The sequence below is a fragment of the Ruegeria sp. Ofav3-42 genome (assembly GCF_022347725.1).
Classification (GTDB): domain Bacteria; phylum Pseudomonadota; class Alphaproteobacteria; order Rhodobacterales; family Rhodobacteraceae; genus Ruegeria.
On the sequence record NZ_JAKRGB010000011.1, the window covers coordinates 55,617 to 112,174 of the forward strand.

A 56,558-nucleotide genomic window follows, 5' to 3' on the forward strand; every position below is an offset into this window, starting at 1 on the left:
CCGAAAGTATACGTGCATCCGCCCCACGCGGGCCAAAGACCTGCATTCCCATTGGCAACCCGCCTGCGCCGAACCCGGCCGGAACTGACAGACAAGGCGAACCAATCAGACTGACGGGGACAACGACCTGCATCCATCTGTGATAGGTATCCATGGTTTTCCCTGCGATTTCAGTGGGAAACGGCGTTTCGATTTCGAACGGCCAGACCTGAGCAGACGGCAGCACAAGCGCATCGTAATCCCGAAAAATCTCAGCTGCGCGCCGGAACCAGTCGGATCGGACAACGCTTGCCAGATGCACCTGCATCGCCGTCAGGGCCTGCCCCCGGTCCAGTTCCCATTGCGCCGTATCTTTCAACTGCGCCCGGTGTTCCGCCATCGGAGCGAGGCTTGCCGCCACGTTCCACGACCGCAGTGTCGCCCAACTGTCGAACATGCTCTCGGCGTCGAACGGCGGCGCAACATGCTCCACCTGCGCACCGAGTTGCGCGAAGACGGACAATGCATCCTCGCACACCTCGCGAATGCCATCGTCATACGGGAACGCTCCGCCCCAATCGCCCAGCCAACCAATCCGCATGCCAGACAGTTCTGCCGCCTGAACCGGAGAAACCGCCGGGCTGGGAACGGCCAAAGGTTGCCGGGGGTCCGGGCCTGAAATCACGTCCAACAACACGCCCAAGTCTTCAGGACAACGTGCCATGGGACCAAGGGTGGACAGCTGATGCAGGAAGACGTCGCCAGCAGGTTCCGGCGGCACCCTTCCCCAGCTTGGGCGGAAGCCATAGACATTGTTCCAGGCCGCCGGGTTGCGCAAACTGCCCATCATGTCAGAGCCATCTGCAAGCGCCACCATCCCCGTGGCCAGTGCGACGGCTGCTCCGCCGGACGATCCGCCACATGTGCGAGAATGGTCGTAAGGGTTGCGCGTGGCACCATAGACAGGATTGAACGTGTGCGACCCCAATCCGAATTCCGGAGTATTGGTTTTCCCGATCAGAATGGCGCCCGCAGCCCGCATCCGCGCCGCGATCAGATCGTCTTCTGTCGGTACATGGTCCCGGAACAACGGCGATCCCTGCGAGGACACTATCCCTGCAACATTCACCAGGTCTTTGACAGCGATCGGCAACCCGTGCAGCGGCCCTGTCCACGGCCCCGCATCCAAAGCCCGGGCCTCGGCCATCAAATCATCCGGGTCACGCAGCGCGACAATTGCATTCAGGGGACCATTGACTGCCGCGATCTGGTCCAGCGTTGCGCGCATCAGATCGGCGGCGGAAACACGTCTGGCCGAGAGATCGGCCAGCAAAGCAGTTGCGGTTTTTTGGCTCAGATCCATCCGTGGCTCATCGCGTCCCGTGTCAGTGTGTCGCGCTCAGCCTAGCCGGGGCTCAAACTCATTTAAACCCACGTTTTACATATATCTTTTCTCGTAAAGCACAGAGCGCCCCAGATACGCTTCATCTGGCCCGAAATACCTCGGGGGAGTCTCCGACGGGGGCCGAGCCCCCAAACGCGATCAGCCCTCGCCCTGCGCCTCGGACCGGCTCTTGCCGGCAACATCCATCGCAAGCGTCGCGGCCATGAACCCATCCAGATCGCCGTCCAGAACACCCTTGGTGTCCGAGGTCTCGTGATTGGTGCGCAGGTCCTTGACCATCTGGTAGGGCTGCAAAACGTAAGACCGGATCTGGTTGCCCCAACCTGCGTCACCTTTGGCCTCATGCGCCGCGTTGATATCGGCGTTCCGTCGGTCCAGCTCTTGTTGATACAAGCGCGATTTCAGGGCCTTCATGGCAATGTCACGGTTCTGGTGCTGCGATTTCTCGGACGAGGTCACAACGATCCCCGTCGGGATGTGCGTGATCCGCACCGCCGAGTCCGTGGTGTTCACGTGCTGACCACCTGCACCCGAGGACCGATACGTGTCGATACGGATTTCCGACGGATTGACCTCAATCTCGATGTTGTCGTCGACCACCGGATAGACCCAGACCGAGCTGAACGAGGTGTGCCGCTTGGCCGCCGAGTCATAGGGCGAAATCCGCACCAGCCGGTGCACGCCGCTTTCCGATTTCAGCCAGCCATAGGCGTTGTGGCCGGAAATCTTGTAAGCAGCGGATTTGATCCCCGCCTCTTCACCCGCAGTCTCAGACTGCAGTTCGACCGTATAACCTTTCTTCTCAGCCCAGCGGACATACATCCGCGCCAGCATCGAGGCCCAGTCGCAGCTTTCCGTACCGCCAGCGCCCGAGTTAATCTCAAGGAAGGTGTCATTGCCGTCGGCCTCACCGTCCAGCAGCGCCTCAAGCTCTTTCTTGGCGGCTTTGGCACCCAGCTTTTTGATGGCGTCCTCGGCGTCGTTCACGACCTCTTCGTCCTCTTCCATCTCACCCAGCTCGATCAGCTCAATATTGTCGCTGAGATCGGTCTTGATCGACTCATAGGTCTCGATGGCGTCGACCAGCATCTGACGCTCACGCATCAGTTTCTGCGCGTTTTCGGGATTGTCCCACAGGTTGGGGTCCTCGACCCGAGCGTTGAATTCCTCAAGACGATGGGGCGCGGTCTCATAGTCCATACGCTGCGCCAGCAGCTCCAGCGACTTTTCGATTTCCGCCACGGTGTTCTGGGTTTCGGCGCGCATGGTCTTGTCCCAACTTGCTCAATCAGGCTTGCGTGATAGCAAGAGCTTGAGACCACCACAAGGCACGTGAGCCCCGAATGAGAGATGTACCGCTTGAGTTTCCCAAGAGTTGGGGTCTGACGATCATGGAACCGGTCGCCGATACCGGTTTGGCAAAGGTGTGGAAGGTCAAAACGTCCGACGGAACTGAGGCGGCGCTCAAACTGTACCGAAAGCCGGATCGCGGGAATGAAGCTCCGGGTGCGCAGCTTTTGGCGCGATGGCAGGATCGTGGTGCCGTTCGGATATTGGCTGAAACAGAAAATGCGGTGCTAATGGAATGGCTTGAAGGTCCGTCCTTGGGTGATATCGCCCGCCGCGGCGACCCGGACAAAGCCTGTAACCTACTGGCAGAAGCCGCCGGTCGCCTTCACGCCAAGCCGCTGGTAGATCGGGCGGGTTTGAAGGACTTAAACGAGGTCTTTGCCCCTCTCTTTGACTGCACCTTTTCAACGAGCTGTCGTGACGGCCTCAGACACGACATGACCCGAGCCATGAGCTTGGCGCAGTCTCTTCTGGAAACTCAGGACAATCTGGGGCCACTACATGGCGATCTACATCATGACAACGTCATTCAGACCTCGCACGGTCTGCGGGTTATTGACGCCAAAGGGTATCTGGGCGATCCAGCTTTTGAACTGGCAAATGCCCTACGCCATCCAATGGGCATGCCGAACTTGGTGCGGCAACCCGATCAGATGGATCATTGCATCGTTCTATATTCTCAAGCTTCAAAGGTGCCACCCAAACGCCTGACGCAATGGGCGGCAGCAAAATGTGCGTTGTCGATTTTCTGGCGGTCCAAAGGAACCATCGCACAAGATAAAGAAGCAGATTTGCTTAACCTGTTCCTGAGAGCGGCCGATCAGTAAAGACCGCCGCCCTGCAGATCGCCCTGGCTGGCGTTGGGACCGACTGTGATCGTGTTGCCGGTGGACGTCGTGACCTGACGGCCCGAGCTTGCCTCTTCAAACAGCGGCAGGTCTGATCCCATTGCAAAGCCACCGTCGTACACGCGGTCGATGAAGCCATCGACGCCATCGCGGAAGTACTCGGCCACGACATAGTCACCTGTCGCATCCGCAGGCAGACGCGCGCCGCTGAAGCGGTCGATCTTGATGAAATGGCCACCTTCCGGAACTTCAAACGGGCCGCCACCGTATTTCTCAACGGCTTTCTCCATGAAGCTCTGGAACACCGGGCCGCACATGGTACCGCCATAAGCCCCCCGCCCCATCGGGCGTGGACGGTCGTAACCGATATAGCAGCCGGCGACGATGTTCGACGTAAAGCCGATGAACCACGCGTCCTTGGATTCGTTGGTGGTACCGGTCTTGCCTGCGGTCGGCACCGGCAGGTTAACAACAGACGATGCAGTGCCGCGGTCGACCACACCTTTCATCATCGAGGTCAACTGGTACGCCGTAATCGCGTCCATGACCTGAGAACGGTTGGTCTCGATCGTCGGAGACTCATCCGGCTCCAGCCAGGCCGAGTTGCAATCCAGACACTGACGGTCGTCGTGGCGATAGATCGTTTTGCCGAAGCGGTCCTGAATTCGGTCAACCAGCGTGGGTTCCACACGTTCGCCACCATTGGCGAACATCGCGTAGGCAGCGACCATCTTGTACAGCGTCGTCTCTTCTGACCCCAGCGAGTTCGCGAGGAACGCGCCCATCCGGTCATAAACACCGAACCGTTCCGCATAACCTGCGACAACCGGCATCGTGACCTCTTGCGCCAGACGGATGGTCATCAGGTTCCGCGACTGTTCGATCCCCGTACGCAGCGGCGTCGGACCGTAAAACTTGTTGGTCGAGTTCTTGGGTCGCCACAGGCCTTGCGGCGTGTTCACCTCGATCGGGGCGTCCACGACGATGGTCGCGGGGCTATAGCCACTGTCCAGAGCGGCAGCATAAACGAAGGGCTTGAAGCTCGACCCCGGCTGACGCTGCGCCTGTGTGGCGCGGTTGAACACGGTGTCCTGATATGAGAACCCACCCTGCATCGCCAGAACGCGACCCGAGTTCACGTCCATCGCCACAAAACCACCCTGCACTTCGGGGATCTGACGGGCGGACCATTGGCCCTCTTCACCGACCATCACCAGAATAACGTCGCCGCGTTTGAAGTTCGCCGCGAAATCGCCCTGCATCCATTTGATATCCGCGCGCGGGACGATGCCGTCGGCGGGGCCGTCTTCGATCCCCACGGTTAACTGCTGCTCACCCACGTTCAGGACAACAGCCGGATACCACTGAGTCGGCAGCGCCACGTCGCGTGGGATTTCCATGATCGCCAGCGCTTCGCGCCACTGCGCCTCCTCGGCCAGTTTTTCTTCGGGGATTACTTCGCCCGTACCGCGCCACTTGCCACGCGAACGGTCGTATTTCTGAAGGGCGGTCCGCAGGGCTTTGGCCGCTTCGACCTGCATTTCTTCATCAACCGAGGCGCGGACGGTGAAACCGCCTGTAAAGAACTCACCCTCGCCGAAATCTTCGCTCAACTGGCGACGAATTTCGTCGGTGAAATAGTCGCGCGGCGGCAAAGCGGTACGGAAGCTTTCGAAATCGCCGTTCTGGACTGAGCGCAGAGGCATTTCGACTTCGGCCTCATAGGTCGCCTGATCAATGTAGCCGTTCTGGTTCATCTCGCGCAGAACATAATCCCGACGCGCCAGCAGGCGATCCTTTTGCCGAACCGGGTGATAATCCGAAGGCGCCTTGGGCATCGCAGCCAGCGTCGCGGCCTCGTGCGGCTCCAGCTCTTGCAGGGTTTTGTTGAAATAGGTCTGCGCAGCAGCGGTCACACCGTAAGAGTTCTGACCCAGAAATATCTCGTTCATGTAAAGTTCGAGGATCTGTTCCTTGTCCAGCGTATCCTCAAGCCGTGTGGCGAGGATGATTTCCTTGATCTTGCGCTCGGCACGGCGATCGCCGGACAGCAGGAAGTTCTTCATTACCTGCTGCGTAATTGTCGACGCACCGCGAACGTTCTCACCCTTGGACTTCACCGCCTCGACACCGGCAGCGATGATACCGCGCGGGTCATAGCCCTGATGGGTGTAGAAATTCTTGTCTTCCGCCGAGATAAAGGCCTGTTTCACCAGATCCGGGATTTCCTCGGACGGCGTGAACAGGCGGCGTTCCTGCGCGAATTCGTCGATCAGCTGGCCTTCGCCCGAATAGATTCGGCTGATCGTCGGCGGCTTGTACTGCGCCAGCGATTCATGGCTGGGAAGGTCGCGCCCATACATCCAGAACACCGCGCCTACGACCAGCGCGGCCATGAAAATACCCAATGTCACGAGGCTGAAGATCGCCCCGAAAATCGATAGAATGAAACGGATCACGTTACTGCCTTTTACTCGCGGTGACGCCTATATAGTGTTGCCTCGGCGCAGGGTCAAAACACGATGGCCAATAATAGCCGGTTTGCGTCGCAGGGTCACTGTCCAATCAGGGATCGCTTGATCAGGTCGTCCTGCCGCCATTTCTTCAGACCATCCACAATGCCTTGCGCCATACCCAAGCGCCATTCCGGGTTTTCGATGTTTTTCAGGTCTCTGGGACTGGACAGAAATCCAAGTTCAACCAGAACCGATGGGATATCAGCCGCCTTGAGGACCGAAAAAGAAGCCGTGCGGATCGGTCTGCTGTTCATTGGCCCGCCCCGCTGGGCCATGCCATCGGCCAGCGCATGCGCCAGCGCATCGGTTCGCGGCTTGGTTTCCTGTCGGGCGATATCCAGCAACACATCCGCCACCTGATCATCCGCGCCGCTCAGGTCGATCCCCGAAATCAGGTCACCGCGATCATGTCGCTCGGCCAGTTTGTCGCTGGCCACATCTGATGCTTCGTCCGACAGCGTATAGACTGCGGCACCATGCGCCCGCCCTTCAGACAGGATATCCGCGTGTAATGAGATGAAGACATCTGCGCCAGCCCGGTGCGCCAGCGCGATGCGCCGTTCCAGCGAGACGAACTGATCATCGACCCGCGTCAACATCACCTCAAACCCACCGGTCCGCAGCAATTGCTCGCGCAGTTCGCGCGCGAAGGTCAACATCAAGGTCTTTTCATCTGTCCCCTCGACCTCGGCCCCGGGGTCGATACCGCCATGGCCAGGGTCAAGCATGACGCGCAATGCACCGGCAGAGCCATCACGTGGAACGGCAGGCGTAACCGCCGGCTCCGGCAAGTCCCACCCTTGCTGACGGGGCGCACCAGAGCTCTCTGCGAATGTATCGAAATCCGTCCCCTTCAAGCTCAGCGACAGACGCGCACCCCCGGTTGCTTCATCGATCCGCATCTCAGCGCTGTCGACGGCCAAGGGCGCGCCCAGGTCCAGAACCATTCGCGACCAACCCGGAACATAAGCGCCGAACTGAACGCCACTGATACGGTCGCTCTGCAGGAATGCGTCGCGGTCCAGCCCGGTCCAGTCGACCTCTTGAAAATCAAGCACCATTCGGTACGGATCTTGCAGGGTAAACACGCGATAAGGCACACCTTGGCTGAGACCAAGATCTATCCGCACCCCCGCCCGGCCCTCGTCGACAATACGGCTATCATCCGGCAAGATGCGCGCAAGCGCACTGAAGTCATGCGCGACAGCAGCAGTTGTCAGCGCCCAGAAAAGCGCAATGGCGTAGATAATCCTGCTCATGGCCTCAAGTTTTCCCGAGATCGTTTGTCTGGCACCCTATCGCATCCGGGCCGTGTTGTGAACGACTCAGGCCTGTTTTGTGATTGCGCCGCGTTCCGTCATAAAGCGCTGAAGGCGTTGCAGCCCCTCTTCGATGTCTGCCGTTGACCGGGCGTAAGAGAACCTCAACGTCGTGTGACCTCGCAACGGGTCAAAATCCAGCCCCGGCGTGACGGCGACTCCGGCGCTTTCCAGTATCTCAGCCGCAAATGCATGGCTGTCATCTGTCAGGTCAGAGACATCGGCGTAGACATAAAATGCCCCGTCAGGAGGTGCGATGTTGGTGAACCCGGCCTTGGGCAGCCCATCCAGCATCAATTCGCGGTTTCGGCGGTAGACATCCAGATTTCCCTGCAACTCTTCATCGCAATCCATCGCTGCCAGAGCCGCCACCTGACTGGCGTGCGGAGCGCAGATGAACATGTTCTGGGCGATCCGCTCAACCACGCGCACCTGATCCTCGGGGACGACCATCCAGCCAACGCGCCATCCGGTCATCGAGAAATACTTGGAGAACGAGTTGATTACATAGCACTCATCCGTCAACTCCAATGCGCTGACCGCTTTGGCCTCATATTCCAGACCGTGGTAAATCTCATCACTAATGAACGACGCGCCCTGCCTGTGCGCGGCCTCGATCAGTGATCCCATCGCCGCATGATCCAGCATGGTGCCGGTGGGGTTGGCAGGCGACGCCACCATCAGGCCCTGCAGGTCGAGCCCGGCAAAGTCGGCGGGCACGGGTTGCAACCGATTCTGGGGCGCGGTCGGCAGGTCTACCGGGACCAGCCCCAGTGCCTTCAGAATCTGCCGGTACGACGGGTAGCCGGGCGCACCGATTCCCACGCGGTCGCCGCTGTCGAACAGCGCGGTGAAGGTCAGCAGAAACCCACCGGACGACCCCGGGGTGATCACGACGCGCTCCGGGTTCAGGTCGACGTCATACCACTCGCCATACAGCCGTGCGATCCGTTGACGCAGCGCGGGCAGGCCCAGAGCGACAGTATAGCCCAAGGGACCTTGCTCCATCTCATGGGCCAACGCCTGGACGGCCCCCTTGGGCGCGCCGGTTCCGGGCTGTCCGACCTCCATATGGATGATGTGACGCCCCGCCTCTTCAGCACGGCGCGCGGCCTCCATCACGTCCATCACGATAAAGGGATCGACCCCGGACCGGGTTGAGTTTCTCATGCCCATCTCCCATGTTGCAGCCATGGCTTTTGAACGCGTATCCAGGCTGGCGTCAATCCCGGCCCTGTTGCTGGTGGCGGCAACATGGATGGGCAGCGCGTTTCAGGCCAACGCCCAAAGCCTGATCCGGGACCCGGATATCGAACACGGGCTACGTGAACTCGCCTTTCCCATCCTGCGCGCCGCCGGGCTGAGCACCAACCGTGTGCGGATACTCGTCGTCAATGACAGTACGTTCAACGCCTTTGTCATTGATTACAATGCTATCTACGTAAACTACGGGCTGATCCTGACCGTCGAAAACCCCGAGATGCTTCAGGCCGTGATTGCCCACGAAGCGGCCCATATCGCGAACGGTCACCTGGCCCGCCGGGTTGAAAATATGCGCGCGGCACAGCGCAATGCGCAGATGGGTACGGCCTTGGCCTTGATCGTGGCCGCTGCTGGGGGTGGCGAGGCTGCGGCCGGTATCGCCGCAGGAACATCAGCATCGGCGCTGCGCAGTTTTCTGGGACACACGCGGGCCGAAGAAGCCTCGGCAGACCGCAGTTCGGCCAGCTACCTCAGGGCGGCAGGTATATCGCCCAGCGGTATGGTTGCCCTGCACCAAAAATTTGCAGGTCAGGAATTGCTGAGTACCGCCAACCAGGACCCCTATATGCGGTCCCACCCCACCAGCCGCGAACGTCTGCGCGCCGCTGAGGCGTTTATGGGCGAGTTCAGCGACCACGCACTTCCGAACCCAAACGCCGATTACTGGTTCGCGCGGGTGAAAGGAAAGTTGTCGGCATTCCTCCGCTCACCAAACTGGACCATGCGCAGGGCCAAAGAGGAAAGCGCCGAAGACATTCGGCTGATGCGTCAAGCCGCAGCCTACCACCAAAACCGCGATCTGGCCCGCGCACGCGCGGCAATCGACGGAGCACTGGAAATCCGGCCGGACGATCCATTCTATTATGAACTTAAAGGGCAGATTCTGCTGGAAAATCGTCAATTCTCCGAGGCTGTTGATGCCTATGGACGAGCGGTTGAGATGGCTCCGAACGACGCCCTTATACTGGCGGGGTACGGGCGCGCCCTGCTGGCACAGGGTCACACGAAGAACGCCCTACAAGTGCTTGAAAAAGCACGTGAACGGGATTATCGCAATGCGCGATTGATGCAGGATCTTGGGGTCGCGTATGCCAAGGTTGGAAATAACGGCATGGCCTCGGCTGTGACCGCGGAACGTTATGCCTTGCAAGGCCAGTTGGCAGATGCGGGGATTCATGCAAAACGAGCGATGGGGCAATTGCCCGAGGGCTCACCCGGTTGGCAACGGGCACAGGATGTGTTGATTGCCTCGGAACGAGCGAAGAAAAAGAAAAGGAAACGGAAATGATCCTCAGACACGCTGCACCGGCCCTTCTGGGGCTTTCCCTGATATCAGGACCCGTTCAGGCGCTGGACCTGAGCACGATGAGCGACGCCGAAAAAGACCAGTTCGGCGCGCAGGTTCGGGAGTATCTTCTGGAGAACCCCGAAGTCATCATCGAGGCCATCAATATTCTGGAACAGCGCAACGCCGAAGCCGAAGCCCAGGTGGACAAGGAGTTGGTCGCAGCCAATTCCGACGAGTTGTTCAATGACGGCTACAGCTGGGTCGGAGGCAACCCCGAGGGTGACATCACGCTGGTCGAATTCATGGATTACCGCTGTGGTTATTGCCGCCGTGCTGTCCCCGAAGTGGCTACCCTGTTGGAAGCGGACGGCAACATCCGTCTTGTGATCAAAGAGTTCCCGATTCTGGGTGAGGCCTCGGTTCTGTCCTCACGTTTCGCAGTCGCAACCAAACATGTGGCGGGCGACGACGCCTATAAGCAGGTACACGACGCGCTGCTGGAATTCACCGGCGAACCTTCAGAAGTCTCGCTGCGCCGCATTTCCGACGGACTCGGGCTGGACAGCGATGCAATCATCGCGGCGATGGACAGCGAACAGGTCACGGACGAAATCAACCAAACGCGCGCGCTTGCGCAACGCATGCAGATTTCGGGGACGCCTTCGTTCGTTCTGGGCACCGAAATGCTGCGCGGCTTCCTGCCTGCCGATCAGCTGCAGCAGATCGCCAATGGCGTGCGCGCAGAACAAGGCTGACAAACTATGGAGCATTCAGGAAGGGGTGCTCCTAACAACTTTTTAAAGGTGATCCGGGATGAACCGACGGGATGTTTTGCTTTCCGGTGCGGCGTTGGGTGTCATGGGTTTTACAGGTCAGTCTTTTGCTCAACCCGCTGCGGGTCTTTTTGTACCGGCCGAGGAAGCCCGTCATCAACGGACCTTCATGCAATGGCCGGTCAGCCGAAAAGTGTATGGTGACTCCTACCTTCTCGACATGATGCAGCAGACAATTGCCGACATTGCCAATGCGATTTCGGATTTCGAACCGGTGACCATGCTGGCTGCAGCCGGACACCATGAGGCTGCACGCAGGAAACTGTCAGCGTCGGTCCAACTTTGGGATGTTCCGACCGAAGACCTCTGGTGCCGGGACTCTGGCCCGGTTTTTCTGGTTAATGACAGCGGAGAGATGGCGATCCGCCAGATCCAGTTTAATGGCTGGGGCCGCAAACAGGTGCATAAACATGACGGTCGCGTCGCCGCTCGGGTGGCCGAGCGTTTGGGTCTGCCGCTGCTGCCCTCGGGCCTGAATGGCGAGGCCGGGGGTGTTGAGCAGGATGGTCACGGGCTGCTGATGGCCCACGAAAGCTCGTGGGTGAATGACAATCGCAACCCCGGCCAGTCCCGCGACGAAATCGAAGCCAAACTGCTGGCCGCCTATGGCGCAGACCGAATGATCTGGTCAGAGGGGGTTTGGGGAGAAGACATAACCGATTACCATATCGACAGCCTGGCGCGTTTCACCGGCCCAGGCCGCGTACTGGTCAACCTGCCGGATGAACCCGAAATGGACGACCCTTTCCACCTGGCCGCGCTGGATACATATGACCGGTTGATTGCCGAAGGCTTGCAGGTCGACGTCATTCCCGAACCCTTTGAACCGCGTGTAAGAGACCCGGAATTCGTGGCATCTTATGCAAATTACTACATTTGCAACGGTGCCGTTGTGATGGCGCAGTTTGGCGACCAAGAAACCGATGCAATCGCGCGCGATGCACTGGCCCGGCACTATCCCGGACGAGATATCGTATCGCTGAACGTCGATGTTTTGGGAGAGTCTGGTGGTGGCATCCACTGCGCCACGCAGCAGATGCCCGCCGTGTAGTTTCCTGACCTATACCGAACAAATTTTTAGAGCCCCGGGCGGATCAATCGCCCGGTGTAAACCACACTAAAATCAGAGTTTTTACAAACCGGACATTTGCTCAGCCCGTGCTACGTACTTGTCATCAAACCGAGCAAACCCGTCATCCAGCCACATACGAAAACTAGCGGTTGGCGACATGTAGTCAAAGCTGCGCGTGGTCTGAAGGGCAGTTCCAAAAGATATCTTTTGGAACGTCCGCTCCAGTGTCCCACTGGAACCATTTGTGCCTTTCTTTGCACTGAGCGCTTCAAAGCGAACACGAAACTGGGCGTTTGGCTCGAACTGCTCAATAACCTGCAATTCCTCCACTCGAGTTAAGTCATCAATCTGTGAGACTTCTACAAAACTGACGCCCGGTTTACGCCATTCAATCGACACTGTATTTTCGTCTCCGTAGGTATCAACCGTATCGGGCGTCACAACGAGGAATGGCCAAACTTCCTCAGGCGTCAAACGCGTTCGGACTTTGCTCTGAAAGGTTCTTTTTCGGGAAGGAAGAAAGCGATCCAACCACCCCCCTCCGTAGACAGAGAACGTTAACTGACAGAACATAATAGCGACGACAATAAAGAAAAACTCGGAAAAGCTGCTGTCGGTTTTTCCGATAGCCAAATAGATGCAAATTATCGGTAACGAAAACGCTACAGATTCCGTTGCCATGCGGACGGCCGGGAAGAAAAGAGCGATTGCCATCAGCACTGGCGTCAAGAGCAATAGGAATGCTGCACCGTAGGCCAGCTGAAACGGTATTCCGAACACGATGCGGTCGTCATTCATACCGGCCACCAACCCGGCAATGAATGTCATCAAAGCAATTACGATAAATCTGCGACGCTCACGATACAGGCGTCGTTTAAGAGAAATCATCAATACCTCCAAACAACGTTAGCGTGTTGTGGAGGGAAAATAGGGCGCAATTTTGACTATTCTCAGCCTTGGCTGGGATTACGGAATTGAAAGGAAAGCGTTTTTTGATGGGCGTCGCCAGCCGGTTATTCCGCAGCCTCTTGCGCCGCATCCAGTTCGGCGGCCTTCTTTTCGACCTCTTCGACGATATGCTCGATCATCTGTTCGTTCGACATCTTGTGGCTGGCCTTACCTGCCAAATAGACCATGCCGGACCCTGCCCCGCCGCCTGTGAACCCCACATCGGTCATCAGCGCCTCACCCGGACCGTTCACCACGCAACCGATGATCGACAGGCTCATCGGCGTCTTGATATGTTCCAGCCGCTGCTCCAATTCCTCGACCGTCTTGATCACATCAAAGCCCTGCCGCGCACAGGATGGGCACGAGATGATGTTCACACCACGATGGCGCAGGCCCAGAGATTTCAAAATCTCATAGCCAACCTTGACCTCTTCGACCGGATCAGCGGACAGGCTGACGCGGATCGTGTCTCCGATACCCATCCACAGCAGATTACCCAATCCGATAGCAGATTTGATGGTGCCTGAAACCAGCCCCCCTGCCTCGGTGATACCAAGGTGGATCGGCGCATCCGTGGCCTCGGCAATTCCCTGGTAAGCAGCCGCCGACAAGAAGACATCGCTGGCTTTCACGCTGATCTTGAACTCGTGAAAGTCGTTGTCTTGCAGAATCCGGATATGCTCCAACCCGCTTTCGACCATAGCGTCGGGGCATGGTTCGCCATATTTCTCAAGCAGGTGCTTTTCCAGACTGCCGGCATTCACGCCGATACGGATCGAGCAATTATGGTCGCGTGCTGCCTTAATGACCTCTTTCACACGCTTTTCGTCGCCGATATTGCCCGGATTGATCCGCAGGCAGGCGGCCCCGGCTTCGGCGGCTTCGATGCCTCGGCGATAATGGAAATGGATGTCGGCCACGATGGGAACCGGGCTTTCGCGCACGATTTCTTTCAGTGCCTTCGACGATGCCTCGTCCGGGACCGACACCCGAACGATATCGGCACCCGCCTCGGCTGCAGCCTGAACCTGGGCTACGGTCCCTGCCACATCCGTTGTCAGAGTATTGGTCATCGTCTGAACCGCAATCGGCGCGTCGCCCCCGACCGGAACATTCCCGACCATGATCTGGCGAGATTTGCGGCGATAGATGTTGCGCCACGGGCGGACGTGATTGAGGGACATGAGGATGGGTCCAAAGCTGCCTGAGTTGGGTCTTAAATAGTTCGCCTACCCGGGCACCGCAATGGTCAGATCACTCGGCCGGGGCTTCTGTGACTTGCGCCTGAAGCTCGGCGACCAACTGCTTGAGCGCACTGTTCTGTTCGGCCTCAAGATCGGCGACCTCATAGCGTTCGGCGACTGCGTCCTTGGACAGAACAACGCCTTTGGTCACGGTTCCGGGCTTACCGACCGGTCCATAGTGCTCTCCGTTCATCGAGAAATAGACGGCCCCCGAAGCCCCCGCGCGCAGTTGCGGCGGTTCTTCAGTCAAGGGAATCTCGAACGTATTCCCCTGTTCGACCGTACCCAAGGTGCCCTCGAACAGAACGCTGCCATCCGCAGCACGGATGCGCATCCACGCAGGTCCAACGGCCACGATTTTCAGCGAGGTATCAACCTGCTCAACCACTTGCGGCAATGCCGGACGCTCAACAGTGTGCACCTCGGCCACTTCAAGCTTGGGTGGCTCTGGTGGGCGGAAAGTACCGACGGTACGCGGGTCTAGTGTGGAAATCGGTGCATCGCGTGCCACAAGAACCGGAACATCCAAGGCCTGCGGGCGATAGAGACGATCCAGCGCTTCGGCACTTGGGACCGTAGTTTCCGGTGCGTCAGCTACCTCGATTGTGCCACGGGCAGCGTCCAGCGGATCGAGATCGGACAGAACAACGGGCGCTTGTTCCACGGGGCTGACCTGCACCTGCTGAATTTTGTTCAGAACGGCCCACCCGCCGTACCCTATGCCGCAGATCACTGCCAGCAAGACCAGCGAAGACCCGATCGCTCGCGGTTCGATCTGGCTGACCAGAGATTCCCTGCCCGGAATATACGGAGTGTTCGGTGAGATAAACGGATCGCGCCCCATCGGGCCGCGCGAGGGCAAAGCACCGGACGGTTTGCGTACAACCGAAGCTTCGGCCGACATGCCATGAGCAACTTCGAACCCGCTTTCCGCGCAAAACGCGGCAAAAGTATCATCCGGATTCATTCCCAGATACCGGGCATAAGAACGCACATACCCGGCGATGAAGCCGGGTGTGTCGAACGCGTCGGGATCGGCGTCTTCAATGGCAGCGATGTAGTTGGCTTTGATCCGCAATTCGCGCTGAACATCCAAGAGGGACTTGCCCATGGTCGCGCGCTCGCCGCGCATCCTGTCGCCAAGCCGCACCTCGTAGTCGTCGTAGCCCTTTGGCCGGACGTCAGTGTTGTCTTCGGAATCGCGCTGTGATCTGCGCCCAATCATTCCTGCTGCCCCATTCTGCCTTGTGCGCCTTACACGCTAACGACGAATCGCTCCCATAACGATTCGTGCGTATCTTTTGTTAGCGTAAGCTTAACACGCGACAATTGCATTGCACACTTTGGCGTGAGGTTAACCTGCAAGTTCGGCGCGATTTAGCGCACAATGTGACCAAAGTTCGTCCATAGCCTGGATCAAACGGTTCATCTCACCCGGTCCGTGGACCGGTGACGGGGTAAACCGCAGGCGCTCTGTCCCGCGTGGGACGGTCGGGAAGTTGATCGGCTGGACGTAGATTCCGTGGTCATCCAGCAGCCTGTCACTGAGGATTTTGGTATGCACCGGGTTGCCGACAATCACCGGCACGATGTGGCTGCCATGGTCGATCAACGGCAGGCCCATGCCTTTCAGACGCAGCTTAAGAACCTTGGCCTGAGTCTGGTGCTGCTCCCGCAGCTCCTGCGCACCCTTGAGGTACGCAACCGACGCGGCAGCACCGGCAGCAACCGACGGCGGCAAAGAGGTCGTAAAGATAAAGCCCGGCGCGTAAGAGCGCACGGCATCACACATTTTTTCGCTGGCAGCAATATAGCCACCCATCACACCATAGGCTTTGGCGAGTGTGCCATTGATGATGTCGATGCGATGCGCCAGGCGGTCACGTTCAGTCACGCCGCCACCGCGCGGACCGTACATGCCAACCGCATGAACCTCATCGATATAGGTCAGCGCGCCGAATTCGTCGGCAAGGTCACAAATCTCTTCAATCGGGCCAAAATCGCCGTCCATCGAATAAACGGATTCAAACGCGATCAGCTTGGGAACGTTTGGATCGTCGGCCTCAAGCAACTCACGCAGATGGGCGACATCGTTGTGACGAAAGATGCGCTTGGCACCGCCATTGCGGCGCACACCTTCGATCATCGAGGCATGGTTCAGCGCGTCAGAATAAATGATCAGACCGGGGAACAGCTTGGGCAGAGTGCTGAGCGTCGCGTCATTCGCGATATAGGCGCTTGTAAACAGCAACGCGGATTCTTTGCCGTGAAGATCGGCAAGTTCGGCCTCAAGTTGTTTGTGATAGACGGTGGTGCCCGAGATATTGCGCGTACCGCCCGAGCCCGCGCCAGCCGCGTCAACAGCATCGTGCATGGCGTTCAGAACTACAGGATTCTGCCCCATGCCCAGATAGTCGTTGCCGCACCATACGGTGATGTTCTGCTGCGACCCATCGGGGCGCGTGCGTACGGCATGCGGGAAATGACCATTCTTACGTTCGATATCAATGAAGGTCCGGTAACGTCCTTCATCATGCAGCCTGGCGATCGCAGAATCGAGCTGAGCAGTATAGTCCACCGATTTCTCCTTCTGTGCCCGGTATTGACCTGTTGGTTGCCGGACCCTTTTTTCCCCCAGATGACGTAGCACACTGTCCCTGCGGTTTTGCTTCCCCTTGAATACCTTGCCTATCGGCATTGTTGGAGTCGCAACTTTGATTTGCATCAATTATCCCTGATCTTGCCCTCGGACAAGTAAAGTTACGGCCATCAGACGCGAGGAAACGACGCAGGCCTTCCCCACAGCATACATCCCGTTTCCGATAGTATACTCCAAAACCCGCCGATACGCACTGGACGACGCTGCCGGTACTGATAGGTTCCGGACCAGTTCAATACATTCAGGAGAAGCCCATGTCGCTTGACGCTGTTCTGAGCAGGATCGACTCCGATCTGCCCACGTCCATTGACCGTTTGATGGAATTTCTGCGCATCCCTTCGATCTCGACCGACCCCGCTTACAAAGAGCAGGTCGACCAGGCCGCAGACTGGCTTGCGGCCGACCTGCAAAGCATTGGCATCGCAGCCGAAAAACGCGAAACCCCGGGCCATCCGATGGTCGTTGGCCATGTAGGTGAAGAAGGCGATGGACCTCATGTCCTGTTCTACGGTCACTACGACGTCCAACCCGTTGATCCGTTAGAGCTTTGGAACCGCGACCCGTTCGATCCGGCACTGGAAGATACCGAAAACGGACAGGTGATCCGCGGCCGCGGATCGTCGGACGACAAAGGCCAGTTGATGACCTTCGTTGAAGCTTGCCGCGCGTGGAAAGCGATCCACGGCACCCTGCCCTGCCGCATCACATTCTTCTTCGAAGGCGAAGAAGAATCCGGCTCGCCCTCACTTGTGCCGTTCCTCGAAGCCAACAAGGACGAGTTGAAGGCTGATCTTGCGTTGGTCTGCGATACCTCGATGGTCTCACGCGGCGTGCCCTCCATCGCCTCGCAACTTCGCGGTATGCTCAAGGATGAGTTCACCATCGTCGGCCCGCGCATCGACCTGCATTCCGGGCACTACGGCGGCCCTGGCCTCAACCCGCTGCGTGAGTTGTCGAAAATCGTCGCCTCCTTCTATGACGACGAAACAGGGCGCGTGGCCGTAGAAGGGTTCTATGAAGGTGTGCACGAAGTGCCCGCCGAGCAACTTCGCCAGTGGGAAAACTGCGGGTTTGATGAAGCGGAATACCTGAATTCCGTTGGCTATTCGCAGCCGCATGGTGAAAAAGAATATTCCACACTGGAGCAGCAATGGGCGCGTCCGACACTGGAAGTGAACGGTTTGTGGGGCGGCTACAACGGCGCGGGTTCGAAAACCGTGATTCCGTCCGAAGCCCACTGCAAGATCACCTGCCGTCTCGTCGGCGACATGGAGCCCGATTCCTTGCGCAACAAGATCCGCAAACACGTCGAAGACCGCCTGTCACCTGACGCGAAAGTTGTTTGGGACAACGATTTGGAAGGTGCGGCTGCGTCGGTCATGAACCTCGACCGTCCAGAATTCGAAGCCGCGCGCGGCGCATTATCAGATGAATGGGACCGCGAGGCCGTCTTCACTGGCATGGGCGGCTCGATCCCAGTGGTTGGCTATTTCGACAGCGTTCTGGGACTGGATTCCATGCTGGTTGGGTATGCCAATGACGACGACGCCATCCACTCGCCGAACGAAAAGTATGATGTCAAAAGCTTCCACAAGGGCATCCGCTCATGGGCGCGCATTCTGGATGCTTTGAACAAGTAAAAACACTTTGCGAGGCTCTGCCTCGCGCTCCGAGGTATTTGAGGCCAGATGAAGTAAGGATCTCTTGCTTCATCTGGCTGAAAATACCTCGGGGGAGTCGCCGAAGGCGGCGGGGGCAAAGCCCCTTCCCTTACATGTGAATCACACGCCCGTAAGCGTCCAGCACACTTTCATGCATCATCTCTGACAGCGTCGGATGCGGGAAGACTGTGTTCATCAGGTCTTCTTCCGTGGTTTCCAACTGTCGGCCGACCACATAACCCTGAATCAATTCAGTGACTTCTGCGCCGATCATGTGCGCGCCCAGCAACTCGCCGGTTTTTGCGTCAAAGACCGTTTTGATCAGGCCCTCAGGCTCGCCCAATGCAATAGCTTTTCCGTTGCCAATGAACGGGAACCGGCCAACTTTGATGTCGTAGCCCAGTTCCTTGGCCTTAGCCTCGGAATAGCCCACCGATGCTACTTGGGGCTGGCAATAGGTGCATCCCGCGATGCTCTCAGGCTTAACCGGATGGGCGTGCTTGCCCGCGATCAATTCCGCGACCATCACGCCCTCGTGGCTGGCCTTGTGCGCCAACCAGGGTGCGCCGGCGATGTCGCCGATAGCGTACAGACCATCGACGCCTGTGCGGCAGAACTCATCTGTCACTACATGGGTACGGTCGATTTTGACGCCCAAAGCTTCGAGCCCGAGGTTTTCGACATTCCCCACAATTCCAACGGCCGAGATCACGGTATCAAAATCGTGCTTTTCAGTTTTGCCACCCGCTTCGATATGTGCGGTAACTTTACCCTTGCCACGGTCCAGCTGTTTGACCATCGCTTTTTCCATGATAGTCATGCCCTGCTTGGTGAAGGCTTTCTTGGCCAAAGCACTGATCTCGGCATCTTCAACCGGCAGTACGCGATCCATCACCTCGACCACGGTCGTGTCCGCGCCCAACGTATTGTAGAAGCTGGCAAATTCGATGCCGATCGCACCAGACCCGATGACCAGCAGCTTTTTCGGCATCCGCGGCGGCTGCAGCGCATGCTTGTAGGTCCAGACCAGATCGCCATCGGCCTCGAGCCCTGGCAGTTCGCGCGCGCGCGCACCGGTGGCAAGAACGATGTTCTTGGCCGTTAGTTCCTCGGTGCCTTTATCGGTTTTGACCGTGACTTTGCCTTTTGCAGGGATCGTCGCCGCGCCCATGACAACGGTCACTTTGTTCTTTTTCAACAAATGACCAATGCCACCCGACAGCTGCGCGGCAACACCGCGCGAACGTTTCACGACCGCATCCAGATCGTAACCGACCTTGTCGGCGCTCAGGCCAAAATCCTTGGCGCGCTCCATCAGATGGAACACTTCGGACGAACGCAGCAGGGCCTTGGTCGGGATACACCCCCAGTTCAGGCAGATGCCGCCCAGATGCTCACGCTCGACCACGGCCGTCTTCAGGCCAAGCTGGGCTGCGCGAATTGCAGCTACATAGCCGCCCGGACCGGCGCCGATTACGATCAGATCAAAAGATTGTGCTGCCATGTTTCCCTCTCGGCGCAGGTCGATTCAGAAATTAGTTTACCATTAAACTATTTCCCCGAATGCATCAATATATTGCTCCCGCGACAAAAGCGACGCAGGGTAAACTGGCGCAGAGTGCGCTGAATTCAGCCTATACCGCGCGTGATCGAATGGCTAGAACATAGGTGCCGGCGCTACCCGGACTTTGCGAAACCCAAGTCATTCGAAAGGCTTACCATGGCCAAAACGCTCAAAGATCTGCTGCTTGCTCTGTTGAACGCCACACTCATACTGGTCGCGTTGTGCCTGTTTTTGGGGTGGAAGCTGGCATCGACAGTCGGCGACATCACAGGCACATTCGCCGAAAAGGTTCAGATCGTTGCGCCTTTGAAAGAAGAAGTTCAGGGGGTCAGAGGCGAACTGACGGCTCTGCGCAGCGACCTGTCTTCCCTTCAGCTTGGGGAAACCGCCGCCAACAGCGTAACCGCCCAGAAGATTTCAGAGAGTTTGGCAAAATTGGACGGGCTGGAAGCTAACCTGCAAGCCACTCAAACAAGGATCTCAGAGATCACCGAGTCTCCAGACCAATTGATAAACGCTGCCATAGAAAATTCGGCCGACATTATAGCCGACCGGATCATTGCAATCCGAGGCTGTGAGCCGACGTCTTAGCCGGCTGCCTGCAGTTCGCGTACCGTCGAGCCGTATCCGCCCATGTCGACATAGGCGGCTTCGTGCTCGGTCATCGGCCGTGACAGTGCGTCATTGCGATACGGGAACCTACCGAACTTGCGGATCACTTCGCGATGTGCCCGTGCGTGCAAAAGATTACCATCGTCGCTGTTGGTCATATTCTGACACATCAGGCGCACACAGCGCTCCTGGTCACACAGGTTTTCCGAATGCATCATTGGCAGATAGAAGAACTGTCGGGCCGGTTCGTCGATCTTGAGATCCCAACCCTTGTCCACTGCACATTTCGCCACCGACAATGCCGCGCGATCTGAAGCAAAAGCCTTTGCGCTGCCGCGGAACATGTTGCGTGGGAACTGATCCATCAGGATGATGTAAGCCAATGCTCCGCTGGGATATGTCAACCAAAGGGAAAACTTGCCTTCATTTGCAGCTTCCCAAGTGGTCAAGAACCTTTCGCGAATTTCAGCGTCCAAGGCGTCATTCTGCGGATACCAACCTTTCGGACCAACTTCGTCTAACCAATAACTCAATACAATTTCAGGACCTACCATGCCCTTAACTCCGTCGTGTTTCCCACCCCAGGGGACGTAAGGTCATTTAAGAACGTTTTACAGAGTTGTTACAGTAAAATATTGCAACACTTGCGACATAAACTTGTGTCCTAGGCAACATCTTGCGTTTCCTGCTCGGCCTCGGCGGCTTCGATGGCCACTTCTTGCGCGACTTCGACCGCAACCGGAGACGCCGTTGGATAGACCGGAGACATGGTTCCTGTTTCGTCGATCGGGATCGCAGCCCGCTGTGTCGTTCGGTACAGAGCGTAAACGGCCATCGTCGCAAGCAGCGCCGCAATGAACAGGAAAAAGCCGGGGGGGCCGAAAATAGCGTCCCCCATGAGCCAACCGGTAATCAGCGGACCCGCGATCGCACCCATACCATTGATAAACAACAGCCCGCCTGAGGCGGCAGCCATGTCCTCATGATCCAGAAAGTCGTTCGCATGGGCGATCAGCAAGGAATAAAGCGGGTTCGACATTCCGCCAATCACGAAGGCCGACACCAGCAGCAGCGGGAATGTCACGCCGAATACCATGCCCACAAAGGCCGCGCACGCCCCGACACCAGCAACAAGCATAATCAGGAAACGGCGATCCATCCGATCCGACATCCAGCCCAGCGGGTATTGCAGAACCAAAGCACCGATATAGAAAGCTGCAACAAAGGTCGAAATCTCGACCAGCGTCAGGCCCGCACGGGCGCCATAAACCGACGCCATGCCAAACTGAGCCGAGAAAACGCCGCCCAGCAGGAACATACCGACGCAGCCCAGCGGCGAATACCCGAACAACTCGCGCAGGGTCATCGGTTTCGTCGTGTCAAACGCAGGCGTCGGCGAGATGGACAAAAGGATTGGTGCAAAAGACACCGAAACCAATATGGATGCTATGACGAAGGTATCGAACCCGGCCGGGTCACCCAGCAAAACCAGCCCCTGAGCGCTGATAATGCCCGTCATCTGGAAGATCATATAAAGTGACAGCGCCTGACCGCGGTTTTCGTTGCTGGCGGCGTTGTTCAGCCAGCTTTCCGCAGTCACATAAACACCGGAAAAGCAGAAGCCGATAACGACACGGCCTAAAATCCAGACAATTGGGTCCGTCATCAGCGGGTAGAGGATCATGACGGCGGAAATGAATGACGCCAGCGCCGCAAAGACCCGCACATGCCCAACACGCCGGATCATTTCAGGCGCAAGGCGCGAGCCGCCTAAAAAACCCATGAAATAGGCCGACATCACAAAGGACATCTGTAGGGTCGAAAAGCCCTCGATCTCGCCACGGACACCCAGAACCGTCCCTTGCAGGCCGTTGCCGACCATCAACAGGCCCATACCAAGCAAAAGCGCCCACGCGCTGGAAAGGACCTGAATCATTGGGGCCTCCGAAAATTTCCGACCTAGACTATGACGCCGTTCTGCAATCAAAAACGGCTTTGGTCATGCTTGTCTACGACATTGGAAAGATTCGATCCCGACAACACGTCCCTTACGGGATCAAAAGCGACGCATCCCCATAAGAGAAGAACCGGAATTTCTGTTCAATGGCATGCGCATAGACCTGACGCATACGCTCCTGCCCCATCAGGGCCGAGACCAGCATCAGCAAAGTGGATTTCGGCAAGTGGAAATTGGTCATCAGCGCATCGGTCACGTGGAACTGAAAGCCGGGATAGATGAAGATATCGGTGTCACCTTCCCAAGGTACGATCTCACCAGAGCGCGCCGCGCTTTCAATCAGTCGCAGGGCTGTGGTGCCCACCGGGATGACCCGTCCGCCGGCGGCTTTGGTCGCGCGAATTTCCTGAACGGCGGTAGTGCTGACCCGTCCCCATTCAGCGTGCATTTTGTGCGTGGTCACGTCCTCGACCTTGACCGGCAGGAATGTGCCCGCGCCCACATGTAGCGTAACGTGGCTGATTTCGACACCACGCGCGCCCAGCGCCTGCACCAGCGCTTCGTCAAAGTGAAGCGACGCCGTCGGCGCCGCAACCGCGCCCGAATTCCGCGCCCAGATCGTCTGATAATCCGTTTTGTCCTGCTCATCCGCCGGTCGTTTAGCGGCGATGTACGGTGGCAAAGGCATTGCCCCGGCCTGTTCAAGTGCGGCATCAAAGTCGTCGCCAGACAGGTTGAACCTCAAATATGCCTGACCATCATCGACACGCTCCAGAGACGCGCTCAGTTGATCCGAAAACTGAATGTCCTCGCCCAATTTCACCTTTTTCAGCGGCTTAATGAGCGCAGCCCACGTGCCATCGGCCTGTGGATCCAGCAATGTTGCCTCGATGGCTGCAGAAACCGGCCCCTGTGCGCTGTCCCGATGGCGCCGACCGTTCAGGCGCGCAGGGATGACGCGCGTGTCGTTCAGCACCAGACGGTCGCCGGGACGCAGCCAGTCGGGCAGATCAAACACATGCGCGTCCGAAATCGCGTCACCTTCGGCCACCAGAAGGCGCGCGGATGAGCGCGGGTTGGCAGGGCGCGTGGCGATCAGGTCTTCGGGCAGGTGGAAATCAAAGTCGCTGAGTTTCATGGCCGCGCCATACAAGGACGTACCGGATTCAGCAACAGCCCATTCAATGGTCTTTGGGAGGTGAGCCATAGGTCTTTTTCGGCTCATCCGGTTTTGTCGGCTGCGCATTGGGTCCGTCCGATACGGTTGGCGCTGGTGCACGCATCAGGTTTCGCAAGAACAGAGGCGCAAGTCCCGAAAGCGGGTTTACCGACACTCTCGGCTTTGTCAGCGGCCCAGTCAGGCTGTAGTTAAAGCCGATGACGCCCTCGCCCTTTTTGGTGAACACACTTCCGATCGCGTTCACCAGATAGATCGGAGAAATCGCACCGCGCAGGTTCAGCATACCGGCAACCGTATCTATCGTTCCATCAAAGGACAGCCCCATCGACGGACCGACGGCGCTGCCGCTGAGAACCTTGATCTCGGTCGGCGTGATCCGCATACGGCTTTCGATCGTCGAGAAAAAGATCCCCTGCCCGGTCATTTCATCCAGCAAACCAACAACGCTGATGGCATCAAGCAGCGCGGCCATCGCGGGGGCATCGGTTATGCGCGTGTTCACGATCTTCAGGATCACGTCGTAGTTCCCCGGCGCGTTCACCGGTTCGAGCTTCATATCCAGCCCTCCACCCCGCGCCTGCGTGATCACGCCAGCCGACCGCAATACGGCACCCGCATCGTTCGACTTTATGTCGACCGCGCTGCGCCCGCCACGTGGCGACACCTGACCGCTGACCGAAGCACCGCCGTTCACCTGCGCCGAGAACGTTCCGTTGACGCCCCCGGTGGTTTGGAAAACACCTCTGAACCCGGTGAGGGACACATCTTCGGTCACTTGAAGCCGATCCAGCAGGACATCGATCCTTGGACCGGGGCCAGAACCACCACCTCCGCCGCCCCCTGACCCAAAGGTTGCGCGACCCAGATTCATGACACCGCCCTGAACGACGATATTGGGAACAGGGCCACCGGTGTTGATCAGTTCTGCCGGAACCGCGAGCCAGTTGCCCAGGTCGAACGAGCTGAACCGCATCCGGTCGAACTGACCGCCGTCTTTGAACGAGATTGTTGCCGTGCTGCGTAAACCGGCCACGTCCAATGTCAGATTATCCACTCTGGGCTGTTTGCCCAGCGTCGCGTCCAAGGCCATCGTGCCGGTCGTGCCTGTCCCCTTTCGCCAACCAAGCTCCGGGATCGCAAGACCGACCCCGGCCAGATTCGACGTCGCGGACAATTTGACAGGCTCATCCGCGCCGATACCCACCGTGATATCCGCCGTGCCCTTTCCGGTCAGCATGCCCGAGGGCAACGGAACTTTCAGTTCGGCCATCAACAGCGGAGACAGTTCGATCTGGCCAGTCAGCTCACTGCGTTGCGGCCCGGCTCCACCGATTGGCTGACGCCACGCCGCCTGCATCGGGACCTGCCCAAACAGCCCGGAGCCGTCGATTTTCACTTCGGTTTGATTTCCGGACAGGTTGAGCTGATCCGCGCTGACAGAATAGCCGGGAACCAGCTTGTCACTTTGAACATCATCGATATCACCGGTGTAGTGGAACTCGGTATCCTCGAATTTCAGCCCCTTTTTCAAAGGCAGCGACAGGGTGCCGGAAAGGTTCACTTCACCTGCCGCCAGATCAACCGGCAAATTGGCCTTGGTCATCAGGCTTAGGGGGGGGCGGTCCAGCAGTGACAATGCCGCCTCCACGCTTCCCTGCGCCTTGATCCGTGCAACTGCGGGCGTTGCCCCCTTAGCTGTCGTGTCGGGAATAATGAAAGAAGTTCCGGACGCATCCACCTGACCACCTTGATCGGCGATAACGACGCCACTTTCTGCAGTGACGGTGAAACGGTCTTTCAAAAGGCTGAGACGCCCCTGCGTGTTTTCAATCGGTGGAAGGGTTTTTGCAAATCTGATTTCGGCCTGCTCGAACCCAAGGCCGAGATAGAGATCCGGCTTGCTGCCGGGTCTTACCCGGAGCGCGAATTCGACATCCGAAAACTGACCTTTGAACAGGTTTTCGGACACCCATTTCCTGGGGTTCGGTGCCAGCCGCTCGGGCCAATACCTCAACAGGTTTTCCGACCCCATTTTGTCCAGTTGCGCATCCAGTTCCGCCACCCAGCCGTCGGGCTGACCGATCAGTTTTCCCGTAGCGTGAAGTTCGTGGTGGGTGTCCTTGATAGTCATCTGACCCAACCGCAACTCAAACGGTGCCAGTTTCATCTGAAAATCCAGATCCGCCCGCGCCGTTTCAAGCGATTCCGGAAACAGGCCGCCCGGGTAGATGTCGATACTGTTCAATGTCAGCTGAGACGTAAGACTCTCCAGAACGCCATTCTCAATACCGTTCAGAAACGCTTTGCCCTCGGCCTGCACCGCGCCAAGGTCGGAGACAACCGAAGCCTCATTGAAGTCCAGAACCTGCCGCGCAGGGTCATAGGTGAAATAGGCCCGGGCCGAGTCAAAGCGAATGGGTGGCGTTTCCGGAGTGGGTTGCAGCACGCCTTCACCCAGGTTCAGCGTCGCAAAAAGTGGACCCAGTGCGGCCTGACCGTCGACACTGCCCCTCAGCGCGCCTGAAATCGGTGCTTTCAGCACCTGCAGCCAGGACAGCGCCAGACTTTGACCGGCGATATCCTCGGATGGCAAATCAGTGATCGAAACGCCAAACGTGGCCTGAGGGGTACCAAGTACGCTGGTATAATTTGCCTCGATCGTACTGGCGTAATCGCGCCCGGTCAGAACCGAGAACCCGGTGGCGAGACGCATTTCATCGCCCTCTCGAGTGATCGAGATATGACCTCCGTCAAATACCCAGGCCCGCCCCAGGCGCAGGTCCTGATAATCCAGTGTCAGGGATTCCAGATCGACTGACCGCAATCCCGACAGGATCGGCGACAGGAACACATCGTCGGATTCCTCGATGAGCTGAGCCAGCGTCGGCGCCTTTTGGACCGGAGTGCTTCCCGACCCCACGGTCAGCGACAGCGCACCGTCCTCCCCTCGGGTCAGTGCGATTTGCGCGCCGAGCAAAACAATCCGCCGGGGCCGTATCTGACCGCGCAACAGGCCGCGCATCGACAACCGGGTCCGCAATTCGGATACTTGAGCGATCTGTCGACCAGCGGCATCGCTGATCGTCACGTCCGTCAACCGGATTCGCGGGCGCCAGTTCTCGTTGACGATAAAGCTGGCATCCCCGAACGTGAATTTCAGGCCCCCAAGGCTCTGCTCAAGGCGCGCTTCGACCCTTTCCCGCACCCATTCGGGCGCATGCAACTGTTTGCCGATCAGAAAAAACCAACCGGCACCGGCCAGAAGACACAGGAACAACGCGGTTACGATGGCCCAACGCGCGGCAATACGGCGACGTGACCGGCGGCGCACAGGCTTTTGTGGCCGGTCGGCACTTGCGTCTTCGTGCTGAACCAAATTTTTATCCACGTCTTTCAACCCGCTCGCGTCGCCCTATTATGCCGGGCAGCACTTAAAATCCTTTAGCGGAGTTTCCAATGCCCGACGTTACAGACATCGCCCCTGATTTCACATTACCCCGCGACGGAGGCGGCGAGGTTACCCTTTCGGACCTGCGCGGCGGCACCGTCGTGCTGTTTTTCTATCCCCGTGATGATACGCCGGGCTGCACCAAGGAATCCATCGGTTTCTCGGAACAACTTCAGGCCTTTGCCGACGCGGGCGCTCAAGTTTTCGGCATCTCGCGGGACAGTGTTGCCAAGCACGACAAATTTGTTGCCAAGCACAACCTGACAACGCCGCTGCTGTCGGACGAAGGGTCAACGGTTTGCGACGATTACGGCGTCTGGGTCGAAAAGAACATGTACGGCAAGAAATCGATGGGCATTCAGCGCTCGACCTTCCTTATCGACAGCGACGGCAAGATCGCCAGGGTCTGGCGCAAGGTCAAAGTCCCCGGCCATGTGGATGAGGTGCTTGAGGCCGTGCGCGCACTTTAGCCCTCTCGACCACGGTCGCCATCCGGTTTAAGAGCCGCCAACCCAGATCAGCGGAGACAACGCGGTGTCCAAAACACTGACCCAGATGGCGACCGAAGTCCTGACAACAGCGGACGGCCGGGAAAAGACCGCCCTGTCCAAGCGGCATGCCGCCGCCTGGTTTGCATCGCGAAAAGGCGACGCGCCCGCGATTGAGGTCGGAACGGCGTCTCCGCCGCTAAACCCTGCCCGCCCAGACGAGCCCGAATTGCTGTCACCGCGCGACGTGCCAAAACGCCGCCCGGGAACCGAGGCAGGGCGGATCGCCCTACTGCACGCGGTTGCGCATATCGAACTGAACGCCGTGGACCTGCATTGGGACATCATCGCACGCTTTGGCCACGTACCGATGCCGATTGGTTTTTACGACGACTGGGTCAAATGCGCCGAAGAAGAATCGCGGCATTTCGAAATGGTCTGCGATTGTCTGGAACAGATGGGCAGCCATTATGGTGCCCTGCCCGCGCATGCCGGCATGTGGCGCGCAGCCGAGGACACGACAGAGGACTTGATGGGCCGACTGGCCGTTGTCCCTATGGTGCTTGAGGCGCGCGGGCTGGACGTGACACCCGGCATGATCGACATCTTCCGCAAGGCCAAAGAAGAACAGGCGATTGCCGCGCTTGAGGTCATCTATGCCGAAGAAGTTGGCCATGTGGCCTACGGGTCCAAATGGTTCCATTTCCTTTGCGGGCGCGAAAACGCCGACCCCAAAGACGTGTTCCACGAACTTGTGCGCCGTTACTTCCACGGCGTCCTCAAGCCCCCATTCAATGAGGAAAAGCGCGCCGAAGCAGGGCTGCCGCCGGATTTCTACTGGCCTCTCACCGAAGACCTGCCTCCGCCCGGACAAGCGCAATAAACCTGCGCAAGTTGACGTTATCGGCAATTTCCCGCCTAGAATTGGCGGTAAAATCCGCTAACGCAGGGTCGGCTGGTTAACAAACTTGCCCAAAGCCCCCTCTCCATCTATGCACTTCGCCCAAGGGACGGCTATCACTCACGACCGGCCCGATCTTTGGGGATGGAGAGGTAAGACGCGTGCGAACACGTCTGGCAATCAAACTACACTCACTGCTTGAGCGGCATTTTCCTGAACGCCGTGTATTTCTGAAATCAGACAACGATACGCGATTCATCCGGCTCAGCTCGGAAACGCAGATCGTGGCCGTTGCCGGTGTCGGGCTGTTCGTCGCCTGGACGGCAGTAGCGACAGCCATTCTGCTGATGGACAGCATCGGCTCGGGGAATTTCCGAGAACAGGCAAAACGCGATCAGGCGACCTATCAGGAACGCCTGAATATCATGTCTGCAGAACGGGATATGCGCGCGCAAGAGGCTCTGGCAGCTCAGGACCGGTTTAACGCAGCGCTTGAGCAGATTTCGGCCATGCAGTCAGAATTGCTGGCATCGGAAAACCGCCGCCGTGAGCTTGAGACCGGGATCGAAGTCATCCAGACCACACTGCGCGCCACCATGAAACAGCGCGAAGAAGCCCGGACAGAATTGGTCACGCTGCAGCAGGAAGCTGGCGAAGGCGACATGTACATGGCCGCCGTTGCCAATCCCGAGCAGATGAACTTTATGACCGAGGCCTTGTCCCGCACCGCCGAGGAACGGGATCAGATCGCGGCAAATGCCAAGAACGCGCTGGAGCAGCGCGACGACCTTGAGCTGGAAATCCGGCTGATGCAGGAACGCAGCGACGAAATCTTCCGTCAGCTTGAAGAAGCGATGGTGATCTCGGTGGAACCGCTGGACAAGATGTTCCGTCAGGCCGGTATGCCCACCGACCGCATTATCGAAGAAGTCCGCCGCGGCTACAGCGGCATGGGCGGCCCCCTAACCCCAATCTCTTTTAGCACGCGCGGTGAGGAACTGACCCCCGACGAGATCCGCGCGAATACTCTGCTGCAGCAAATGGATCAGCTGAATCTGTATCGAATTGCAGCAGAGAAAGCGCCGTTTGCAAGCCCTGTTAATTCCGTCGTGCGATTCACGAGCGGTTTCGGGACGCGCCGCGACCCCAAGACAGGTGGTCGTCGCATGCATAACGGCGCTGATTTCGCAGGTGCCCATGGCACCGACATTTTTGCCACCGCCGACGGTGTGGTCGCTCACGCCGGCTGGCAGTCCGGGTTCGGACGGTTGGTAAAAATCAAGCACGCGTTCGGAATTGAGACACTTTATGCCCATAACACGAAGATACGTGTGAAGGTTGGTCAAAGGGTCTCGCGCGGGGATCATATTGCTGATATGGGTAGCACCGGACGGTCGACCGGCACGCACCTGCACTATGAAGTTCGCGTGAACGGAAAACCTGTTAACCCAATGACTTACATCAAGGCTGCGAGAAATGTTTTCTAAGAGCAAAATCAACGAGCCCGCGTCCACTGCCCCTGAGGCGGCAAAACCCGCTGCACCGGCGACACCGGCGGCCCCTGCACCGGCAGAAAACAAGGCCAGCACCGCGCCCAAGCCCAAGCCACCGGCATCGGTTCTGTCCTCGGACCTGCACATCACGGGCAACCTGAAGACATCGGGCGACATTCAGGTTGAAGGCACAGTCGAAGGCGACATCCGCGCCCATCTGCTGACCATTGGCGAAACCGCAACCATCAAAGGCGAAGTCACCGCCGATGACGTCGTGATCAACGGCCGTATCGTTGGCCGCGTACGTGGTCTGAAAGTCCGTTTGACCTCGACCGCACGCGTCGAAGGCGACATCATCCACAAGACAATCGCGATCGAAAGCGGTGCGCATTTCGAAGGTTCGGTACAGCGTCAGGACGACCCTCTGAACCCGGGCCGCAGCGGCAAGTCGGGCGCGAATCCGGCGGCCGAAGTCAAGCAGTAACGCTGACACCCACCCAAAGTTTCGAACGCCGCGGGGAAGCCTGCGGCGTTTTTCATTTGTCGAGGCTGATTGGGATTTCCGGTTCCAACCGCCGGGCGGGTCCCTATAGTGAGCCCCATGCTGTTTTTCTTTATTGCGCTTGCGCTTATCGCTGGCTTCTTTCTGTATCGCCATTGGTCCAAATCACAGGCGCGGCAACAGCTTTTGTCCACGCCGCTTACAGAGCATCAACGCATGATCGTCGAACAGCAGGTGCCGCTTATCCGCCGCCTGCCACTGGACCTGCGCGTCAAGCTGGACGGCAAAGTGAACCTGTTTCTGAATCAGGTGCGCTTCTATGGCTGCGACGGGCTTGAAGTCACAGAAGAGATGGAGCTGGCCATCGCCGCGCAGGCTTGCCTGCTGATCGTCAACAGCGACCTCTGGTACGACCATCTTACGACCATCCTTATCTACCCGAACGCCTTCAAATCGCGGCAGCGCAGGCAGGAAGGATACGTGGTCAGTGAAAAGGAAATCGTGCGAACCGGCGAAAGCTGGGACCGCGGGCCTGTCATCCTGTCGTGGACACACAGTAAGCTGGGTGCCCTGAACGACCATGACGGGCAGAATGTTGTTTTGCATGAATTCGCCCATCAGGTCGACGATATGTCCGGCGGTACGAACGGCGTACCCATCCTGAGCGACGGACAAAGCTTTGCCGAATGGGAACGCGTCTTTCTGACCGCCTATGACGACCTTGTCCGCGCCGTAGAAAGCGGGCGGCATACCGTCATCGATGCATACGGCGCGACGGGACATGAAGAGTTCTTTGCCGTCTCGGTCGAAGTGTTCTTTGAGAAGCCCCGCGCGTTAAAGGCCGAAGCACCGGACGTATATGCACAACTGTCCAAACTCTTCCGCCTGGACCCGGTCAGCTGGAATTGAGGTACCGAATTCAGCACTCACATAGAAAGGCCGCGTCACCTGAAGAAATCGGCGCGAACCCTCATCGCTTTTTCCAGCTCGAGACGGAGCGGACCCCGTTCCCATCCAGCGCTCCATTGGCAAGAATAAAGCGTTCGCGCACCAGATTGATTTCATCGTCTGAATAGAGGCCGTCCCCATCTGAATCCGCGGCGGTGGCTGCCGCCCAAAGCAGTTCGGTGAACTCCTCAAAGGTCAAAACTGCATCCCCGTCTGTGTCAAACTCCTCCAGATACGGGACCGGTTTCGGCTGTGCCGTTTCCTCCGCTCCGGTATAGCCGCCTTGCGGGTCATCAACCACGATTTCCCCGGTTTCCGGGGCCCCCATGAGATCCCGGATGTAAGCCGTTTGTTGTCCAAGTTTATCCTTAAACCGTTCCGTCGCCGCTTCGAACGTTGCACCTTGCTTGTATTCGTGAGCGGCTGATTTCCAGGCGTCTTTGGACCAGAAGACCTCAAGCTCGGATTGCGTGACGACACCGTCACGGTCCAGATCATATCGCGCCGGTTCTTTGGTCACGGAAAACGAATATTTGTTTGAGACCACTCGCAAATAGTCAACGGAATCCGCATGAGACAGCACGATATCAGCGTTAGACATCAGCGCGAAATAGTTCAAAGCAATTTGCCTACGTACGTCTTCGGTTGAGACCTCAGACTGCGGGAATATAAAGACACTGCGGAACGCCAACCCAAGATAGAAATCCACGCCCGCGCTTTCTGCCTGTTGCTGAGCATAGGCCGGGATCGGTGCAGCAAGACCCAGAACAGCGCAGAGAGGCGCGCAACGCGTCAGTTGAATCCGTTTTGTCATTTCTTATTCCAATCTAGCTCAAAAAATTTCTTCAAACTCACACCATCTCAAGAAAAGCGTGGCTCCAAGCATTGTATTTTTCTTTTCAGCAAAGTGACGCATATCCGACAGCGTTCCTCTCGAAATCAGTCAGCAAAGAGAAGGGCAAGTATTGAAGGGGATCGGGTCGAAACCCAAACGGCCGGGGCACAAATCAACCACTGAGGCAGTTACCCAAAAGAAATAACTTAAACAGAAAAAATGTCCCTCGTTTTCAAGTGTTTCACAAATTGTATTTTTTGAATTAACCTTAAATCAGTGTTTTCTGGAGGATTTTTTTATGTCATCAAAACTCATGGCCGAGTTCTTCGGCACGTTCTGGCTGGTGCTGGGCGGTTGCGGCAGTGCGGTTCTGGCGGCAGGCGTTGCCGATGTGGGCATCGGCTGGCTGGGCGTTTCCTTTGCCTTTGGCCTGACCGTTTTGACAATGGCCTTCGCGGTCGGGCATATCTCGGGCGGGCATTTCAACCCTGCGGTTAGCCTTGGGCTGATGATAGGCGGCAGATTTCCAGCCAAGGATTTGCTGCCCTATTGGGTTGCTCAGGTCATCGGCGCAATTGCAGCGGCAGCCGTACTTTACTTGATTGTCAGTGGCGCGCCGGGATTCGAAGGAGTCGGCAGCTTTGCGTCAAACGGGTATGGAGAGGCTTCTCCCGAAGGCTACTCACTCACGTCGGCCTTGGTGATCGAGATCGTGATGACCGCCTTCTTTATCATCATCATTCTGGGCGCGACGTCAGCAGGTGCTCCGGCGGGCTTCGGGCCGATCGCCATCGGTCTTGGCCTGACACTGATCCACCTGATTTCTATCCCAGTGACGAACACCTCCGTCAACCCGGCGCGGTCAACTGGTGTGGCCCTGTTTGCGGATGGGCCAGCGCTGGCACAGCTCTGGCTGTTCTGGGTCGCGCCTTTGATCGGTGGGGCCATCGGTGCCCTGATCTGGAAGGCGATGACGACCGACGACTGATCAGGTTTCTTCAGGGTCCGGGGGCATACCTTGGACCCTGCCCGGTGTTTTCAGGAGTAACCAGCGCTATCAGCGCCTGCCGAGCCATTCCCCCACTTTCACCGACAATCGGTTGCGGCTATGCATGGGTGGCAACGGCAACAGGAACTTTCACCCGCCATGACGGAATTCCCCGGTAATTTTGCGCTTGCCCGTGCTTATTCAAAGGTCGAGCAAGAGGCATACAGCGCGTTCGCATCCACCATCAGCGAAGAGGACGGCAAAGCCCTGCGTTTGGGCCGTCGCACAGTCTGGTTGCGCAGAACCCGCATCCTTTCGCGATTTCTTTCGGAACAGGGCATTGCACTTCCCGAGGAGTTCCTGCGCCCCTACGCAATTCCGGTGAGTGAGCGCATTTCATCGGGCATTCCCCTGAAATACCAGTTTCGCGGTTATAATATCCTGCGCGATCTGGCGCGTGTGGCCATCGCCGCTCCCGAGCTTTTGCAACCCGACACAGCACCTGTCAGCGTGCTGGACCCCTCGGCAGGAGGGTGTGGCGTTGTCGAGGCGATGCGGCATTATGGGCACTCGGTCACTTCCCGGGATTACTTTGACCCCGAGCAACCTTTAAGCCTCGGCAACGCATACCGCGAAATCCATGCGGAAATCGGGGTCGACATTCAAAATTTCGACGGCAGATCGCGCCCCTACGGGTTTGAAGACGACTCGTTTGACTATGTGTTCTGCTTTCAGGCCCTCGACGCATATGCCCCCATGAGCGACTGGTCTGAAGCCGTTGAAGAACTACTGAGGATTGCATCCAAAGGGGTGATCCTTGTCTTCAATCCATCTGGACGGGACAAAACGGGGCTGATCGGCGGAATTTATCGCATGCTGCTTCAGCTTGAGCCACGCGATCTGGACGTGACTAGTTTCACCTGCCCTGATACCAACCTGCCCGGAATGAAGCTGCAGTATCGCGCTTAACCGCAGATAATCGCCGGCACAAAACTGCGCCGGCGATAGGTTTTACTCGGTCACAGAGACTTTTTTCATCACGTCCGGCTGGCCGATCACGGCGCCGTTTTGCCCTTCACCGCGTTTGATCGCGTCGACCACATCCATGCCGTCAGTCACCTGACCGACAACCGTGTATTCTCCGTTCAGGAACGGGCCGGGTTCAAACATAATGAAGAATTGCGAGTTGGCGCTGTTGGGGTCCTGTGCCCGGGCCATACCAACCACACCCCGGTCAAATTCGTAATCCGAGAATTCGGCCGGCAGGTCAGGACGGTCCGATCCCCCGGTTCCGGCGCGGCGCATGTCGCCGCCCAGACGGCCATATTCCACATCACCGGTCTGTGCCATGAAGCCATCGATCACGCGGTGAAACACCACGCCATCATATTTGCCTTCGGCGGCCAGAGCCGAGATTTGCTCGACATGCTTCGGAGCCAGATCATCGAACAGGTCGATAGTGACAGTGCCGTTGGCCCCCTCACCTTCGATCTCGACCTGCAAGCCAGTGGCCAGCGCAGGACTGGCCAGCAAGACAAAAGCGGCGGCCAATTTATACATCGGCTGCCACCTTGACGCTGATCATGCGGTCAGGGCTCGCAGGCGGCTCGCCACGGGTAATGGCGTCCACATGTTCCATCCCGTCAATGACGCGACCGTAAACGGTGTACTGGCCATTCAGGAAATGGTTGTCCTTGAAGTTGATGAAGAACTGCGAGTTGGCCGAATCCGGGTTCTGCGAGCGCGCCGCACCCAGTGTCCCGCGATCATGCGGCAGCTTCGAGAACTCGGCCGGAACGTTCGGCAGTGACGAGCCACCGGTGCCTGCCATGCGCAGGTTGAAACCGTCTTCCATGTCGCCGTGCTGCACGTCACCAGTCTGTGCCATGAAGCCGTCGATTACACGGTGGAAGGCCACGTTGTCATACTCACCGCCACGGGCCAGTTCCTTCATCCGCGCGCTGTGCTGCGGAGCCACATCGGGCAGCAGCTCGATGACGACGTTGCCGCCTTTCAGCTCGACGATGATAGTGTTTTCGGGATCCTTGATCTCGGCCATGAGGCCCTCCTGTCTTTTGGTCTTGCGCAAATAACTATGCGCGGGACGCGTGAATGCCAAGTGACGCATTGACCTGAGGGCAAAATGCAGGAAAAGAACCGCCTAAATGGATTTCACTTTTGTCGAGGATTGCGCGATGGGCTGGAAAACACTGGACGACATGGACCTGAACGGCAAACGCGTGCTGGTGCGCGTGGACATCAACGTGCCGGTGGTCGACGGGGTGGTCACAGACGCCACGCGCATCGAGCGCATCGTACCGACCGTAAAGGACATTCTGGCCGCTGGTGGCAAGCCAATCCTGTTGGCCCATTTCGGACGTCCGGGCGGTGAACGTCGCCAGAACCTGTCTCTAAAGCAGCTTGTTCCGACGCTTGAGGCAGCTTTTGGCACCAAAGTGCGTTTTGGCGATGACTGCGTCGGGATCGAGGCGGAAACGGCGGCGGCGAACCTGGGCGCTGGCGAAGTGCTTTTGCTGGAAAACACCCGCTTTCACGCCGCAGAGACCAAGAACAGCCCTGAACTGGCTGCGGGCATGGCAAAAATGGGCGACGTCTACTGCAACGACGCATTCTCGGCCGCACACCGCGCGCACAGCTCGACCGAAGCGCTGGCTCGCCTGCTGCCCGCTTGTGCTGGCCGCCTGATGCAGCAAGAGCTGAGCGCGCTGGAAACCGCGCTTGGCTCGCCCAATCGCCCCGTTACAGCTGTTGTGGGCGGAGCAAAGGTTTCGACCAAGTTGGACCTGCTGAGCAACCTGATCGAAAAGGTGGATTACCTGATCATCGGCGGCGGGATGGCGAACACCTTCCTCGTCGCGCAGGGCGTGAACGTTGGCAAGTCACTGGCGGAAACGGCGATGAAAGACACAGCCGCCGAGATCCTGTCCAAAGCCAAAACAACTGGATGCCAGATCATCCTGCCCCTCGACGTCGTCGTCGCCGAGAAGTTCGAAGCTCACGCGCCCAACCAGACTTTGCCCGCCGATCAGTGCCCGGAAGACAGCATGATCCTGGACGCCGGCCCTGAAACCGTTGCGGCAATCATCGAAATTTTTGAGAAAAGCCAGACTTTGATCTGGAACGGCCCGCTGGGCGCTTTCGAGATCGAACCGTTTGACGCCGCCACCAACGCAGCCGCGCTGAAGGCTGCGGAACTAACTCGATCCGGCCAATTGGTCTCCGTCGCGGGTGGCGGTGATACGGTGGCCGCGCTGAATGCATCGGGCGCCGCAAAGGACTTTTCGTACATCTCGACGGCTGGTGGCGCATTCCTGGAGTGGATGGAAGGTAAAACGCTGCCCGGTGTCGCCGCACTGGACCAATAACCCCTTTCTGGCTGGCAATCGGCATTCATGGTATTCTTCCGCAAACCGGGAGATGAGCCATGAAAGCCATTGCCGCCCTTGCTGTCATCCTTCTGCCCTCTGTTTCTGGCGCACAAACCCATTGCGCTGGCCAAACTCAGATCGACGCCACTTTCTGTGCCAAAGAGAAATGGGAAATCGCAGATAATGAGCTGAACCGCCTCTGGAAAGAGATCAAACCAGCGGCGGATACGCGCGGTAACGGTCAGGCCTTGTTGAACGAACAGCGCGCCTGGTTGAAACGCAGGGATGCAACCTGTGACCCCGAGCTACGCAGCGATGGCAGTGCTGCGCAGATGTTCTATTGGGCCTGCATGGAAGAACAGACACTGAAACGAAATCAGGAACTGGCCGCTTGGCGTTGATGCGATATCCGTGCGGTCACTGCCCGCAGAAGATCACATTTTTTCGTCGAACTGCAAAAAGTGCGAATCGAGGGATTCACAAGCCGAATCACCTGTGACATAGTGCTGGCAGATGCTCGAAAAAGGGCACGTTATTGAGGCAGACTTCATACGGCGGTAAACAGAGTGTCCCGTTCCCATCGGCCCGGTTTGGGCGCAGTTGTATTCTTCATGGTGGCTTTTATGCTGGGTGTTTATTTCACCTTCGCCGCTGTGCAGGGCGACTATGGCCTGTTCCGACGGGTCGAGATTGCAGCGGAACGGGACGCCCTGTCGCGCGACTTGGCCAAGCTTGACGCTGAGATCGCCGAGATGGAAAATCTCACACGTCGTTTGTCCGATACCTATCTGGACCTCGACCTATTGGATCAACAGGCGCGTTCCGTGCTGGGTATGATCCGTTCGGATGAGATTGTCATTCGCTGACCCTTTCTTCACGACCGTCACAACAGGCAAACACTCAGAATCGCGTCGAAATCTGCACGACCGAACGCTGCGTCACATTTCCCCTCGCCAGAGTGCATCAAATGCTTTATGAGATAGTTTAACGCTAAACTATCTTGCCGAGAGGGGGAGATCGCCACTATGGCTGCGCGAAAAACCACAAAGAAACCAAATGTTTCTGCGGAAGAACTTACCGAATATTACCGTGAGATGCTGCTGATCCGCCGATTCGAGGAAAAGGCCGGTCAATTGTACGGTATGGGCCTAATTGGCGGTTTCTGCCACCTTTACATTGGTCAGGAAGCGGTTGTTGTCGGCCTCGAGGCTGCGGCAGAAGAAGGCGACAAACGCATTACCTCCTACCGCGATCACGGTCACATGCTGGCCTGCGGCATGGACCCGGGCGGCGTGATGGCCGAATTGACCGGGCGCATTGGCGGCCTGTCCAAGGGTAAGGGCGGCTCGATGCATATGTTCTCGAAAGAGAAGCATTTCTATGGCGGTCACGGCATCGTCGGCGCTCAGGTGCCGCTGGGCGCTGGTCTGGCATTCGCTGACAAGTACAAGGAAAACGGCCGCGTGACCTTCACCTATTTCGGTGACGGCGCCGCGAACCAGGGCCAAGTCTATGAGACCTTCAACATGGCCGCCATCTGGAACCTGCCGGTGGTGTTCGTGATCGAGAACAACCAATACGCAATGGGCACCGCTCAGGCGCGCTCGACCTCGACCAAGGACATCTACCACCGCGGCGAAGCTTTCGGTATTCCGGGTGAGATCGTCAATGGAATGGACGTTCTGGCCGTCAAGGAGGCCGGTGAAAAGGCCGTCGCCCACTGCCGCGCGGGCAAGGGCCCTTACATTCTGGAAATCAAGACCTACCGCTATCGCGGCCACTCGATGTCCGACCCGGCCAAGTACCGCACCCGCGAAGAAGTTCAGAAGGTCCGTGAGCAAAGCGACCCGATCGAACACGTGCGCGAGCTGCTGCTGGCCGGCAAACATGCGACCGAGGATGACCTGAAGGCGATCGACAAAGAGATCAAAGAGATCGTGAACCAGGCCGCCGAATTCTCGAAAGAAAGCCCCGAGCCTTCCGTCGAAGAGCTCTGGACCGACATTTACGCCTGAGAGGACGATTAAGACATGGCAACCGAAATTCTCATGCCCGCCCTTTCACCCACGATGGAAGAGGGCACACTGGCCAAATGGCTGGTCAAGGAAGGCGACACCGTATCGTCCGGCGACATCATGGCCGAGATCGAAACCGACAAGGCGACAATGGAGTTCGAAGCTGTTGATGAAGGTATCGTCGGCAAGATCCTGATCGCGGAAGGCACCGAAGGGGTCAAGGTGAACACCCCCATCGCGGTGCTGGTTGAAGACGGCGAGGACGCCTCCGCCATTCCGGCGGCTGCACCCGCAGCCGCAGCGGTGGCCGAGGCCGCCCCTGCGGCGGTTGAGGCCCTCGCCCCTGCCGCAGCCGCTCCAGCTGCGCCCAAAGTAGACCTGTCCCCGGACTGGCCTGCAGATGCGCCGATGATCCAACAGACCGTGCGCGAAGCGCTTCGCGATGCGATGGCCGAAGAAATGCGCAGCGACGAAGATGTCTACCTGATGGGCGAAGAAGTCGCCGAGTATCAGGGTGCCTACAAAATCAGCCAGGGCATGCTGGACGAGTTCGGCAGCAAGCGTGTCATCGACACCCCGATCACCGAGCACGGTTTCACCGGTATCGCTGTGGGGTCGGCCTTTGGCGGTCTGAAACCGATTGTCGAATTCATGACTTTCAACTTCGCCATGCAGGCGATTGACCACATCATCAACTCGGCCGCCAAGACGCTATATATGTCCGGCGGCCAGATGGGTTGTCCGATCGTGTTCCGCGGCCCCAACGGCGCCGCTGCACGTGTGGCCGCTCAGCACTCGCAGGACTATGCGGCGTGGTACATGCAGGTCCCCGGCCTAAAGGTTGTCATGCCCTATTCGGCCGCTGATGCCAAAGGTCTGTTGAAATCTGCCATCCGCGACCCCAACCCTGTCGTGTTCCTGGAAAACGAAATCCTCTATGGCCGCAGCTTTGACATGCCGCAGGTGGATGACCTGACGGTCCCGCTGGGCAAAGCACGTATCTGGCGTGAGGGTTCGGACGTCACTATCGTCAGCTTTGGTATCGGTATGCAATACGCGCTCGAGGCCGCTGACAAACTGGCCGAAGAAGGTATCAGCGCCGAGGTGATTGATCTGCGCACCATCCGTCCGATGGATACCGGCGCGATCATCAACTCGGTGATGAAAACCAACCGTCTGGTCACGGTCGAAGAAGGCTGGCCGCAGGGTTCGGTCGGCGGCTACATCTCATCCGTGGTGATGCAGGAAGCGTTCGACTATCTCGACGCGCCGGTCATTAACTGCACTGGCAAAGATGTACCGATGCCTTATGCCGCGAATCTGGAAAAACTGGCCCTGATCACCACCGAAGAGGTGATCGCCGCCGTAAAGCAAGTGACCTACCGGTAAGGAGCGACAGACAGATGCCTACAGAAATTCTGATGCCCGCCCTTTCACCGACCATGGAGGAAGGCACGCTTGCCAAATGGCTGGTCAAAGAGGGTGACACCGTCTCCTCCGGCGACCTGCTGGCGGAAATTGAAACCGATAAGGCCACGATGGAGTTCGAGGCTGTCGACGAAGGAACGATTGGCAAAATCCTGATCCCCGAGGGCACCGAGGGGGTCAAGGTCAACACCGTCATCGCAGTTCTGTTGGAAGACGGCGAAAGCGCTGACGATATCGCGAACACGCCAGCCAAGGCTCCCGAGGCGGCACCTGCCGCCGCGGGTAACGAGGCTGCCGCGCCAGCGGCGTCCGAGGCGCCCGCCCCTGCCCCGGCTGCACCTGCCAAGGCTGATGGCGGTCGCATCTTTGCCTCCCCTCTGGCCCGCCGCATTGCGGCTCAGAAAGGTCTGGATCTTGCGCAGATCACTGGCTCTGGCCCACATGGGCGGATTGTCAAAGCCGATGTCGAAGGTGCAACGGCCACAGCTCCGGCTGCGGCACCGGCACCCGTTGCTGCGGCTGCTGCACCGGCCGCTGCGCCTGCTGGTCCATCTGCGGATGCCGTTGCCCGGATGTACGAGGGTCGCGAGTACGAAGAGATCAAGCTGGATGGGATGCGCAAAACCATTGCCGCGCGTTTGTCCGAGGCCAAGCAGACCATCCCGCATTTCTACCTGCGCCGCGATATCAAGCTGGACGCACTGCTCAAGTTCCGCAGTCAGTTGAACAAGCAACTCGAAGGCCGTGGTGTGAAGTTGAGCGTCAACGACTTTATTATCAAAGCCGTGGCAAACGCGCTGCAACAGGTTCCCGCCTGTAACGCGGTTTGGGCCGGTGACCGGGTTCTACAACTGAAACCCTCTGATGTCGCCGTGGCTGTCGCCATCGAAGGCGGCCTGTTTACACCGGTTCTGCAGGATGCCGACACCAAATCTCTGTCAGCGCTCTCGACTGAGATGAAGGATCTGGCCGCCCGCGCGCGCGAGCGCAAGCTGGCCCCACATGAATATCAGGGCGGCACGTTTGCGGTTTCGAACCTGGGCATGTTTGGCATCGACAACTTCGACGCCATCGTGAACCCGCCGCATGCGGGCATCCTCGCGGTCGGTACTGGCGTCAAAAAGCCGGTAGTCGGCGACGATGGAGAGCTGACCGTGGCGACTGTCATGTCGGTCACCATGTCTGTTGACCACAGGGTCATCGACGGAGCATTGGGTGCCGAATTGCTCAAAGCCATCGTGGAAAACCTGGAAAACCCGATGGTTATGCTGGCCTAACGCCCCACAATTTAAGCACGAAAAAAGCCGCCTTACTTTCATGAGGCGGCTTTTTTCGTTTTCAGGGTTCGGACTATTGATCCTTGCCCAGCATGTGGTCCATTGAGATCGACGGCTGATCGCACCCGGCCTCGCCCACGATCTTCGCCGGAATTCCAGCTACGGTTTTGCAGGCAGGAACCTCTTGCAGGACAACAGAACCGGCTGCGATGCGGCTGCAATGGCCAACTACAATATTGCCCAGAACCTTGGCACCTGCGCCGATCAGCACACCGTCGCCAATGGTCGGGTGACGCTGTTCTTCTTCCTTACCGGTCCCGCCAAGGGTCACCGAATGCAGCATCGAAACATTGTCGCCAACAATAGCTGTTTCACCGATCACGATCGAGTGCGCGTGGTCGATCATGATCCCTTTGCCGATCCTGGCCGCAGGGTGAATATCGATCCCGAAAATCTCGGACGACCGCATCTGGAAGAAATAGGCCAGATCGTACCGTCCCTTGCGCCACAACCAATGGGCCACCCGATAAGCTTGCATTGCCTGGTATCCCTTGAAGTACAGGATCGGCTGCAACAGTCGATGGCAGGCCGGGTCACGCTCGTAAACGGCCATGAGGTCTGCGCGCGCAGCCTCGATCAACGACGGATCGTCGGCATAAGCTTCGTCCACGATCTCGCGCAGGACCATCATGGACATTTCATTCGAACACAGCTTTGCCGACACCCGATACGAAAGCGCCCGTTCGAGGCTGCGGTGGTGCAGAATACAGGCATGCACCAACCCACCCATCAATGGCTCTTTTTCGACGGCCGACTGAGCTTCGGTCGTGATACGATCCCAAACCGGATCGACAGGGGTCACGTGACTGCGCGTTTCCAACATGGCTTTTCATCCTTTGCTGCGCCTAGAATGCCATTTAGTCGGAAAATCACCAAACGCAAACCCGTGAACCGCAGGGTAACGAAAATGAATGAATCTGAATTGGAGCAATTCGAAGCCCAAATACGCGCGCGGTTGGAGGAACTGAAAGAGCAATCGGCGCTGGCAAATGAGTCTCAGTCGATAGTCGAGTTGGACCAGCAGGCGGTCGGACGCCTGAGCCGAATGGATGCCCTGCAAAATCAGGCCATGGCCAAGGCACAGCAGGCAAATCGGGATCTTGAGGCGCGCGGGTTATTGGCGGCACTGATCCGAATAAAGGACGGTGAGTTCGGCCATTGCGAAGATTGCGGTGACGAGATCCGGGCTGGCCGCCTGAACCTGAATCTTGCCGCCAGCAAATGCGTCAGCTGCGCCTCCGTGTAACGTGGAATTGAACCAGGCACCGCAGAACCAGTTCAAAACACTGACAATACTGCAGATCATCAAAGTTCGGTTCGTCGGCCAGTTGCCGGTTTCGCGCCGCCGCCATCAAAGAGCCATTTCCGAATAACGGATGAAGACGCCCCGTCTGGCCGACATGTGCGTCGGCCAGTTGGGCTTCGTCTATCATTCTGGCGCAGAGCCGTTCTCGGTCCGCGGGCGGCGCGTTAAGCAGAACCCGAGCCGCAGCACTCACATCGCCATGCAAAACAGGACGCATGATCGCCTCAGCCAACCGAAAGACGTGCGGCCGGGCCCGGCCCGTAACTGGCTGAGACCTGCGCTACCTCAGCCTCATAAGCTCCGGTTGCTCCATCCGCGATTTTCATTGCGGTTGTGTAGATCCATCTTGGCTGCGTGGAGACGTGTTCGCGCGTGACTGCGCCGTTAACCCGGATTCTAACCAGATAGGATTCGGTCTCTTCCCCCAGCGGAACGTCCAAACCGGCCCAGTCGTCGCCGTCCACCCGCGTCCGGCGTATCCACGACAGCTCGTCGCCGGTACTGGTCGTCGTAACCATGAGGTGCGCTGGCGCATAGGGCCGCAACCCGTTCCCGTCGAATGCGTGAACCTGATGAATGTAAGACGGATCGTCATACCCTCGAGTCCCGGGGCCAATACGATAGTGTTTGGCCACGCGCCTTTCTGATCGCAGCAGCCCGGTTTGAAAGACCCGTTCGTCCAACAGCACAAAGGTTGAACCGTCAGGCCAGACGTCCGGCATGGCGGCGTCCGTTCCCAACTGCCCGCGAAGACGGCCGGACAAAGTGTAAATGCCGTGATCCTGAAGCTCGGCATTGGCAAACTGGAACAACTCCCAGTTTCCGGGAGTGCCGTCACCAATTGCCGCCAGATTGGCCCCGTTCAACAAAGCGTCCCTTGGGCGGGATTCCAGCAAGCCAGCGACCAGTCGGACGCGCAGAGGCACCCCGTCGTCCCATACGCCAACGCTGGCTCGCCGCAGGGGCGTTTCTGTGAACCCGATGACTGCCTGCCCCGAGATGACCTCTTGCAAGGCATAACCTTCGTCGCTTGCTGCCGAGTACACCGCTGCACTTCCGGGCCAGGGGTCCGCAGACACCGCAATGTACGGCGCATGAGGCACTTCGGAACCTGTCAACAGCGGCAGGTCCATAAACACCGGCAAGACCGGGACCGGCGCAACAAAGGGTTTTGCGGAAACCTTGTCATCGGGCAGATCCGACGGCACATATATTCCGGGTTCTATTCTGACGGCATCAGCCAATTGCATTTCGGCCTGTTCAAGTCGGTCAATCCGAAACCGCGCGCCCTGCCCGCCCTCGGTCAGGCTGATGACATCCCCCGCACCGATGTGCCCCATCGAGGGCGGTAGCGCAAAGCGTACGGTTTCGCGGGACACCCGCGCCTCGCTCAACCACCGTTCCGCAGTCTGCCGACCTTCCGAGCGCGTAATGGACAGGGGCATTTCGTTGACCGACACTGAATGGGTGCGCGTGTCGGGCAATACCGCCTCTTCCGCCACGATTTCATGGTCCGCGTCCGACTGCACAAAGCGCAGGCGAACGCGGCCCGTCATTTCAGCTTCGGCTTCCCGGCGGTGTTCGATACCACCGTCAAGGTCGGAATTGACGGCGAGTCTCTCCTGATCCAACGCAATCGCACGCTGACCATTGCGCATTTGAAACCGCAACACGCCGTCACGTTCGATCGCGTCAAACCCATAGCGCAGCATAAGCGGTTGCAAGGCCGATCGCGCATCGGAAACCTGCTCAAGCGCGTAGCCCCTCACAACACCATACAGGCGCGACGTGTCGATGTCGGTCACTCCGGCCCCATGGCAAATCTCGGTCACCACCGACGCCAGCGTGCGCGAGCCCGACCGGCCGTTCAGCCAGTGACCGCGGGGATAGTTCTCGCCGTCGCTCCATTGGCTTTGCAGGTTTGGAAAGATTGGATACGGTCGCGCGTCCCAGGCCCAGACATAGGCGTTGGACAGATCAATCATGCGGCCACCATAGGCCGTTGAAGTCGGGTTATTTTTCGGGTCGGACCAATAGCCCAAAATCGCTTTCAGATACTGCACCTGCATGAAGTCGTCACGCAGGCCGTTCGAATAGCGCGGCAGCTTAGATTCCGAGGATTTCGGATCAAGAAACTTATTGGGCTGGTTGGTGCCCTTGTCGATGGCGGCACAACCAAGTTCCGTGAACCAGATTGGTTTCGAGCCCGGTACCCAAGCCGTGCGATTGGCCTGCCGTACCCCTCCAATCCGCTCGTGATGGGGTTGCGACCACCAGTTGCGCAAATCCTTGTATCGCCAGATCCAAGCCTCATCATGCGCCTTGTCTTCGATCGGGGACCGGATCTGCGCCTTGGCTTCCTCGGGCGAGGCATAATACCAATCGTAACCCTCTCCGCCTTCGACATTGTTGCGCAAGTAATCAAGGTTATAGATCGCGTCCACACCCGCCTTGGTGTCGACGTGATCCTCGCCGTCGCGCCAATCGGACAGGGGCATGTAATTATCGATCCCAACGAAGTCGATGTTGTCATCGGCCCAGAGCGGATCAAGATGGAAATACCGGTCATTGCCCGCGTCCGCAGGCTTATAGCCAAAATACTCGCTCCAGTCGGCGGCGTACCCAATTTTGGTACCCGCCCCAAGAATTTTCCGCACTTCGGCTGCAAGTACCCGCATCTGCGCCACGGCCGGAAACCCGTTCGCGCCCCTGATTTGCGTCAGGCCGCGCATCTCGGAAGCGATACAGAAGGACGCTACACCACCAGCGGCCTTACAGAGCGCCGCATAGTGAAGAATGAACCGGAACAAACCCCATTCTTGCGGGCCGGTATAGGTCACGGCCCCATCGACAACGGAAAAATCGCTTGCCCGCGCTTGGCCAAAGAACTGCGCCACCTGCGCATCGGCTTCCGCAGTCTTGTCCGGAGACCCGTTGCGCCCCGGTGCTTCGCTGAGCGTGATGCGCCCCCGCCACGGCAGATGCGGCTGATTGGTGGCATCCGACCACGGGTCAGGTAAACCGTTGTTTCGCAATTGGTCCATCAGGATGAACGGATAGAACATCACCCGTTTACCTGAGCTTTTCAAATGCCGGATCGCCTCAATCACAGATGCGTCGGCAGGAGTTGCCCCATAGACTGGTCGGTCGTTTTCAATCTGAACAACCTGCGCAGCAGCGCGAGAGACCCCCGACACGCTCCACGGCATGTTTTCGCCGTCAAATTTCTTATGCAAAACCTTTGGCTGAATTTTGCAGTCACCGCATCGCAGATCGTCGCCAAACCAGGAAACGACCAACGAAACCGCATCGCAGGCCGGCAGTTCCGCGTTCAACGCCTGCGTAGAGGTGACCAGATCAGAAACACCTGAGGCGGAATGCACATTCGCGGCCCAGCTTTGCCCCTGACCCTTGGAATAGTTCACCTGAGAGCTGGCCAGCGAATACTCCCCCGTTCCCGGTATCATCGCAACACCGCGCACGATCCGGGATACGGCGTTGGGCGTATCGGGTAATCCCGGTTGCTCCTGCCGAACCACCTCAAAGGAAAACTGTGGAACCCGGTTCCCGAATGAGGCCAGCTGAAAGTCCTCGATAACCACATAAGCCGTGCCCCGATACGCCGGAACCTGGCCGGTGCCCTCAACAGACTCGATCAGCGGGTCCGGCAACTGATCATCGGTGCCTTTGTAAACGCGCATGTTCAGCCCGGCGCGCTCCAGTTCCTCACCATCGGCCCAGATGCGCGAAACGTTGGAAATCTGCCCGGCGCCAACCGCAATGGCCAGAGAAATTGAATAGCTGTAAGTGTGCGTGATCGTAGTTGTTGTGGTCGAGCTTGGACGTCGCGACCCTTTCCCGCCTCGGGAGGACTGTGTTGTCGTGCTGGTGCTTCGAGTTTCCAGAAAATCGGAGGCCCAGATCACCTGACCGCCGACGCGCATTCGCCCGAAAACTGTCGTGACCGGAGCGCCCTCTCCGGATTCAGTCAGGCGGAAGCGGTCGAGGCGTCCGGTTTCGACAACCTCGCTGCCGCCCCCCATCACCGATTGGCTCATCAACCGCTGGTCGATGACCCGACCCAATGTCGCCCCAACAGCGCGACCGATGATCGCGGTGGAAAGACCAGCAACTGTGCCGCCAATCGAGCCACCAATGGCGGCCCCGGCTGCGGAAAGAACAATCGTAGCCATTTACTCGACCTCCAGCGGAAATGCGAAACATGCGACGACCCGACGACGCCAAGGGTCGCTCAAGGCGTTTTCGACAACGCCATGCCCGGAATATGCGTGAATGAACCGTGGTACCGCCCCAGTTTCACTGACAACGCCAACGTGTTTGGCGACGCCACCATCGCGCATGCGAAAAAGCAGAACGTCCCCGGCTGCCAGTTCTTCCGGCGATTTGGCCGTCAGATGACGACGTGCGGCGGCCCACATCCGCTCCTCGCCCTGCGGTTCTGACCAGTCCATGCTGTAGCTCGGCACCGTTTCCGGTTCATCTCCGAACACGGCGCGCCAGACGCCACGCAGCAATCCAAGACAGTCCGCCCCCGCGCCTTTTACGGATGCCTGATGCACGTAGGGCGTGCCCAACCAACTGCGCGCTTCTGCAACTATGTCTTGCCTGCCTGACATCATCGCCTGCTGCCCCCTTTGTTCGGATTGTCTTTCTTCGGCACAGCCATCACCCAATCTTCGCCCGGCAAGTCCGGAAAACCTTGGAAATTTATAAGGTTGTTGAATTTCTTCCGGCAGGTCTCCATGCGCTTGTCGCAGCCGGCGGTAAGCCGGACGCGATCTCCGACGGTCAATCCGCCGCTGATCCCGGACCACAACGTCACGTTGCGCCCGCCTGAGATACGCTCATCCTGTTTGACTGACGCCCAAAGCCCCGCCGCCGTGCCAGAAATCACATCCAACCGACCGCGTTCGAACCATGCCGTATCCGACGCCTCGGCGCCTTTCAGTTGCAGTATGCTACCAGCGGTCAGGCTGACGATCTCAGCCTCCGCCTGAAACCCGGGCGCAGCCACTTTAAACCGGCAGGCAGCGTCGCCCAGAACTGCGGTACATGGCTTTTGGTAGATCCGACCCAAAGGCCGGTTCAGCAGATCCGTCAGGCCACGCAATTCGGCGTGAAACGCGCCACCGCCGCGACGCATCTCACCGATCGAGCCCCGAAACTGAAGAACACGCTGTTCGGGCGCGGCCCAGTTTACGAGCCAGGCGCGAACCTGAGCTCCGTCAAACCGACCTGCTTCGATGTCGTCTTCTTTGATGGCCGCATCGGACAGCGCGCCCATTGCCTCGGAGTTGTCAATGGACAGCCCGGTGGCCTGTTCAATCGCCGCCGCCGTCAATCCGGTGCTGGCTTTGAACGTCAGCCCGTCAAAGCGCAACTCCATATCGTGATCGGTAAAACCGTAAACCTGCCCATCCGTTCGCCGGATTGCCCAGCACCGGCAAGTTGTCGTCATACCGCTTTGCAGATGGGCCTGCAGCGCCTGATTATTACCACTCATCAGACACGCACCTCGACCACCGGAACGTTGGGCACGTCACCTGCATGAAAGCTGGCCACACTGGTCTGAATCTTGTCCGTGTCGAAACGAACCGGCACATCAAATTCAAAACCTGCCGTAATATCGACATCCTCTGGGGGAGCGATCGTGAACATAACCCGGCCGCGCGCCAGATCGACCTCGAAATCCACACCTTCGCGCATGCCATCCTGTTCAAGCCCAAGCTTGACGGTTCCCAGAACCGGTTTGATGATCGGGCGGACGTAGTTGAACCCGCCAGAGCTGTAAGTTTTTATCAGTTGGAACTCGGTCGTCTTGCCATCGCCTTGCGCGATGATCTGATCGGCCTTGTCCACTTCGGCCGTTGCTGCGCCGGATTTGAAATCCGACCAGTCCTTCCACCGGAACCCAAACATCTGCCCTTGCCGCGCCTCAAAAAACGAGATCAGCGTTTCGATATCGTCCAGCGAACGCATCCCCAGGCCGGCATCATATCTCCGCCGTGAATGCGCCCAGGGCGTGTTGCGTTCTTCAAACCCGTTGGCCAGCGTCACAATATCCGTGCGCCGCTCGGGGCCACCGACCGAACCAAAGCTCAGGCTGGCGGGAAATCTCACTTCGTGGAAATTCATGACCTGCTCCCTCGTGTTACCTGTTGCGATTGCCGCGCCCCAACGCGCGGCTCATCTGGGCCGCGATCTGGCTTTGACTTCGTCGGAACCCCTGCACATCCGGGGTCGTGATGTTCATCACGACGTTGACCGCGCGACCGCCGCCCGAATTGCGCACGCCCAGCTTGCCGTCCGGGCCACGAGCCAGAGGCATGATCGCTTCGGGACCTGCTTCGCCCATCAACCCGGTGGCGCCGCGCATTGGAAACATGGTTGGACCGCTCACAACGCCGCCATTTGCAAACGGCATCACCCGCCCCTGCGAAAAGCTTCCGCCATCAGCAAATGGCAAAAGACCCTGCACCAGACCACCGACAGTGTTCGCCAACATCCCGCCAAAATGGTCCGTCACCGGCTTGATCGCCGCCGAGTAAGCCGTGCGGATCATCGAATTTTTCAACACGTCCAGCGCATCCGACAGGTTCATCCCGTCCAGCACCACGCCGTCGAACGCCTTGCGCAATCCGCTGGACATGCCGCGTTCCAGCGTGGCGACGTCCTTGCCGGTCTCTTCAAACGCGGCGCTGATCCGCTTCATCTGGCCGTCAAAGGCCGCCGCCATTGACGCTGCATCGCTCAGCGAGTCGCCCAGCGCCTCACTGCGCTCCTGCAGGTCTTCCAAGCCTTCACGATCCGTCATCACGCTCTCCTTGTGTTTTGTCCGGGTAGGCCGCCAAAAGTGCATTCAGCCCCGCCCGGTTCATCGAGGGCATCCCTGCGCCCTGCCCCAGCATCAGTCGCAGTTCAGCCGGGGTCAGACGCCAGAACTGATCCGGCGTCAGACGCAGACCGGTCATCCCGGCCCGCATCAGGGCAGACCAGTCGAAACCGCTCATGCCTGACCGGGGACCATAAAGGCCCGCGCCAGCAGTTCGGCGGCTGCCCGAGCACCGGCCATTGGGCCGCCTTCGATCTCGGCGCTCAGTAGGTCAGCGCGGTTCACATCAGCTCCGCCGCCGCGCAACCCTGCCACGATCAACGCCAATACATCGCTGCTGGAATAGGCCCCGCCTTCGAACCGTTGCACCAGGTCCACCAGAGAACTGGTACCCAGTTCCTGTTCCAATTCTGCCAATGCACCCAGCGTCAGCTTGAGCACCCGCCGCTCTCCATTGATGGTCAAAGCCACCTCGCCCGTCCACGGATTGGCCATCGGATTTACAACGCCGTAAAGGTCAGAGCACCGGCGCTCGCCAGGCTCATTTCATAGGTCGCCTCGCCGTTATGCGAACCGGCGTATTCGATACCGGTGACTTGAAACGGCCCCTCGACGATACCGAAATCGGGGATGATCACCTGAAACCCCGGCGTCTCTCCATCAAAGAACAATTGCCGCGCGCGTTCATCCGTGCCTGCATCCTTGAACACGCCCGAGCCAGAAATCGACGCCGATTTGACGCCCGCCCCTGACAGCAGCTCGCGCCAGCCGCCCTGGCTTTCCAGACTGGTGACATCCACGCTTTCCGCGTTAAAACTGACCCGCGTGGCGCGCAGCCCCGCGATGGTTTCGAACAGACCGCTGCCGTTCATATCCACTTTGACCAACAGGTCCTTGCCGTTCTGGGCACCCATTTGCTCTCTCCGTTGATTGATTAGTCGTCTTCCACACGAGCGCGGAATCTCAGGTCGATCTGGCGGATCGCGCCCCCAGTTCCGGTGCGCCGTGCCGAGGCCCGCTCGAACCACAACCCCACCAGCCGCCCACGATCCAGATTGGGCGACGCACCTTCCAGCGCGTCACACACCGCGCCGGCCAAGGTCTTGGCAGCGCCGAACCCGGCAGCTTCGGAGACGACCGAAACGGTAAATCGATGGACCGCGCCACCTCCTGAACAGTCAGATGCATCGCGAACTTCTTCCGGGCCCAGCGTCACATAGGTCTGCGGCACTGCGCCGGCGGGTACCGCGTCATAGATCGCGCCGTCGGATAGATCGTTGACCTGCGTGTCATCCGATAACTGCTTGAAAACTGCCGCTTGCAGGGCGGCCGAGGCACCATAGCTCATGCCGCCACCTCCTCATCCGCAAAACAAGTCAGGTACTGGCCGCGCGGGTCACGTTCCGCCACCGCACGGATCACGAAGCGACGTGCACCCTCGCGAAAACGCTGGTCCGGCGATGGTCGCAGGGTTGACCCCTCGGGCGCACCTCGCACCACGATGCGATAGCTGACGCGCGATACCGGGACACCCGCCACCTGACGTTCGGACCCGCTGCGCGCAGTGACCTCGGCCCAGACCATTCCCAGCGTGGCCCAGGTCTCAGTATAACCGCCCGAGCCATCGGCGCTGCGCTCTGGTGCCTCAAGCACCAGTTTTCTGTTCAAACGCGGCCTCTTCATCGCGCGACCCCGGCACCAAACCGAACCGTGCGGTAGCGTTGGATCAGGCTGGTGACACCAAACGGCATGCACCCAGCGCCCAGCGCAGTCTCATCGCGGTATTCGTAGTAATGCGCAGCCAGCAGCAGAACGGCCTGCCCCAGATCAGCAGGCAAATTGCCCCAGTTCGCAGCCATTCCAGCGGCAAACGCGATCTTCACCGAGCCACCCTTAGCGATCTTCGGCAACGTCGATCCTCTGGGCCGCAACCGAGGGCGTTGGCTGTCTTTCTCCAGACGGTACTCTGCTGCCGCAACCTTGCTGTCCACGCCCTGAGCATCTGTCAGGGTTACGCCATCAATCTTTGTCACCGGCGCAACAGGCAACACCTCACCAGTTTGCTCACGCCAGCCATTCAGGCTCAAGGAAAAGTCGCGTTCGATCAGCACCTTGCCCGTTCGGGCTTCGATCGCTGAAAAAGCTGCCCGCAGAAAACCCTTCAACACCTCGTCCTGCACGCTGCCTTCGGCAAACCCTGTGCCCAACCGCAGATGCGCCTTGAACTGATCCACCGGCAACGCCGCATCCGCGATGGCGGTCTCTTCGATCAACATCATCCATTCACTCCGCAATCTCGGACCCCTCCGGGGCCGTATCCTTGGAAAATGACGGGCACGCGCCGCCCCACGTTGCTCGGACGGAGGGGAGCAGCTAGACAACGCAGGGGATCTCACCCCGGCCCGTACCCGCCGCCCGAGGGGCCAGCGGCCCCCCGGATTCGTCACCGCTTAGGCGGTTCCGAATTTCACCAACTTGATCGCAGCAAAGTCGCTCACGTCGCCGCCTACGCGCTTGGTTGCGTAGAACAGGACATGCGGCTTAGCGCTGAACGGATCGCGTAGCACGCGCAGATCGGGGCGCTCGGCAATGGTGTAGCCCGCCTGGAAGTCGCCAAAGGCAATCGAGAAGCTGTCGGTACCCGCATCGGGCATGTCCTCGGCGATCAGCACCGGATAACCCATCAGGCGCGCAGGCTCACCTGCGGCCAGACCGTCCGACCACAGGAAGCGACCGTCACTATCCTTCAGCTTGCGGATCAGACCAGCCGTCTTCGAGTTCATCACGAAAGTCCCGTTGACGCGGTACTGCGCGCCCAGCGCGTAGACCACATCGACAATCGCGTCCGCGTCGATGCCGCCCGCTGTACCGGTCGGGACATAGCCGATATTGCCCCAGGTCCAGACGTCATTGTCGACCGTGGCATGGTCCAGAATGCCCTTCGGCTTGTCCGCACCGTCGCCGCTGATGAATGCCGCCGCCTCGGCGCGGGCGAACTTGTCTGCGATGCGCCCGGCCAGCCAGCCTTCGACATCAAACGCGCTGTCGTCCAGCAACCGCTGCGAGGCTTTGGGTAGCGCGCTCAACTCGTGCAGCGCGATGGAAATCCGGTCAATCGACGGCGTCGCGGTCTCGGTCGCGGCCGAAGTCTCATCCGCCCAGCCCGCACCTACGTCGGTATGGTCGATCAGTACATCAAACGAGTTCGCCTCGACATTCACAACTGACGCAATCGAGCGGATCGAAGCCGTGGATTTCAACACGGATTTGATCATCTCGGCAGTCTGCGGATCAACCAGATACCCGCCGTCGCTGTTGACCGCACCGGACAGCGATTTGGCCTCCATCTCCAGCCCGCGCAGCCCATCGTCGTCACCCGAACGCACATAGGCGTCAAAGGCTTTCTGGTGCGGTGCACCGTCTTCGATCGAGGCCGCAAGGTGCGGACGCGCCGCGATGGTTGATTTACGATCCAGCATGGTCAGTCGCTCTTCTGTCTGTTGCAATTGGGTTTTAACTTCAGCCTTCAGGCCCTTGAATTCATTCACGAAGCCAGTCATCGCCTGCTTCACCTCCTGAACCAGGGGCGCACCCTCTCCGGTCAAGGCCGGGGTTTCGGTCTTGCTCATCAGCACTTCCTTTTTGGGTGGGTTTGAGGCGCTAGGTTCGCGCCAGCTCCTGCCGGGCGTGGTCGAACACCTCGGCAATACTGCGCCAGGTGTTCCCGGCCTCGGGGTCCGCCCCCTTCGCCGCCACCCGCGCACTGGGCAGCATTGGGAACGTCACCAAAGACACCTCCCACAGCTCCAGTTCGGTCAGGACCCGATGGCCCATTTCATTCTTCACGGCCCGCTTGGTGCGATAACCAATGGACAGCCCGTCGATCGCGCCAGCCCGGATCAGTTCCGCAGCCTCACGGCCCTTTTGTGTGCTCTCCAGCAGCCGCCCTTTGACCCACAGACCGCGCTCATCCTCGCGCACCTCGTCCCAGACACCGATGGGTTGCACCGGATCGTGCTGCCACAGCATCTTGACCCGCTGACCTGCCGCTTTCAGACCTTCCAGCGATCCGCGATAGGCCCCTTTTTGCACCACATCACTGCCCTGATCGATCTGCCCGAACAGGCTGGCATAACCTTCGATCACAGCGTCTTCGGTGACCGACAGGCCATCTCCGAACCGCGCGAACTTATGTTCCAAATCCATAAACACCTCCATGTAACCCACTGAACTCATGGCGTTACTGACAGAAATGACTGAAACGCCTGCGCCAGGATCACGGCCGCCACACCATAGACCGTCAGCCACAATCGCCGCTCCAGCCGCTCCATCATCTCTTCGATCTGATCCAACCTGCGACACAAATGCTCGTGCTGGATCTCGGCCACCCTCTCATGCGCAGCCAGACGCAGGCCCGGAGCACATTCGAACGGAGGGTACCCTTCAGCCATCAGCACGCTCCGGCAGCCCCAACAACGATCGCTTCTCCGCATCAGTCAGGAACTCGGCATTGCTGACTCGCGCCCATTGCGCATCACGTTCTGCCGACAGTGCAGGCACCTGATCCAGATCAGGCTTCAGCATCAGTTCCTCGCCGGTAAATCCTACCAGCCATTCCGACACCGCCGCCGCCACCCGCGTCACCAGGGGCAGAACGGTCAGGCGATAGAACGCCCGATTGGCCTCCTGATAGTTCGAATAGGTCGCGTCGCCCTGAATCCCCAGCAACATCGGCGGGACCCCAAAGGCCAGCGCGATCTCGCGGGCGGCGGCTTCCTTGGTCTTTTGAAACTCCATGTCCGAGGGAGAGAAGCCCATAGGCTTCCAATCCAGCCCCCCTTCCAGAACCATCGGTCGCCCTGCATTACGCGCTCCGCGGTAATTCTGCTCAATCTCATCTGACAGGCGGCGGAACTGGTCCTCGGCCATCACGCCATGTCCGTCCCCCTTCCAGACCAAAGCGCCGGACGGTCGCGCCGCGTTGTCCAGCAATGATTTCGACCACCGAGATGCGCTGTTGTGCACATCAATCGCCATCGCCGCCGCCTGCATGGGGGAAAACCCATAATGGTCATCCTGCGGGTGAAATGACTTGATATGACAGATGTTTTCCGCCGCAAACCGGTGCTTTTTGCCGCCCACCGCGTAGTCATAAGCCTTGGGCCAACCATCCGCCCCCGGTACCACGCTCACCCGGTCCGAGCGCAAGACGTGAAGCTCAACAGGCAAGCCTTCCTCGGCCTGCACTGCCTCGACATAGGCGTTCCCCGATAGCAGCAACTGCCCGAACAGAGCCTCCATCAACTCCGCCCGTCCCTGGGCCGCATTCGGACGACGCATCAGGGTCAGGATCGGATGCGTCTCATAACGCTGCACCTGATCCTGCAGCACCAGAGGCAGAGCCGCCGCCGCCTCAGCAATCAGCTTGACCGAGCGAAACCCCACCGGGTTCCCCGAAAACCCCGTCCGCGTCAGCGACACCGCATCCCGAGGGCTCCACGCCACACGCCCCCCCGTTTGCCACGCCACCACAGGCCCCGCCGCGCTCGCCTTCGCCTCCGGCGCGCGCCCAGCCGATCCACGACGCAAGAAATCGAATACCATTTGTGCTCCTTTCTGCCGCCGCTCTGCCCGGCTTGTTGAAAGGAGTTATGAAGGAAAGAAGTTTAAGCCTTGGGAATGGGGCGTACTGGCGTTGGGCAACGGGCAGAAACTGATACTGACTGAGTGGCTATAGCGTGAACCTCACCATAATATCGACAAAATGGAAGTGCTTATCGTCGGTAGTAGTAACAAACCATTGAATCAGGAATTCAATTGTGCCCACAATTTCAAAACTGATCTTTAAATTCAAACGCAAGCGAGCGCTTCGCAAGCTAAATAAGATGAACACGTTCAAGCAGTTACAGTTTCTACAAAGCACTCCAGAAGAAATTGTGAAAGCAGAGCGAAACGCAGAGCGTTGGAAGGCTACAAAGCACCTCCGTCCAGACTGGGAAGCGACTGCGCACGTAATCAACATGCATGAGACTTCCCCTGGCAGTGCTAATGGTCAGGCTTTTCTGAATACCTTGGATGCTCACGACATTCATTATCTAGCAGAGCGAATCTACTATGACGCCATGTACGATGAAGCTTGGGCTTTAGCCTTCGTGGCACACCCTGAATGCGATTTGGGTACGGGATGGCTGTTGTTTCTTGGCTCTGGTTCACCGATGGGTATTGAAAAATATCTCAGAGAAAATGCCGACGAAGATAGACCGTTTGGGTTCTACAAAGAAGATGTCGAAAGAAACGACGCAGTACTAGCGCGTATGAACACGCGGGATTTCAAGACCCGCAATTTTGCTCCTAGTGACCCAGAACGCATTCGTGAGTACAGAACCGAGTTGAAAGCTGCCTTGCGTGCAGGCCATTCACTGAGATGGCAAATCCCTGACGATGCTTTCGTCGGATTGAAGGGATTTGACGCCAAGTCCAAATACGAGAAATCCGGTGACAATGTGCTATTCGACTTCGAGCTATGGCTCGCGAACCGTCAAAGATAATATCGATTCTTCGCCTACCACCCGACTCACAAACTCCGTACCCTAGGCCGCCGATACACCCCAGCAGGCCCCACGACCAACTCATGCAGCGCCCAGACCAGCGCGTCGACCCGGTCGGGTGAGCCCTGCCCCTCGAACCCGCGCGCGGTCATCTGGCACATCTGCTCCTCCAGCGCGTCCAGCTCGGCCACATGCGCCACTCGCCCCTGCTCGTATAAGGCTGCCACAGGCTCTGCCCGCGCGACCTTGCCGCGTGACGCTCGCACCGCGCGGAACGGGACCATAGGGTCCACCTGCCGCACCACTTCTTCCACCAGTTGCCCGCCCTGATTGACCTCGGCCACCAGCCGCTCGGCCCCGAACTCGTCCATCACGTCA

Annotated in this window: 55 protein-coding genes (2 of these 55 cut by a window edge); 21 read left to right on the forward strand and 34 right to left on the reverse strand. The window is 58.6% G+C overall.

What is annotated here, in order from left to right; genetic code table 11:
- Positions 1–1,342, reverse strand: partial view of an amidase gene (locus tag MHN28_RS16280; protein WP_239343623.1) — the 5' portion only. It extends 53 nt beyond the left edge of the window; only the first 1,342 of its 1,395 coding nucleotides appear in the window; the start codon lies at positions 1,340–1,342; the stop codon falls past the left edge of the window.
- Positions 1,343–1,522: 180 nt separating this feature from the next.
- Entirely contained in the window at positions 1,523–2,650 is a 1,128-nt protein-coding gene (prfB, locus tag MHN28_RS16285) for a peptide chain release factor 2 (protein ID WP_239343625.1), read from the reverse strand.
- Between the two features lie 77 nt (positions 2,651–2,727).
- Here prfB and MHN28_RS16290 point away from each other — a divergent pair, with 77 nt between their 5' ends.
- Complete coding sequence (locus tag MHN28_RS16290; RefSeq protein WP_239343627.1) at positions 2,728–3,561, forward strand: aminoglycoside phosphotransferase family protein; 834 nt, start codon at positions 2,728–2,730, stop codon at positions 3,559–3,561.
- Here MHN28_RS16290 and MHN28_RS16295 read toward each other — a convergent pair.
- The 3 genes from MHN28_RS16295 to MHN28_RS16305 form a co-directional block, all read right to left on the reverse strand.
- Entirely contained in the window at positions 3,555–6,041 is a 2,487-nt protein-coding gene (locus MHN28_RS16295) for a PBP1A family penicillin-binding protein (RefSeq protein ID WP_239343629.1), read from the reverse strand. The genes MHN28_RS16290 and MHN28_RS16295 overlap by 7 nt on opposite strands.
- Before the next feature lie 95 nt (positions 6,042–6,136).
- Positions 6,137–7,357 carry an N-acetylmuramoyl-L-alanine amidase gene (locus MHN28_RS16300; RefSeq protein WP_239343631.1) on the reverse strand — a complete coding sequence of 407 codons (1,221 nt, stop codon included), beginning with the start codon at positions 7,355–7,357 and terminating at the stop codon, positions 6,137–6,139.
- 66 nt (positions 7,358–7,423) lie between these two features.
- A complete protein-coding gene (locus MHN28_RS16305; RefSeq protein ID WP_239343632.1) occupies positions 7,424–8,587 on the reverse strand; it encodes a pyridoxal phosphate-dependent aminotransferase in 1,164 nt (387 codons plus the stop codon).
- On the opposite strand from MHN28_RS16305, the gene MHN28_RS16310 reads away from it, so the two are divergent.
- Genes MHN28_RS16310 through MHN28_RS16320 form a run of 3 tightly spaced genes read left to right on the forward strand, consistent with a single transcriptional unit; the run spans position 8,586 to position 11,852 of the window.
- Positions 8,586–9,968, forward strand: a complete 1,383-nt coding sequence (locus tag MHN28_RS16310) for a M48 family metalloprotease (RefSeq protein ID WP_239343634.1) — start codon at positions 8,586–8,588, stop codon at positions 9,966–9,968. The two genes, MHN28_RS16305 and MHN28_RS16310, sit on opposite strands and share 2 nt — an antisense overlap.
- A complete protein-coding gene (locus tag MHN28_RS16315) occupies positions 9,965–10,723 on the forward strand; it encodes a DsbA family protein (protein WP_239343636.1) in 759 nt (252 codons plus the stop codon). The genes MHN28_RS16310 and MHN28_RS16315 overlap by 4 nt, the downstream gene beginning before the upstream one ends.
- Positions 10,724–10,781: 58 nt before the next feature.
- Complete coding sequence (locus tag MHN28_RS16320) at positions 10,782–11,852, forward strand: agmatine deiminase family protein (RefSeq protein WP_239343638.1); 1,071 nt, start codon at positions 10,782–10,784, stop codon at positions 11,850–11,852.
- Positions 11,853–11,933: 81 nt separating this feature from the next.
- On the opposite strand, the gene MHN28_RS16325 is transcribed toward MHN28_RS16320, so the two are convergent.
- The 4 genes from MHN28_RS16325 to hemA all read right to left on the reverse strand — a co-directional run bounded on the left by MHN28_RS16325 (position 11,934) and on the right by hemA (position 16,646).
- Positions 11,934–12,761 carry a hypothetical protein gene (locus tag MHN28_RS16325; RefSeq protein WP_239343640.1) on the reverse strand — a complete coding sequence of 276 codons (828 nt, stop codon included), beginning with the start codon at positions 12,759–12,761 and terminating at the stop codon, positions 11,934–11,936.
- A gap of 125 nt (positions 12,762–12,886) precedes the next feature.
- A complete protein-coding gene (gene ispG / locus MHN28_RS16330; protein WP_239343642.1) occupies positions 12,887–14,008 on the reverse strand; it encodes a flavodoxin-dependent (E)-4-hydroxy-3-methylbut-2-enyl-diphosphate synthase in 1,122 nt (373 codons plus the stop codon).
- 70 nt (positions 14,009–14,078) lie between these two features.
- Positions 14,079–15,293: a helix-turn-helix domain-containing protein gene (locus MHN28_RS16335; RefSeq protein ID WP_239343644.1), complete on the reverse strand. Its 1,215-nt coding sequence runs from the start codon at positions 15,291–15,293 to the stop codon at positions 14,079–14,081.
- Between the two features lie 129 nt (positions 15,294–15,422).
- A complete protein-coding gene (hemA, locus tag MHN28_RS16340) occupies positions 15,423–16,646 on the reverse strand; it encodes a 5-aminolevulinate synthase (RefSeq protein WP_239343645.1) in 1,224 nt (407 codons plus the stop codon).
- 335 nt (positions 16,647–16,981) lie between these two features.
- Between hemA and MHN28_RS16345 the strand changes: the two genes are divergently transcribed.
- Positions 16,982–18,367 carry a dipeptidase gene (locus MHN28_RS16345; RefSeq protein WP_239343646.1) on the forward strand — a complete coding sequence of 462 codons (1,386 nt, stop codon included), beginning with the start codon at positions 16,982–16,984 and terminating at the stop codon, positions 18,365–18,367.
- A gap of 130 nt (positions 18,368–18,497) precedes the next feature.
- On the opposite strand, the gene lpdA is transcribed toward MHN28_RS16345, so the two are convergent.
- The gene (gene lpdA / locus MHN28_RS16350; RefSeq protein WP_239343647.1) at positions 18,498–19,892 is read right to left on the reverse strand and encodes a dihydrolipoyl dehydrogenase; all 1,395 of its coding nucleotides are present in this window, start codon (positions 19,890–19,892) and stop codon (positions 18,498–18,500) included.
- Positions 19,893–20,108: 216 nt separating this feature from the next.
- On the opposite strand from lpdA, the gene MHN28_RS16355 reads away from it, so the two are divergent.
- Entirely contained in the window at positions 20,109–20,543 is a 435-nt protein-coding gene (locus MHN28_RS16355; protein ID WP_239343648.1) for a hypothetical protein, read from the forward strand.
- Here MHN28_RS16355 and MHN28_RS16360 read toward each other — a convergent pair.
- The 4 genes from MHN28_RS16360 to MHN28_RS16375 form a co-directional block, all read right to left on the reverse strand.
- Positions 20,540–21,118, reverse strand: a complete 579-nt coding sequence (locus MHN28_RS16360) for a DUF924 family protein (RefSeq protein ID WP_239343649.1) — start codon at positions 21,116–21,118, stop codon at positions 20,540–20,542. The two genes, MHN28_RS16355 and MHN28_RS16360, sit on opposite strands and share 4 nt — an antisense overlap.
- 110 nt (positions 21,119–21,228) lie before the next feature.
- Positions 21,229–22,500, reverse strand: coding sequence for an MFS transporter (locus MHN28_RS16365; protein ID WP_239343650.1), 1,272 nt, complete (start codon positions 22,498–22,500; stop codon positions 21,229–21,231).
- A 112-nt stretch (positions 22,501–22,612) separates the two neighbouring features.
- Positions 22,613–23,659 carry a tRNA preQ1(34) S-adenosylmethionine ribosyltransferase-isomerase QueA gene (gene queA, locus MHN28_RS16370; protein WP_239343766.1) on the reverse strand — a complete coding sequence of 349 codons (1,047 nt, stop codon included), beginning with the start codon at positions 23,657–23,659 and terminating at the stop codon, positions 22,613–22,615.
- A gap of 43 nt (positions 23,660–23,702) precedes the next feature.
- The gene (locus MHN28_RS16375; RefSeq protein WP_239343651.1) at positions 23,703–27,089 is read right to left on the reverse strand and encodes a DUF3971 domain-containing protein; all 3,387 of its coding nucleotides are present in this window, start codon (positions 27,087–27,089) and stop codon (positions 23,703–23,705) included.
- A gap of 68 nt (positions 27,090–27,157) precedes the next feature.
- Between MHN28_RS16375 and MHN28_RS16380 the strand changes: the two genes are divergently transcribed.
- The 5 genes from MHN28_RS16380 (at position 27,158) to MHN28_RS16400 (ending at position 31,442) form a co-directional block, all read left to right on the forward strand.
- Positions 27,158–27,619: a peroxiredoxin gene (locus tag MHN28_RS16380; protein WP_239343652.1), complete on the forward strand. Its 462-nt coding sequence runs from the start codon at positions 27,158–27,160 to the stop codon at positions 27,617–27,619.
- 85 nt (positions 27,620–27,704) lie between these two features.
- Entirely contained in the window at positions 27,705–28,520 is an 816-nt protein-coding gene (locus tag MHN28_RS16385; protein WP_239343767.1) for a ferritin-like domain-containing protein, read from the forward strand.
- Between the two features lie 179 nt (positions 28,521–28,699).
- Positions 28,700–30,025 carry a M23 family metallopeptidase gene (locus MHN28_RS16390; protein WP_239343653.1) on the forward strand — a complete coding sequence of 442 codons (1,326 nt, stop codon included), beginning with the start codon at positions 28,700–28,702 and terminating at the stop codon, positions 30,023–30,025.
- Positions 30,015–30,515 carry a polymer-forming cytoskeletal protein gene (locus MHN28_RS16395; protein WP_239343654.1) on the forward strand — a complete coding sequence of 167 codons (501 nt, stop codon included), beginning with the start codon at positions 30,015–30,017 and terminating at the stop codon, positions 30,513–30,515. The genes MHN28_RS16390 and MHN28_RS16395 overlap by 11 nt, the downstream gene beginning before the upstream one ends.
- Before the next feature lie 117 nt (positions 30,516–30,632).
- Complete coding sequence (locus tag MHN28_RS16400; protein WP_239343655.1) at positions 30,633–31,442, forward strand: zinc-dependent peptidase; 810 nt, start codon at positions 30,633–30,635, stop codon at positions 31,440–31,442.
- Between the two features lie 61 nt (positions 31,443–31,503).
- On the opposite strand, the gene MHN28_RS16405 is transcribed toward MHN28_RS16400, so the two are convergent.
- Positions 31,504–32,295, reverse strand: coding sequence for a hypothetical protein (locus MHN28_RS16405; RefSeq protein WP_239343656.1), 792 nt, complete (start codon positions 32,293–32,295; stop codon positions 31,504–31,506).
- A 319-nt stretch (positions 32,296–32,614) separates the two neighbouring features.
- Here MHN28_RS16405 and aqpZ point away from each other — a divergent pair, with 319 nt between their 5' ends.
- Positions 32,615–33,304 carry an aquaporin Z gene (aqpZ, locus tag MHN28_RS16410; protein ID WP_239343657.1) on the forward strand — a complete coding sequence of 230 codons (690 nt, stop codon included), beginning with the start codon at positions 32,615–32,617 and terminating at the stop codon, positions 33,302–33,304.
- Positions 33,305–33,463: 159 nt separating this feature from the next.
- Positions 33,464–34,273, forward strand: coding sequence for a methyltransferase domain-containing protein (locus MHN28_RS16415; protein WP_239343658.1), 810 nt, complete (start codon positions 33,464–33,466; stop codon positions 34,271–34,273).
- Between the two features lie 42 nt (positions 34,274–34,315).
- On the opposite strand, the gene MHN28_RS16420 is transcribed toward MHN28_RS16415, so the two are convergent.
- Positions 34,316–34,864 (reverse strand): peptidylprolyl isomerase, encoded by a 549-nt coding sequence (locus MHN28_RS16420; protein WP_239343659.1) that lies wholly within the window; start codon positions 34,862–34,864, stop codon positions 34,316–34,318.
- Positions 34,857–35,363 (reverse strand): peptidylprolyl isomerase, encoded by a 507-nt coding sequence (locus MHN28_RS16425; protein ID WP_239343660.1) that lies wholly within the window; start codon positions 35,361–35,363, stop codon positions 34,857–34,859. The genes MHN28_RS16420 and MHN28_RS16425 overlap by 8 nt, the downstream gene beginning before the upstream one ends.
- 136 nt (positions 35,364–35,499) lie before the next feature.
- On the opposite strand from MHN28_RS16425, the gene pgk reads away from it, so the two are divergent.
- The 6 genes from pgk (at position 35,500) to MHN28_RS16455 (ending at position 41,413) form a co-directional block, all read left to right on the forward strand.
- The gene (gene pgk / locus MHN28_RS16430; RefSeq protein ID WP_239343768.1) at positions 35,500–36,690 is read left to right on the forward strand and encodes a phosphoglycerate kinase; all 1,191 of its coding nucleotides are present in this window, start codon (positions 35,500–35,502) and stop codon (positions 36,688–36,690) included.
- Between the two features lie 59 nt (positions 36,691–36,749).
- Entirely contained in the window at positions 36,750–37,094 is a 345-nt protein-coding gene (locus tag MHN28_RS16435) for a lysozyme inhibitor LprI family protein (protein WP_239343661.1), read from the forward strand.
- A gap of 165 nt (positions 37,095–37,259) precedes the next feature.
- Positions 37,260–37,559 (forward strand): septum formation initiator family protein, encoded by a 300-nt coding sequence (locus tag MHN28_RS16440; RefSeq protein WP_239343662.1) that lies wholly within the window; start codon positions 37,260–37,262, stop codon positions 37,557–37,559.
- Between the two features lie 159 nt (positions 37,560–37,718).
- The gene (gene pdhA, locus MHN28_RS16445) at positions 37,719–38,708 is read left to right on the forward strand and encodes a pyruvate dehydrogenase (acetyl-transferring) E1 component subunit alpha (RefSeq protein ID WP_239343663.1); all 990 of its coding nucleotides are present in this window, start codon (positions 37,719–37,721) and stop codon (positions 38,706–38,708) included.
- A gap of 15 nt (positions 38,709–38,723) precedes the next feature.
- Complete coding sequence (locus MHN28_RS16450; protein ID WP_239343664.1) at positions 38,724–40,097, forward strand: pyruvate dehydrogenase complex E1 component subunit beta; 1,374 nt, start codon at positions 38,724–38,726, stop codon at positions 40,095–40,097.
- Positions 40,098–40,111: 14 nt separating this feature from the next.
- Positions 40,112–41,413 carry a pyruvate dehydrogenase complex dihydrolipoamide acetyltransferase gene (locus MHN28_RS16455; protein WP_239343665.1) on the forward strand — a complete coding sequence of 434 codons (1,302 nt, stop codon included), beginning with the start codon at positions 40,112–40,114 and terminating at the stop codon, positions 41,411–41,413.
- A 73-nt stretch (positions 41,414–41,486) separates the two neighbouring features.
- Here MHN28_RS16455 and cysE read toward each other — a convergent pair whose 3' ends face one another.
- Positions 41,487–42,296 carry a serine O-acetyltransferase gene (gene cysE / locus MHN28_RS16460; protein ID WP_239343666.1) on the reverse strand — a complete coding sequence of 270 codons (810 nt, stop codon included), beginning with the start codon at positions 42,294–42,296 and terminating at the stop codon, positions 41,487–41,489.
- Positions 42,297–42,380: 84 nt separating this feature from the next.
- Between cysE and MHN28_RS16465 the strand changes: the two genes are divergently transcribed.
- Positions 42,381–42,719: a TraR/DksA C4-type zinc finger protein gene (locus tag MHN28_RS16465; protein ID WP_239343667.1), complete on the forward strand. Its 339-nt coding sequence runs from the start codon at positions 42,381–42,383 to the stop codon at positions 42,717–42,719.
- Between the two features lie 284 nt (positions 42,720–43,003).
- On the opposite strand, the gene MHN28_RS16470 is transcribed toward MHN28_RS16465, so the two are convergent.
- The 15 genes from MHN28_RS16470 to MHN28_RS16540 all read right to left on the reverse strand — a co-directional run bounded on the left by MHN28_RS16470 (position 43,004) and on the right by MHN28_RS16540 (position 55,236).
- Entirely contained in the window at positions 43,004–46,972 is a 3,969-nt protein-coding gene (locus MHN28_RS16470; RefSeq protein WP_239343668.1) for a glycoside hydrolase/phage tail family protein, read from the reverse strand.
- Positions 46,973–47,416, reverse strand: coding sequence for an NlpC/P60 family protein (locus tag MHN28_RS16475; RefSeq protein WP_239343669.1), 444 nt, complete (start codon positions 47,414–47,416; stop codon positions 46,973–46,975).
- Positions 47,416–48,303: a DUF2163 domain-containing protein gene (locus tag MHN28_RS16480; protein WP_239343670.1), complete on the reverse strand. Its 888-nt coding sequence runs from the start codon at positions 48,301–48,303 to the stop codon at positions 47,416–47,418. Before MHN28_RS16480 ends, MHN28_RS16475 begins: the two co-directional genes overlap by 1 nt.
- Positions 48,303–48,935 carry a DUF2460 domain-containing protein gene (locus MHN28_RS16485; protein ID WP_239343671.1) on the reverse strand — a complete coding sequence of 211 codons (633 nt, stop codon included), beginning with the start codon at positions 48,933–48,935 and terminating at the stop codon, positions 48,303–48,305. Before MHN28_RS16485 ends, MHN28_RS16480 begins: the two co-directional genes overlap by 1 nt.
- Positions 48,936–48,951: 16 nt before the next feature.
- Entirely contained in the window at positions 48,952–49,614 is a 663-nt protein-coding gene (locus tag MHN28_RS16490) for a phage tail tape measure protein (protein ID WP_239343672.1), read from the reverse strand.
- Complete coding sequence (locus MHN28_RS16495; protein ID WP_239343673.1) at positions 49,601–49,810, reverse strand: rcc01693 family protein; 210 nt, start codon at positions 49,808–49,810, stop codon at positions 49,601–49,603. The genes MHN28_RS16490 and MHN28_RS16495 overlap by 14 nt, the downstream gene beginning before the upstream one ends.
- Positions 49,807–50,127, reverse strand: coding sequence for a gene transfer agent family protein (locus MHN28_RS16500; RefSeq protein WP_239343674.1), 321 nt, complete (start codon positions 50,125–50,127; stop codon positions 49,807–49,809). Before MHN28_RS16500 ends, MHN28_RS16495 begins: the two co-directional genes overlap by 4 nt.
- A 5-nt stretch (positions 50,128–50,132) precedes the next feature.
- Positions 50,133–50,546 carry a phage major tail protein, TP901-1 family gene (locus MHN28_RS16505; protein WP_239343675.1) on the reverse strand — a complete coding sequence of 138 codons (414 nt, stop codon included), beginning with the start codon at positions 50,544–50,546 and terminating at the stop codon, positions 50,133–50,135.
- A 20-nt stretch (positions 50,547–50,566) separates the two neighbouring features.
- Complete coding sequence (locus MHN28_RS16510) at positions 50,567–50,980, reverse strand: DUF3168 domain-containing protein (RefSeq protein ID WP_239343676.1); 414 nt, start codon at positions 50,978–50,980, stop codon at positions 50,567–50,569.
- A complete protein-coding gene (locus MHN28_RS16515; RefSeq protein ID WP_370645736.1) occupies positions 50,977–51,300 on the reverse strand; it encodes a phage head closure protein in 324 nt (107 codons plus the stop codon). Before MHN28_RS16515 ends, MHN28_RS16510 begins: the two co-directional genes overlap by 4 nt.
- An 11-nt stretch (positions 51,301–51,311) precedes the next feature.
- The gene (locus MHN28_RS16520) at positions 51,312–51,911 is read right to left on the reverse strand and encodes a head-tail connector protein (RefSeq protein WP_239343678.1); all 600 of its coding nucleotides are present in this window, start codon (positions 51,909–51,911) and stop codon (positions 51,312–51,314) included.
- A gap of 171 nt (positions 51,912–52,082) precedes the next feature.
- Positions 52,083–53,261 carry a phage major capsid protein gene (locus tag MHN28_RS16525; RefSeq protein WP_239343679.1) on the reverse strand — a complete coding sequence of 393 codons (1,179 nt, stop codon included), beginning with the start codon at positions 53,259–53,261 and terminating at the stop codon, positions 52,083–52,085.
- A gap of 31 nt (positions 53,262–53,292) precedes the next feature.
- Positions 53,293–53,838 carry an HK97 family phage prohead protease gene (locus MHN28_RS16530; protein WP_239343680.1) on the reverse strand — a complete coding sequence of 182 codons (546 nt, stop codon included), beginning with the start codon at positions 53,836–53,838 and terminating at the stop codon, positions 53,293–53,295.
- 26 nt (positions 53,839–53,864) lie between these two features.
- Positions 53,865–54,083, reverse strand: a complete 219-nt coding sequence (locus MHN28_RS16535) for a hypothetical protein (RefSeq protein ID WP_239343681.1) — start codon at positions 54,081–54,083, stop codon at positions 53,865–53,867.
- Positions 54,076–55,236 carry a phage portal protein gene (locus MHN28_RS16540; RefSeq protein ID WP_239343682.1) on the reverse strand — a complete coding sequence of 387 codons (1,161 nt, stop codon included), beginning with the start codon at positions 55,234–55,236 and terminating at the stop codon, positions 54,076–54,078. The genes MHN28_RS16535 and MHN28_RS16540 overlap by 8 nt, the downstream gene beginning before the upstream one ends.
- Positions 55,237–55,451: 215 nt before the next feature.
- Here MHN28_RS16540 and MHN28_RS16545 point away from each other — a divergent pair, with 215 nt between their 5' ends.
- The gene (locus MHN28_RS16545) at positions 55,452–56,180 is read left to right on the forward strand and encodes a hypothetical protein (RefSeq protein ID WP_239343683.1); all 729 of its coding nucleotides are present in this window, start codon (positions 55,452–55,454) and stop codon (positions 56,178–56,180) included.
- Positions 56,181–56,206: 26 nt separating this feature from the next.
- Here the strand turns inward: MHN28_RS16545 and MHN28_RS16550 are convergent, their stop codons facing one another.
- Positions 56,207–56,558: the final stretch of a DNA-packaging protein gene (locus MHN28_RS16550; protein WP_239343769.1), read on the reverse strand. Its footprint extends 875 nt past the window's final position; only the last 352 of its 1,227 coding nucleotides appear in the window; its start codon lies beyond the right edge, outside the window; it ends in the stop codon at positions 56,207–56,209.

What these genes read in the sequence shown, in the direction of transcription:
- prfB (WP_239343625.1), bottom strand. Translation starts at nt 2,650, where the DNA reads ATGCGCGCCGAAACCCAGAACACCGTGGCGGAAATCGAAAAGTCGCTG.
- MHN28_RS16290 (WP_239343627.1), top strand. Translation starts at nt 2,728, where the DNA reads ATGAGAGATGTACCGCTTGAGTTTCCCAAGAGTTGGGGTCTGACGATC.
- MHN28_RS16300 (WP_239343631.1), bottom strand. Translation starts at nt 7,357, where the DNA reads ATGAGCAGGATTATCTACGCCATTGCGCTTTTCTGGGCGCTGACAACT.
- MHN28_RS16310 (WP_239343634.1), top strand. Translation starts at nt 8,586, where the DNA reads ATGCCCATCTCCCATGTTGCAGCCATGGCTTTTGAACGCGTATCCAGG.
- MHN28_RS16305 (WP_239343632.1), bottom strand. Translation starts at nt 8,587, where the DNA reads ATGAGAAACTCAACCCGGTCCGGGGTCGATCCCTTTATCGTGATGGAC.
- MHN28_RS16315 (WP_239343636.1), top strand. Translation starts at nt 9,965, where the DNA reads ATGATCCTCAGACACGCTGCACCGGCCCTTCTGGGGCTTTCCCTGATA.
- MHN28_RS16320 (WP_239343638.1), top strand. Translation starts at nt 10,782, where the DNA reads ATGAACCGACGGGATGTTTTGCTTTCCGGTGCGGCGTTGGGTGTCATG.
- MHN28_RS16325 (WP_239343640.1), bottom strand. Translation starts at nt 12,761, where the DNA reads ATGATTTCTCTTAAACGACGCCTGTATCGTGAGCGTCGCAGATTTATC.
- ispG (WP_239343642.1), bottom strand. Translation starts at nt 14,008, where the DNA reads ATGTCCCTCAATCACGTCCGCCCGTGGCGCAACATCTATCGCCGCAAA.
- MHN28_RS16335 (WP_239343644.1), bottom strand. Translation starts at nt 15,293, where the DNA reads ATGATTGGGCGCAGATCACAGCGCGATTCCGAAGACAACACTGACGTC.
- MHN28_RS16345 (WP_239343646.1), top strand. Translation starts at nt 16,982, where the DNA reads ATGTCGCTTGACGCTGTTCTGAGCAGGATCGACTCCGATCTGCCCACG.
- lpdA (WP_239343647.1), bottom strand. Translation starts at nt 19,892, where the DNA reads ATGGCAGCACAATCTTTTGATCTGATCGTAATCGGCGCCGGTCCGGGC.
- MHN28_RS16355 (WP_239343648.1), top strand. Translation starts at nt 20,109, where the DNA reads ATGGCCAAAACGCTCAAAGATCTGCTGCTTGCTCTGTTGAACGCCACA.
- MHN28_RS16360 (WP_239343649.1), bottom strand. Translation starts at nt 21,118, where the DNA reads ATGGTAGGTCCTGAAATTGTATTGAGTTATTGGTTAGACGAAGTTGGT.
- MHN28_RS16365 (WP_239343650.1), bottom strand. Translation starts at nt 22,500, where the DNA reads ATGATTCAGGTCCTTTCCAGCGCGTGGGCGCTTTTGCTTGGTATGGGC.
- queA (WP_239343766.1), bottom strand. Translation starts at nt 23,659, where the DNA reads ATGAAACTCAGCGACTTTGATTTCCACCTGCCCGAAGACCTGATCGCC.
- MHN28_RS16380 (WP_239343652.1), top strand. Translation starts at nt 27,158, where the DNA reads ATGCCCGACGTTACAGACATCGCCCCTGATTTCACATTACCCCGCGAC.
- MHN28_RS16385 (WP_239343767.1), top strand. Translation starts at nt 27,705, where the DNA reads ATGGCGACCGAAGTCCTGACAACAGCGGACGGCCGGGAAAAGACCGCC.
- MHN28_RS16395 (WP_239343654.1), top strand. Translation starts at nt 30,015, where the DNA reads ATGTTTTCTAAGAGCAAAATCAACGAGCCCGCGTCCACTGCCCCTGAG.
- MHN28_RS16400 (WP_239343655.1), top strand. Translation starts at nt 30,633, where the DNA reads ATGCTGTTTTTCTTTATTGCGCTTGCGCTTATCGCTGGCTTCTTTCTG.
- MHN28_RS16405 (WP_239343656.1), bottom strand. Translation starts at nt 32,295, where the DNA reads ATGACAAAACGGATTCAACTGACGCGTTGCGCGCCTCTCTGCGCTGTT.
- aqpZ (WP_239343657.1), top strand. Translation starts at nt 32,615, where the DNA reads ATGTCATCAAAACTCATGGCCGAGTTCTTCGGCACGTTCTGGCTGGTG.
- MHN28_RS16415 (WP_239343658.1), top strand. Translation starts at nt 33,464, where the DNA reads ATGACGGAATTCCCCGGTAATTTTGCGCTTGCCCGTGCTTATTCAAAG.
- MHN28_RS16420 (WP_239343659.1), bottom strand. Translation starts at nt 34,864, where the DNA reads ATGTATAAATTGGCCGCCGCTTTTGTCTTGCTGGCCAGTCCTGCGCTG.
- MHN28_RS16425 (WP_239343660.1), bottom strand. Translation starts at nt 35,363, where the DNA reads ATGGCCGAGATCAAGGATCCCGAAAACACTATCATCGTCGAGCTGAAA.
- pgk (WP_239343768.1), top strand. Translation starts at nt 35,500, where the DNA reads ATGGGCTGGAAAACACTGGACGACATGGACCTGAACGGCAAACGCGTG.
- MHN28_RS16435 (WP_239343661.1), top strand. Translation starts at nt 36,750, where the DNA reads ATGAAAGCCATTGCCGCCCTTGCTGTCATCCTTCTGCCCTCTGTTTCT.
- pdhA (WP_239343663.1), top strand. Translation starts at nt 37,719, where the DNA reads ATGGCTGCGCGAAAAACCACAAAGAAACCAAATGTTTCTGCGGAAGAA.
- MHN28_RS16450 (WP_239343664.1), top strand. Translation starts at nt 38,724, where the DNA reads ATGGCAACCGAAATTCTCATGCCCGCCCTTTCACCCACGATGGAAGAG.
- MHN28_RS16455 (WP_239343665.1), top strand. Translation starts at nt 40,112, where the DNA reads ATGCCTACAGAAATTCTGATGCCCGCCCTTTCACCGACCATGGAGGAA.
- cysE (WP_239343666.1), bottom strand. Translation starts at nt 42,296, where the DNA reads ATGTTGGAAACGCGCAGTCACGTGACCCCTGTCGATCCGGTTTGGGAT.
- MHN28_RS16465 (WP_239343667.1), top strand. Translation starts at nt 42,381, where the DNA reads ATGAATGAATCTGAATTGGAGCAATTCGAAGCCCAAATACGCGCGCGG.
- MHN28_RS16470 (WP_239343668.1), bottom strand. Translation starts at nt 46,972, where the DNA reads ATGGCTACGATTGTTCTTTCCGCAGCCGGGGCCGCCATTGGTGGCTCG.
- MHN28_RS16475 (WP_239343669.1), bottom strand. Translation starts at nt 47,416, where the DNA reads ATGTCAGGCAGGCAAGACATAGTTGCAGAAGCGCGCAGTTGGTTGGGC.
- MHN28_RS16480 (WP_239343670.1), bottom strand. Translation starts at nt 48,303, where the DNA reads ATGAGTGGTAATAATCAGGCGCTGCAGGCCCATCTGCAAAGCGGTATG.
- MHN28_RS16485 (WP_239343671.1), bottom strand. Translation starts at nt 48,935, where the DNA reads ATGAATTTCCACGAAGTGAGATTTCCCGCCAGCCTGAGCTTTGGTTCG.
- MHN28_RS16490 (WP_239343672.1), bottom strand. Translation starts at nt 49,614, where the DNA reads ATGACGGATCGTGAAGGCTTGGAAGACCTGCAGGAGCGCAGTGAGGCG.
- MHN28_RS16495 (WP_239343673.1), bottom strand. Translation starts at nt 49,810, where the DNA reads ATGAGCGGTTTCGACTGGTCTGCCCTGATGCGGGCCGGGATGACCGGT.
- MHN28_RS16500 (WP_239343674.1), bottom strand. Translation starts at nt 50,127, where the DNA reads ATGGCCAATCCGTGGACGGGCGAGGTGGCTTTGACCATCAATGGAGAG.
- MHN28_RS16505 (WP_239343675.1), bottom strand. Translation starts at nt 50,546, where the DNA reads ATGGGTGCCCAGAACGGCAAGGACCTGTTGGTCAAAGTGGATATGAAC.
- MHN28_RS16510 (WP_239343676.1), bottom strand. Translation starts at nt 50,980, where the DNA reads ATGAGCTATGGTGCCTCGGCCGCCCTGCAAGCGGCAGTTTTCAAGCAG.
- MHN28_RS16520 (WP_239343678.1), bottom strand. Translation starts at nt 51,911, where the DNA reads ATGATGTTGATCGAAGAGACCGCCATCGCGGATGCGGCGTTGCCGGTG.
- MHN28_RS16525 (WP_239343679.1), bottom strand. Translation starts at nt 53,261, where the DNA reads ATGAGCAAGACCGAAACCCCGGCCTTGACCGGAGAGGGTGCGCCCCTG.
- MHN28_RS16530 (WP_239343680.1), bottom strand. Translation starts at nt 53,838, where the DNA reads ATGGATTTGGAACATAAGTTCGCGCGGTTCGGAGATGGCCTGTCGGTC.
- MHN28_RS16535 (WP_239343681.1), bottom strand. Translation starts at nt 54,083, where the DNA reads ATGGCTGAAGGGTACCCTCCGTTCGAATGTGCTCCGGGCCTGCGTCTG.
- MHN28_RS16540 (WP_239343682.1), bottom strand. Translation starts at nt 55,236, where the DNA reads ATGGTATTCGATTTCTTGCGTCGTGGATCGGCTGGGCGCGCGCCGGAG.